The organism is Paenibacillus sp. FSL W8-0426 (assembly GCF_037969725.1).
GTDB lineage: Bacteria > Bacillota > Bacilli > Paenibacillales > Paenibacillaceae > Paenibacillus > Paenibacillus hubeiensis.
On sequence record NZ_CP150203.1, the window covers coordinates 140,001 to 197,671 of the forward strand.

The window sequence follows — 57,671 nt, forward strand, 5'->3', positions numbered from 1 at the left end:
CTTTTTGGAGTAAGGTTTGGGGCCATAGCTCAGCTGGGAGAGCGCCTGCCTTGCAAGCAGGAGGTCAGCGGTTCGATCCCGCTTGGCTCCACCAACAATGATTTTCTAAGCTTGTTCTTTGAAAACTGGATATCGAAACGAAAAATGCGAATTAGAACATTCCTTTTAGCTGAACTTGTGTCAGAACAAGTTTATATATTAGCGAAAACTGCATTGCTCATCCGAGCAATTGGTTAAGCTACTAAGAGCACACGGAGGATGCCTAGGCGCTAGGAGCCGATGAAGGACGTGGCGAACAACGATACTGCCTCGGGGAGCTGTAAGCAAGCTTTGATCCGGGGATGTCCGAATGGGGAAACCCAGCTGGCGTAATACCCAGTTACTCTTGTCTGAATACATAGGGCAGGAGAGGCATACCAGGGGAACTGAAACATCTAAGTACCCTGAGGAAGAGAAAACAATAGTGATTCCGTCAGTAGCGGCGAGCGAACGCGGAACAGCCCAAACCAGGGAGCTTGCTCTCTGGGGTTGTGGGACGTCTCACATGGAGTTACAAAGGAGCCGGTTAAACGAAGAGGTCTGGAAAGGCCCGCCATAGAAGGTAAAAGCCCTGTAATTGAAAGTCTGCTCCCTCCGAGACGGATCCCGAGTAGTGCGGGGCACGTGAAACCCCGTATGAATCCGGCAGGACCATCTGCCAAGGCTAAATACTTCCTAGCGACCGATAGTGAAGCAGTACCGTGAGGGAAAGGTGAAAAGCACCCCGGAAGGGGAGTGAAATAGAACCTGAAACCGTGTGCTTACAAGAAGTCAGAGCCCATTTTAGGGGTGATGGCGTGCCTTTTGTAGAATGAACCGGCGAGTTACGTTCCCGTGCAAGGTTAAGGTGAGAAGCCGGAGCCGCAGCGAAAGCGAGTCTGAATAGGGCGACATAGTACGTGGACGTAGACCCGAAACCGGGTGATCTACCCCTGTCCAGGGTGAAGGTGCGGTAACACGCACTGGAGGCCCGAACCCACGCACGTTGAAAAGTGCGGGGATGAGGTGGGGGTAGCGGAGAAATTCCAATCGAACTCGGAGATAGCTGGTTCTCCCCGAAATAGCTTTAGGGCTAGCCTCGGAAAACAGAGTCGTGGAGGTAGAGCACTGATTGGGTGCGGGGCCCGCAAGGGTTACCAAGCTCAGTCAAACTCCGAATGCCATAGACTTACTTCCGGGAGTCAGACAGTGAGTGCTAAGATCCATTGTCAAAAGGGAAACAGCCCAGACCATCAGCTAAGGTCCCCAAGTGTGTGTTAAGTGGGAAAGGATGTGGAGTTGCACAGACAACCAGGATGTTGGCTTAGAAGCAGCCATCATTGAAAGAGTGCGTAATAGCTCACTGGTCGAGTGACTCTGCGCCGAAAATGTAACGGGGCTAAACACACCACCGAAGCTATGGCTTGATCTTATGATCAGGGGTAGGGGAGCGTTGTATGTACGTTGAAGGTGTACCGTAAGGAGCGCTGGAGAGCATACAAGTGAGAATGCCGGTATGAGTAACGAAAAGATCAGTGAGAATCTGATCCGCCGAAAGCCTAAGGGTTCCTGAGGAAGGTTCGTCCGCTCAGGGTAAGTCGGGACCTAAGGCGAGGCCGAAAGGCGTAGTCGAAGGACAACAGGTCGAAATTCCTGTACCACCGTAAATCGTTACGAGCGATGGGGGGACGCAGTAGGGTAGTGACGCAGGCTGATGGATGCCTGTCCAAGCAGTGAGGCTGGTTAGTAGGCAAATCCGCTAACCGCAAGGCTGAGCTGTGATGGGGAGTGAAAATTACAGTAGCGAAGGTCATGATCTCACACTGCCAAGAAAAGCCTCTAGCCAGATGAAGGTGCCCGTACCGCAAACCGACACAGGTAGGCGAGAAGAGAATTCTAAGGCGCGCGGAAGAACTCTCGTTAAGGAACTCGGCAAAATGACCCCGTAACTTCGGGAGAAGGGGTGCCCCGGTAGTGTGAATAGCACGAGGGGGCCGCAGTGAAAAGGCCCAAGCGACTGTTTAGCAAAAACACAGGTCTGTGCGAAGCCGTAAGGCGAAGTATACGGGCTGACGCCTGCCCGGTGCTGGAAGGTTAAGGGGAGCGGTTAGGGAGTAATCCCGAAGCTGTGAACCGAAGCCCCAGTAAACGGCGGCCGTAACTATAACGGTCCTAAGGTAGCGAAATTCCTTGTCAGGTAAATTCTGACCCGCACGAATGGCGTAACGACTTGGGCGCTGTCTCAACGAGAGATCCGGTGAAATTTTAATACCTGTGAAGATGCAGGTTACCCGCGACAAGACGGAAAGACCCCATGGAGCTTTACTGCAGCTTGATATTGAATTTGGGTACGATCTGTACAGGATAGGTGGGAGCCTGAGAAGCATGAGCGCCAGCTTGTGTGGAGGCACCGTTGGGATACCACCCTGATCGTATCTAGGTTCTAACCTGGTGCCCTGATCGGGTACGGGGACAGTGTCAGGTGGGCAGTTTGACTGGGGCGGTCGCCTCCTAAAGAGTAACGGAGGCGCCCAAAGGTTCCCTCAGAATGGTTGGAAATCATTCGAAGAGTGCAAAGGCATAAGGGAGCTTGACTGCGAGACCTACAAGTCGAGCAGGGACGAAAGTCGGGCTTAGTGATCCGGTGGTACCGCATGGAAGGGCCATCGCTCAACGGATAAAAGCTACCCTGGGGATAACAGGCTTATCTCCCCCAAGAGTCCACATCGACGGGGAGGTTTGGCACCTCGATGTCGGCTCATCGCATCCTGGGGCTGAAGTAGGTCCCAAGGGTTGGGCTGTTCGCCCATTAAAGCGGTACGCGAGCTGGGTTCAGAACGTCGTGAGACAGTTCGGTCCCTATCTGTCGTGGGCGTAGGAAATTTGAGAGGAGCTGTCCTTAGTACGAGAGGACCGGGATGGACGTACCGCTGGTGTACCAGTTGTTCCGCCAGGAGCACCGCTGGGTAGCTATGTACGGACGGGATAAGCGCTGAAAGCATCTAAGCGTGAAGCCCCCCTCAAGATGAGATTTCCCAATTAGTAAGACCCCTTGAAGACGACGAGGTAGATAGGCTGGGGGTGGAAGTGCAGCAATGCATGGAGCTGACCAGTACTAATCGGTCGAGGGCTTATCCAAGAAATGCAGGTTCTAAGATCGCAAGTTTCGTTTCGAATCCAGTTTTCAGAGAGCAATCTCTGAACGATCGTTAATTAGCTTTGGAGAGATACCCAAGTGGCTATAAGGGGACCCTCTGCTAAGGGGTTAGACTGCGTAAGCGGTGCGAGGGTTCGAATCCCTCTCTCTCCGCCATCTTTCAACTGGATGGACAAGCTTATAATACGATACTTAATATGGCGGCGTAGCTCAGCTGGCTAGAGCGTACGGTTCATACCCGTGAGGTCGGGGGTTCGATCCCCTCCGCCGCTACCATATTACCCAGGAGGCTTAGCTCAGCTGGGAGAGCATCTGCCTTACAAGCAGAGGGTCGGGGGTTCGATCCCCTCAGCCTCCACCATATATGCCGGTGTAGCTCAATTGGTAGAGCAACTGACTTGTAATCAGTAGGTTGGGGGTTCAAGTCCTCTCGCCGGCACCATTAATGTCTGGAACCGTGGTGTAGTTGGCCTAACATGCCTGCCTGTCACGCAGGAGATCGCGGGTTCGAATCCCGTCGGTTCCGCCATTAATCCTTACAATTAAATATGGCTCGGTAGCTCAGTCGGTAGAGCAGAGGACTGAAAATCCTCGTGTCGGCGGTTCGATTCCGTCCCGAGCCACCTTTCAAAACGTGGAGGCTTAGCGAAGTGGCCAAACGCATCAGACTGTAAATCTGCTCCCTTACGGGTTCGGTGGTTCGAATCCATCAGCCTCCACCAGTTTTTGAGCCATTAGCTCAGTTGGTAGAGCACCTGACTTTTAATCAGGGTGTCGAAGGTTCGAGTCCTTCATGGCTCATCTCACAAAAGAGTGATTAATCATTAAATTGATTAGTCGCTCTTTTTTTGCATATCAGCGTGTTGCTGCGACCACGAAGGCGAGAACGTTTAAGATATGATAAGATAAATGTAAACGGCTATCTAAAGAGCCATAGGCGTGATCCCAATAAAGGGTTAGACAATTATAAGATTGTGTGTTTTATATTGCGGTTTTTATATCAGAAAATAAAGCAGAGTGGTGGCGTTCATAAGATGAAGCATGTTTCGGATCTTAAGCAGCGGATCGAGGAAATTTTAGACACTTCAATGAACACATTTCAATTTACTTTGGATGAGTGGAGTCAATACGAGAATCTCCTTCTCAGCTCAAATGATAGAGCAAATAATAGTACAGTCATGCTGGGTGTAGAACGGTCAGCAGACCGTGCAGGCAGCCTAACCATAGATCAACAAATATATTTTAAAATTGGCCGAAGTGCTGATCGTGAACATGTAATTTGCTGGGGGTGTTCTTCCGATCATCTGACGATAGAATCGCGCAGATTAATAGAGCTGTTGATTAGCAGCCATTCAGATGAAGCTCTTCATGAACAAACTGTAGGCGAGGGGAACGGCCAGGCGCAGCTTTTGATTGAGTTGGGCACCTGGCTTCGGGAGCAAATCAATCTGTCTAACGAAGGGTTCAGTATCCCAGAACGTTTTCTGGCTGCAGGGCTGGGCGAGCATCTGGAACAAGAAAAGATTCCTTTCCTGTTACAGGGCGAGACGCCGGATGATCGGCGCGTTCATTCAAGCGAACTGAACAAGCTGCTCGAGAGCTATTTTGGTGAGGACATCGTTCTGATTCCCTTAGGAGATCAGGAGTGGGTATTTTTTGGTTCGGTTCAGACCGTTACGGCAGAGGCCGATGACGATACCACTGAGGCAAGGAAAGAGCTCTTGAATGCGTTTTGTCTTGGATTGTATGAGCTGATTGCCAGTGAATGGGCAGGCGGATTCCATTTGTCGGCAGCCTTGCCTTGTGTTCCTTACCAGCAATTGATATCTGTAACCTCTACACTTCGGGAGAGTGTAAAGCTGGGCAGATCGTTTCATGTCACTGAGCACATACATTTACCATGGAATTTGCATCTTGAACGATTGGTGGCGAGCATATCCGAACCGGAACGGCTGCGCTTTATAGAAGAGATCGGCAAGAACACATCGCTCTTCAGCGACAGTGAGACGATGGGCACATTGGAGACGTTTTTCAGTCTGGATTGCAATGTAAGCGAGACCGCAAAAAGGATGTTTATTCATCGCAATACGCTGGTTTACCGTCTGGACAAGATCAAACATGAGATCGGATACGATGTAAGGAGCTTTGAAAATGCGGTGCTGGTCCGACTTTTACTGCTGATGTACAAAGTGACGAAAAAGCCGTGATATTTTTGTGCAGTTTGCGAATAGTCAAACATCCCTTCCGTAGGTTACACTGAATTTACAAAATGTATTCGATTACAAAACGATCTCTAAGGAGGCAATAATCATGGCTGGTGTACGTTTAGAGCATATTTTCAAAAAATACCCTGGTGCTGACAAAGCGACAGTTATTGACGTTAACCTGGACATTAAAGATAAAGAATTTCTGGTGCTGGTTGGTCCGTCCGGTTGTGGTAAATCCACAACGTTGCGCATGATCGCAGGCCTTGAGGAAATTTCTGAAGGTAAACTCTATATCGGTGACCGCGTCGTGAACGATGTTGCTCCTAAAGATCGCGATATCGCGATGGTTTTCCAATCCTACGCCTTGTACCCGCATATGAGCGTGTATCAAAACATGGCATTTGGTTTGAAATTGCGTAAAGTGAAAAAAGATGAAATCGACAAACGCGTTCGCGAAGCAGCCAAAATCCTCGATATCGAGCATTTGCTGGATCGTAAACCAAAAGCGTTGTCCGGTGGTCAACGTCAGCGTGTCGCACTCGGTCGTGCGATCGTCCGTGACCCGCAAGTATTCTTGATGGATGAGCCGCTCTCCAACTTGGACGCGAAATTGCGCGGTCAGATGCGTGCGGAAATCACCAAGCTCGCGAAACGTCTGGAAACGACTGTTATCTACGTAACGCATGACCAGATCGAAGCGATGACGATGGGTGACCGGATCGTTGTTATGAAAGACGGTATCATTCAACAAGCGGCTTCTCCGGAAGAACTGTACAACCACCCAGCGAACCTGTTCGTGGCCGGTTTCATCGGTTCTCCTACAATGAACTTTATCTCGGGTAAAATTGCGGAGCAAGGTTCCAACCTGCATTTCGTAGCTCCTGGCGTGGACGTTGAAATTCCACAAGGGAAAGCGCAATTGCTGAAATCCAGAGGATACGCTAACAAGGAAGTCATTCTGGGCGTTCGTCCTGAAGACATCCACGAAGAGCCGGTATTCTTGGAAGCTTCCCCGAACTCCGTGTTCTCTACGCATGTAGACGTAACCGAGAACCTTGGTCACGAAATGCTCCTCTACTTGAGCGGTGTAGGTAGCGACACTACGATTGCCCGCGTAGACGGACGTTCCAACACGCGTGAAGGTTCTACCGTTAAAATGGCGATCGACATGAACAAAGTTCATATCTTTGATAAAGAGACTGAAGCGAACGTTCTCCTTCAAGACTAATATCCCGGGGTTCCCCGTATGGTCGGATCCTGTGTTTGATACGTAATTATATAATGAAATTCGAGCCCCTTCCGTTGTTGCTGGAAGGGGCTTTTTACATCAGGAGTCCATGGTTCAGATTGCATTCGTTCCCGAATTCATTTAAGATTTATAGAAAGCTTGCGCCTTCATTTTCGGTGTAACCATTCTTAATTGATCAGGGGATTCCCCGTTTGAATTCGAAGGACAAATATGACCAGATATACATAGATAAACAGCCAATGCTGAAAGGAAGAGACAAATGGCGAAAAAAGTGAAGGTATCTGAATTGGTGCAGCAGTTTCAGCTTGAGGTCGTCTCTGGATCTCAAGGACTTAAGCGCTTCATTACCGTAGACGATTTGAACCGTCCAGGCCTGGAGATGGCCGGCTATTTTGAATACCACCCACAAGAACGGGTTCAGCTGTTAGGAAGAACAGAGCTGGCCTTTTTTGCAATGCTGCCGGAAGACGAACGCCGTGACCGGATGCAGAAACTTTGCACGGAGGAGACGCCATGCATTGTCGTTACGCGTGGACTTGAAGTGCCGACGGAACTGATCGAGATCAGCGAAGAGCAAAATTTGGCGGTGCTGCGCAGCAATATGGCAACGACGATTCTTTCCAGCCGCATTACCGGTTTCCTGGAACGGAAGCTGGCGCCAACCGCTACGATACATGGCGTGCTCTGCGACGTTTATGGCGTCGGTATGCTGATTACGGGAAGCAGCGGTATCGGCAAAAGTGAAACGGCATTGGAGCTCGTGAAGCGTGGACACCGTTTGATTGCGGACGATGCAGTAGAAATCCGTCAGACTTCCGACTTCCAACTGCACGGGACCGCTCCTGAATTAATCCGTCATCTTCTAGAGATTCGCGGGGTGGGCATCATTAACGTGATGACCTTGTTTGGTGCCGGTGCCGTGCGTAACAACAAACGAATTACGCTCGTCGTCCGCCTTGAAGCATGGCAGCAAGACAAACAATACGATCGTCTTGGTTTGGATGAGGAGACTACCCGGATCATTGATACGGACGTACCGCTCGTAACGATTCCGGTACGCCCTGGACGAAACTTGGCCGTCATCATTGAGGTGGCTGCGATGAATTATCGCCTCAAACAGATGGGACTCAATGCGGCACTGCAGTTTACGAATAAACTGACAGCAACGATTTCGGAAGATATGGAAGATATGGACTAGGCCATCTGGGATGTCTTCAAGAAGTGGATAGCGTGCAGAACTGACAGAGCGATTCAATGCTCTGTTTCTGCATGCATGAGAAGCTGATTGGTACGGAAAAGTGTGAAGCAATTTATGGGAGTGTGAAGCAATGGACATGTATCTGCTGTTGAACCCAATCGCCTTCTCCATTGGTGCATTGAAGGTTCACTGGTATGGCCTGATCCTCGGCACGGCGGCATTGGTAGGCTTGCTGCTCGCGATTCGGGAGGGCAAGCGGTTCGGCATTCCTCAGGAAGTGTTCATGGACATGATCCTGCTGGGCGTACCGTCCGCCATTATCGGCGCACGTATCTATTATGTCGCGTTCAAATGGGAAGACTATAAGGACAACTTCTGGGATGTCTTCAAGATATGGAATGGCGGTATTGCCATCTATGGTGCACTGATTGGCGCAATTATTTGCGCGGTCATTTTCTTCCGCCGCAAAGGATACAATTTCTGGCGCATGGCAGATATTTGCGCACCCGGGTTGATTGTGGGCCAAATGATCGGCCGCTGGGGGAACTTCGTCAACCAAGAGGCGTATGGCGGGCCTGTGGAAGAATCTTTTTTGCGAGATAAGCTGCATTTGCCGGACTTTATCGTCAATCAGATGAATGTGGAAGGGGTATTTCATCATCCCGCATTCCTGTACGAATCCATGTGGAGCCTGGTTGGCCTGATTCTGCTGCTGATCCTGCGCAGACAAAAGTTTTTGCGTGCGGGCGAGCTGTTTATGTCGTATTTCATTTGGTATTCGATCGGGCGATTCTTCATCGAGGCGCTGCGTACGGACAGTCTGGGCTTCCAGGCGCCACAGTGGCTTGCTTCCCTGGTGAATGGACTATGGTCACCGATGACGGCGTTTGGTTTCGAACAAGGATACCTGGATCCTGCTTATGGCAATGTTAGAATTTCGCAGCTGTTGGCGATCGCCATTATTATCGCTGCGGCGGCGTTCATCATCGTAAGAAGGGTGACTGGCAAAGCTGAAGTACGTTACAGCGACCCGATTGTGTCGACCAAGGCGGTAACCGAACCTTCGGATGAGCTCCCGCACAGTGCCGGAACGGCACGCAAGCCGGACTCGGCGGCAACGAACCATGAAGCCGAAGAGGAACGCGAATCTGCCGATGACAAAAAGGAGTAATGCAAGCATGATTGAAACGGTATTGTTTGATCTTGACGGTACGATTATCGATACGAATGATTTGATTATCAATTCGTTCCTTCACGTCATGGAGGGGTGGGAGAACTCTGCCCCCTGGACGCGGGAACAGATTATCCCCCATATGGGCGGCACGCTGGAGCAGCAGTTCCGGACGTTTTCGGGTCAAGAAGACGTGGCTGAATATATAAAAGGCTACCGGGCATACAATGATATTCATCATGAGGCAATGGTCAATCCTTTTCCTTATGTGAATGAGGTTGTGGAAGCCTTGCACCAGGCAGGCATCGTAATGGGCGTCGTAACGACGAAGATTCGTCCATCGACCCTGAAAACCTTGGAACGGTTCGATCTTACCAAGTACATGAAATCGATCGTCACGGTAACGGATGTAACCCATCCCAAACCACATGCCGAACCGGTATTAAAAGCGATAAATGAGCTGGGAGCTGATCCGGCCAAAACGCTGATGATTGGCGACAGTCCGGTTGATATTCAATCCGCTAAAAATGCAGGAGCGCTCGCGGCGGGGGTTGCGTGGTCTCTCAAGGGCGAGGCCGTGTTAAACCAGTACGGCCCTGATTATATGCTGCATGACATGAGAGATCTGCTCGATCTGGTCGGTATCAAGTCGGAACGTTCATGAGAAAGGTGACCCGCTACCCCATTGAGGGACACAATGCGTTGTGGCACATTTATCGGACTGTAAGTCCTTGGAAGGGTGTGCGCAATTTCATCTGGGTCCAGTTGTCACGCTACTGTCCGATCCTTCCGGTCAAGAACTGGATCTATCGTCGCATGCTGGGCATGAAGGTAGGGGAACATACGGCCTTTGGGCTGATGGTCATGGTGGACGTATTTTTTCCGGAGAAGATTACAGTGGGCGAAAATTCGGTCATCGGTTATAACACCACCATTTTGGCTCATGAGTATCTCATCAAAGAGTACAGGCTGGGTGAAGTGATCATCGGTGAAAATGTGTTGATTGGCGCAAATTCAACCATTTTGCCTGGTGTGACGATCGGCGACGGGGCGGTTGTGGCCGCAGGCTCGGTCGTTCACAAGGATGTGGCGCCAGGGGCATTTGTAGGGGGGAACCCGCTGCGCGAACTGACCCGGTCCACGGTGGCTCAGGACGAACCTGCTGCGATGCCGGACCAGCGAATATAAACCAATGCAACCTGCAAGAACGGTTATAAACGTTGAAGGGAACAAGCTGCTTAGGCAGCTTTTTTTCATATAAGCAGGAATGTGATGCGGAACGTTAGATAGGAGAGCATACCGACGTTTTTGTTTATATTGAATGCAGCATGATTCAATGGCTGGACCAATGTTCGCCTTATTGACGGTTAAGCCGGATTCATGTTATCATATGCCATATTCTTTAGTTTGTTAGCACTTTACCATACGAAAGTAACTTAATGAAAATACATCGAGAATGTGGCGTCTATACCGAGCCATGAAGAATGAAATGAGTTAGACCGAACGGGGATTTACATAAACAAATCCTGTTGGAAAGCGGTACGCGGACCAACTCAAATTATCGACACGGGGTGAATCGTAACAATGTCCAAACCAAAAGGCTTTGAAAAACCGATCGGTTTTCGCGACTATACGCCACGCGTGGTGAGCAAGCTGAAAACCATTGAACGGAGCGTGCTGGAATGCATGGAGCGCTGGGGGTATCGCCAGATCATCACGCCAACGATCGAATTTTACGACACGGTAGGAGTGGCCAGCTCCACATCGGACCGCAAGCTGTTCAAGCTGTTAAGCAGCCGGGGAACGACGCTGGTGTTGAGATCAGACCTCACGGCACCGATTGCGCGTGTTGTTTCTTCTTTGCTGAAGGATGAGCCATTGCCGCTGCGGCTTTCCTACCATGCGAACGTATTTCGTTCCATCGAGGAAGAAGCCGGAAGAGAGGCCGAGTTCTTTCAGACAGGCGTCGAGCTGGTCGGCGACGATTCGCCGGAAGCCGATGCGGAAGTCGTTGCGCTTGCCATTGCTTCGCTGCAGGCTGCCGGCGTAACGTCCTTCAAGATCGCGATGGGTCATATGGGTTTCCTGAACGGCTTGTTGGAAGAGGTCATCCCGGGACAGACGCAGCAGCAGGAGGAATTGAAGGAGTATTTGCTCGGGCGGGATTACGTCGGCTATCGCGAATCCATTCGTGCATTGAAGCTTGCACCGGAGCTGCAGGAGCAGCTGGAGGCCATTCTTCGTCTACGCGGGGGCAAGGAAGTGTGCGATCACGCGGCAGGGTTAAGCCGCAGCAATGAGGCGGCACAGTCGATTGCCCACTTGTGTGCGGTATTTGAAGTATTGGAGGCGTACGGCGTCTCTGAGCATGTCCTGATCGACCTGACGATGATTGGCGATTTCTCCTATTATACAGGCATGACGTTCGAAGGTTATGCTGCGGAGTTGGGCTCGCCGGTATGCAGCGGCGGACGTTACGACAATTTACTGCAGCAGTTCGGACGCTCGCTTCCGGCGACGGGGTTTGCGCTGAAAACGAACCGGATCATTGATGGCGTGCACGGCATCGCAGTGGATGAGAAGAAAGCGGTGCTGATCGAATACGGCACCGAGCACCGGGCACAGGCGTTGGCGGAAGCTGGAAGGCTCCGGGGATTCGGCCAAAATGTAGTTACCCGTTTGATCGAGTCTGGAAAGACGGGAACAAACGAAGCGGAACACGCTCAATACGAGCAAGTCATCACATATCCATCCGGGAAAGGAGCTCGTTGAGATGTCGGATATATTGAAGGTTGCGATGCCGAAGGGCCGAATCTACAAAAAAGCTTCCAAACTGTTCCGCGAAGCCGGACTGGATATTCCAGTGGATGTGGACGATACCCGCAAGCTTGTCATTGAAGTGCCGGAAGCGGGCATGGAATTCATCATGGCAAAACCGGTGGACGTGCCGACATACGTAGAGTACGGGGTAGCGGACATCGGCATCGTCGGCAAAGACGTATTGCTGGAGGAAAACCGGGACGTGTACGAACTGCTTAATCTGGGCATTGCACGTTGCCGCATGTCGGTTATCGGTCTTCCCGATTGGACCCCCGGCATCCAGCAGCGGGTAGCGACGAAGTATCCGCGAATTGCTTCCCGGTACTTCCTGGAACAGGGTCAGCAGGTCGAGGTCATCAAGCTGAACGGGTCCATTGAGCTGGCGCCGCTGATCGGACTTGCGGACCGCATCGTCGATTTGGTGGAAACCGGGCAAACGCTGCGCGAGAACGGGCTGGTCGAAATGAACGGCATCCTCGATATCACCAGCCGATTAATCGCCAACCGGGTAAGCTACCGCATGAAAAACGGACGCATCCAAGCACTGTGCGATGCACTGCAGAAGGTCATCCCTGCTTCTTCCGAAGCACCGGCTGAATTATCGCAGTAATCAGGAATCGAGAGAAGGAGGTTACGGGCATGAAAGTGGTATCTGCGCGTGAATTCAATCTGAAACGGGAAGTGGACTACGGCACCCCGGAGCAAAACGAAAAGGTACGGCGAATCGTCGGCGACATTCGCCGGGAGGGCGATGCGGCGCTGCTGCGGTACACCGAGCAGCTTGACCGCACCAGGCTGACGGCTGCGGACCTGCGGGTGCCGCAGGAGGAATTGCAGGCCGCTTACGCAGCCGTCGAGCCTTCTTTCGTGGAAGCGATCCGGCAGGCCGCTGCCAACATTCGCGCGTTTCATGAGAAGCAGAAACGCAATTCCTGGATGGACTGGCAGCCGGACGGCAGTCTGCTGGGCCAGGTGATACGCCCGTTGAAACGGGTGGGCGTATATGTCCCTGGTGGTAAAGCAGCGTATCCGTCCTCGGTGCTGATGAACGTGATTCCGGCACAGGTGGCCGGGGTGCCGGAAATCGTGTTGGTGACGCCGCCGGCCACGAACGGCGGCGAGGGCATCGACCCGTACATTCTCGTTGCCGCTGCGGAAGCAGGCGTTAACGAGATGTACCGGGTAGGCGGCGCGCAGGCGATCGCCGCGCTCGCTTACGGCACGGAGAGCATCGCCCCGGTCGACAAGATCTGTGGACCGGGCAACATCTACGTGGCGCTCGCGAAGCGTGAAGTGTACGGCGCGGTCGACATCGACAGCATCGCCGGGCCGAGCGAGATCGCGGTCCTGGCCGACGACACCGCGAACCCGGTGTACGTCGCCGCCGACCTGCTCTCGCAGGCGGAGCATGACGAGATGGCGTCGGCCATTCTCGTCACCACGTCGGCCCCGCTGGCGGAAGCCGTGCGGGCCGAGGTGCAGCGCCAGCTTGAGGCGCTGCCAAGGCAAGCGATCGCCGCTGCTTCGGTGGAGCAGTACGGCGCGATCATCGTGGTCGATTCGATCGATGAAGGCATCGACGTAGTGAACCGGCTCGCGCCGGAGCACCTGGAGATCATGGTGCAGGAGCCGATGGCCGTTGCCGGCCGGATCGAAAATGCCGGCGCGATGTTCCTCGGGCCGTACAGCTCCGAGCCGGTAGGCGATTATTTTGCCGGCCCGAACCATATCATTCCGACGAACGGCACGGCAAGGTTCAGTTCGCCGGTCGACGTGGACGATTTTATCAAGAAATCAAGTCTGATCTATTACAGCAAGGAGGCGCTGCTCCAAAACGGCGCTGCAATCATAGAATTGGCCCGGCACGAAGGGCTGGAAGGACACGCGCGCGCGATTGCCGTGCGTCTAGAACAGGAAGGAAAGGCGGAATCGGATCATGAGTAATCCAAACCAAGGGGTAGAAAACGCAAGCGCGGTTCGCCGCGCTCAAGTGGACCGCAAAACGAATGAAACAAACATTCAGCTTGCGTTTGCAGTAGACGGAACCGGGAAGGCGAACATCGAAACAGACGTACCTTTTCTGAACCATATGTTGGACCTGTTCACCAAGCACGGACAGTTCGACCTGGACGTTCAGGCTCGCGGGGATATCGAGATTGACGACCATCACACGGTCGAAGACATCGGCATTTGCCTCGGACAGACGCTGCGCGAGGCGCTCGGCGACAAACGCGGCATCAAGCGGTACGCGAACGTGTTCATTCCTATGGACGAGGCGCTCGCTCAAGTCGTCATCGACGTGAGCAACCGTCCTCACTTCGAATATCGCGCACAATACCCGTCCCAGCAGGTGGGCAGCTTCTCCACGGAGCTGGTGCATGAATTCCTGTGGAAGCTGGCGCTCGAAGCGCGCATTACGCTGCACGTCATCGTTCACTATGGACAGAATACGCACCACATGATCGAGGCAGTGTTCAAGGCGCTCGGCCGTGCGTTGGATGAGGCGACTTCCATCGATCCACGCGTAACGGGCGTTCCTTCCACGAAGGGAGTGCTGTAGGCGATGGCGATTGCGATTGTCGATTACGGTATGGGGAACCTGCACAGCGTCGGCAAAGCGGTCGAGCGCCTTGGCTACGAAGCGTTGATCACCGGGGATCGTGAGGCGATCCTGGGTGCTGACGGAGTGATTTTGCCGGGCGTAGGCGCGTTTGGCGATGCGATGGTGCATCTCCGTGAAAACAATCTGGATGCCGTCGTGAAAGAGGCTGCAGCCGGCCCGAAGCCGCTGCTGGGCATTTGTTTGGGCATGCAGCTGCTGTTCAGTTCCAGCGAGGAGCATGGTGAACATGAAGGACTGGATATACTGCCAGGCAAAGTTGTTCGGTTTGCCCCGGGCGAGCTGAAGGTGCCGCATATGGGTTGGAACCGTCTGGAGTTTCGCCAGCCTGAAAACCCGCTGTTTACGGGGCTGGAGGAAGGGCATGTTTATTTCGTCCATTCCTATTATGCCCAGCCTGAAGTGGCAAGCGACCTGCTTGCAGTGACGGATTACGGACATCCGGTTACGGCCATCGTCGGCAGAGGCTCGAACTTCGGTATGCAGTTCCATCCCGAGAAGAGCGGCGAACTCGGCATGCAATTGCTGCGCAATTTCCTCGCGCTCACGGGTGGGCCGAACGTTATCTCTCGTTAATAGCAGGAACACCACAAGGTACGGCGTTATCGCTGCCATGGTGCGGGCGCTGAGGAGAGCGGCCGGAGCAGTAAATCGCGGGTTCAGCGGGTTCGGACGGGATCAGAACATTCATTTCATTGCATTTCAATTTCAAACATAGATTCGGGAGGCCTTGTATGTCATCTTTTATCATATATCCGGCGATTGATATCCGGGACGGCAAATGCGTACGATTGGTACAAGGAGATTACAACCAGGAAACGGTATATAACGATGATCCGGTGCAAGTCGCTCTTTCTTGGGAGAAGCAGGGCGGCACGTTTGTGCATCTCGTCGATCTGGACGGCGCCAAGGCCGGTCATCCGGTCAACGACGCTTTGATCGGACGCATCGCTTCAGCGGTGCAGGTGCCCGTTCAAGTGGGCGGTGGTCTGCGGACAGTGGCTGACGTGGAACGTTTGCTAGGACTAGGTGTGAGCCGGGTAATCATCGGAACGGCGGCGATCGAGGATCGTGCATTTACCGAAGAAGTGCTGGGGCGTTATGGCGACAAGGTGGCTATCGGTATCGATGCCCGCAACGGTTATGTGGCAACACGTGGCTGGTTGGAAACATCGGAAGTTCAGGCAGAAGTGCTTGCCAAGGAACTGGCAGCCTTCGGCGCAGAGACGTTCATTTTCACCGATATCTCGCGCGACGGTATGATGCAGGGGCCTAATGTGGATGCGATCGTATCCCTGGCCAAGGCGAGCGGCCGCACGGTTATCGCTTCCGGCGGCGTGAGCGTGATGGACGATCTCGTCAAACTGAGCAAATACACGCAAGACGGCGTTGGAGGAGCGATCGTGGGCAAAGCGCTGTATACGGGCAGCATCGACCTGTCCGAGGCCATTCGTACGATCAAGTAGCGCATCAATCATTGGGGAGAGAGGAAGAGGGGCATGCTGGCAAAAAGAATCATTCCGTGTCTGGACGTCAAGGACGGCCGGGTTGTCAAAGGCGTTAATTTCGTCAATCTCCGCGATGCGGGAGATCCGGTGGAACTGGCGGCGCTGTACGACCGCGAAGGCGCGGACGAACTCGTGTTTCTCGATATCTCCGCTTCCGTGGAAGGCCGCGAAACGATGGAAGAGGTCGTGCGGCAGACGGCGGGAGAGATCGCTATTCCGTTTACGGTAGGCGGAGGCATCTCGAAGGTGGATGACATGAAACGCATTTTGCGCGCAGGCGCAGACAAAATCGCGGTGAATACGGCTGCCGTGCTGAACCCGCAATTGATTGCGGACGGAGCACGGCGTTTTGGCTCCCAATGCATCGTGGTGGCGGTGGATGCCAAGTATAACGAAGCATGGGGAGAATGGGAAGTGTACACCCACGGCGGACGCAAGCCATCCGGAATCAAGGCGCTGGAGTGGGTGAAACAGGCCGAAGCGCTGGGCGCCGGAGAAATCCTGTTGACCAGTATGGACGCGGACGGAACCAAGGACGGGTTTGACCTGAAACTGACGGCCGCGGTATCCGAATCGGTACGGATTCCGGTCATCGCTTCCGGCGGCGCAGGCAAGGAGTCCGACTTCTATGACGTGTTCACGGCAGGCAAAGCCGATGCGGGCCTTGCGGCTACGATTTTCCATTACAAGGAAATCGCTGTGCCGGAGTTGAAGAAACATTTGAAAGAACAAGGGGTGGAAATCCGTGAGTAACGTAAGCAGAGAAATCAGGGAACAGTTGTCCCTGGAGCAAGTGGTCGAGCATATCCGTTGGCAGGACGGGCTAGTGCCCGCCATCGTGCAGGATGCAACTACCAACGAAGTGTTGATGATGGCATACATGAATCGAGAATCGCTGAAATTGTCGCTCGAATCGGGAGAGACCTGGTTCTGGTCGCGTTCCCGACAAGAGTTGTGGCATAAAGGCGCAACGTCCGGAAACGTGCAAAAGATTACTTCGATCAAATACGATTGTGACGGAGATACGCTGCTGGTAGCGGTCAAACCGGATGGTCCTGCTTGCCATACCGGCGAGGTAACGTGCTTCCACAACGAAATCGTGGGTTTGCCGCAGCAAACTGACGGCGAAAACGCGGCAGCTTCCCCGGCCTCGGGACGGTTTGATGTGCTCGCCGAGCTGGAGTCGGTCATTGCGGAACGTGAACGCGAGCGTCCGGAAGGAGCGTACACCACATATCTCTTCGATAAGGGCGTCGATAAAATTTTGAAAAAAATCGGCGAGGAAGCGTCCGAGACGATCATCGCCGCCAAAAATAAGGATAATGAAGAGCTCCGCCTAGAGGTTAGCGATCTGCTGTACCACTTGCTCGTCTTGCTGCAGGAGCGAAAGCTGCCGCTGGACGACATCATGTCCGAATTGAGCCGTCGCCATGAGCGGCCACGCCGCGATTAGGGGGCAGCCACTTATGCGGATCGATTATCATACGCACCATGAACGCTGCGGTCATGCCGTCGGCAAGCTGGAAGAGTATGTACAGCGTGCGGTAGAGATGGGCTTTTCCCACATCGGGTTGTCTGATCATATGCCGCTGCTGCACGTCGACCCGGCTCAGTATTATCCGGAGATGGCCATGCCGATGGACGAACTCCCGCGTTATGTGGAGGAATGCTTCTCCTTGAAGGAGCGGTACCGCGGACAAATCGAAGTTCGTGTCGGGCTTGAAGGCGACTACATTGAAGGCTGGGAAAATGAAATCCGCGCCATCATCGAACGATATCCATGGGATTATGTGATCGGTTCGGTCCATTTTCTCGGCGAATGGGACATCACCGACTTCAGGCAGACGCATGGCTGGGAAGGACGCGACGTGCTGGAGGTATACCGTCAATATTATGATGCCGTCGGCAAAGCCGCAGCTACCGGCATGTATGACATCATGGGACATACGGACGTGATCAAACGTTTCGGACATGTACCGGCGGAGGAGCAGACCGGAGAACGCATTGCGCTGGAAAATGCAGCGCTTCAAGCTATTGCCCGCAGCGGCTGCGCAATGGAGCTGAACGCATCCGGCTTAACCAAACCCTGTGCCGAGATGTTTCCAAGCCGGCGCATGCTGGAGGAAGCCCTCCGGCTGGGCATTCCGCTGACGCTTGGATCGGATTCTCACGATCCGAAGAAGCTTGGCGAGAATCTGGAGCATGCCGAAGCCCTGCTCGCAGAACTTGGTTGTACGGAGGTTGCCGTGTTCGAAGGCCGGCGCCGTTCTTTCGTTCCTTTAAATGTATAGGGCACTGGAGTATAATAAGCTTGAAAGTCCTGATGCATCAAAGGACAATTAAGGGGCGTTAACGCTCGGGAGGGGCATTATGCAACAATCATTACGTATTTTTTCCGGTTCTTCGAACCCGAAGCTGGCGGAAGAGGTATGCGACAAGCTGGGCGTTGAGCTGGGCAAAATCAAGCTGTCTCGGTTCAAGAGCGGGGAAATCTACGTTCACTACGAGGAAACCATTCGCAATTGCGATGTGTTTCTTGTGCAGTCGTTGTCTCATCCGATCAATGAACTGTTTGTGGAGCTGCTCGTCATGATCGATGCAGCCAAGCGGGCTTCTGCCCGTACAATCAACATCATCGTTCCTTATTATGGATATGCCCGGCAGGAACGCAAGTCTGCCCCGCGCGAACCGATCTCCGCCAAGATGGTCGCCGATGTGCTGACCACGGCCGGAGCAAGCCGCGTGGTTACCATTGACCTGCATGCCGCGGCCATTCAAGGCTTCTTTAACATTCCGGTCGATCACATGACTTCCCTTGATTTGATCAGCGATTATTTGCTCAGCAAAGGGATCGAGAATCCGGTCGTCGTATCGCCGGATGCCGGCCGGGCCTCCATGGCCGAGAAGCTGGCGAATCGCCTGGATTCCCCGTTCGCGATCATGATCAAAAAGCGTCCAAGCCATAACGAATCGGTGATTACGCATGTCATCGGGGATGTGGAAGGCCGGACGCCGATCATCATTGAAGATTTGATCGACACGGGCACGACGATTCTGAACGTGGTTGAAGGATTGAAGGAACGCGGATCGAAAAATGTGTACGTGTGCGCAACGCACGGTCTTTTTTCCGACGGCGCATTAAGCAAGCTGGATCACCCTTCGATCGCCGAAGTGGTCGTTACGGACTCGATTGCTCTGCCGGAATCGCATCCGAATTGCGTCACCGTACTACCGGTCGCACCTATGCTGGCCAGAGCGATACGCATCATCGTCGATGGCGGCTCGATGGCGACGCTGTTCAGGGATTCCGGAATTTAGTGAAGGCGGCAGCGCCTTGTTTTCAATCTCCGTGTCGGGGCGGTCGCCGCTCTGCACGGTTTTTTGTCATGCGTGGTTAAGGTATCCGGATCACATCCGCCAGAATCTCTGCTTTGTCTCTCCATGCGATGTGTTATAATACAGAAAATTGGTACGGAATCACCTGCTGGTTACCCATTTTTGTGGTGTTGCACCAGATCTTTCGAATACAGCAGAACCGCAGCCGGGCGAAGTGGCAGCGAGAAATGAGGAGTGGGTTCCATTGTCACGTACATGGTATTATCGCTTACTGTTTTCGTATTTTCCCATTTTTCTGCTTACCGTGACGATCATCATCTTTATTGCCTTTGTATTTGTAAACGACATTTCCAGGGAGGAGACCCGGAAGGCGGACCGGATATCGTCCAGCTATCTCGTGGACAACGTGGACCGGATTATTCGGGATATTGAGTTATCCGTCTTAAACTCGGTGGAAGCTAACCCTGCATATAAACTCTATTTCAACAACCAAGGCCAGGTCAGCCGAGATGCGGTGTATGCCATTGCGCAGAATTTGCGGGAATTGACCAATTCGTCTTCCAACATTCAATCCATCTACTTATATGACAAGATTAATGAAAGCGTTTTAACAGTTAGCGGGTCCAAAGAGGTTGAGGGTTTTTCCGACAAAGCCTGGATTGACGAGATCGCCTCAGGGGCTGTAGGACCGGGCTGGCAGCCTGTCAGGCAATACAATGCCGGGTTGGTCCAGCGGACGCCGGTTCGCGTACTGACCGTCAACAAGGAGATGCCTCTGCCGTTCGGCTCGGAAGGCGTGCTTGTCATCAACGTAAAGATGAGCAGCATCGAACAGAGCATTGATAGCATGGTGAACGGACAACTATCGTTTATGACGATCCTTGACCATAACGGTCAGGTCGTATACGACGCGCATTCAGACCACGAGGGCGTGGCGAACGGAAGAAAACTGAACACCCTGACGCTGGAAAGGCTGGGATGGACATTCACCAGCGGCATTAAGGCAGGCAATCTTTTTGGATGGGTATCCGTCATTTCCTATGTGTGGGTGGGCATTGCCTTTGTCACCGTCGTGTGCTCCATCATTTATATCGTTTATATCACGCGTCGCAACTACAAACCGATCCAGGTCATCATGAACCGGATCGAGGCCCATCAGATTCGAACGATGGAACAATCGGGCTCCCGCACGGATGAGATGAAGCTGATCGACGGCGTTCTGGAGAACCTGATTAACCACATGATGGACTACGACAAAAAAAGCAGGGAAAATATGCTGCTGCAGCGCAGCAAGCTTTTCAACGACCTGCTGCACGGCGAAAATCTGGACGGCATTATGGAGCGTCTGCAGGAGCTCTCCCCGCTATCGGGCTTCGATGATTCGAATTCGGCGCGGTTTGCCGTCGTTGTCGGGGAGATCAACCGGTTTGAAAAAGTATTCCAACAGAAATACACGCGAAGCGAGCAGAACACGCTTCGATTTGCGTTAATGAACGTATTGCAGGAGTTGTCCCGCGATCAAGGGCTGCAATGCTGGACAGAGTGGATCGGCGCCGACCGGGCCGCCATTCTGTTCTTGTCAACGGGGAACGAAGCAGAAACGACGGAGCAGATTAAAGCGGTTGCCGAGGAGTGTCGGGATTGGGTCGAGCAGAATTTGCGCATCCCGCTGAGCTTCGGCATTGGACCCATTGCGGAAGGGGCGGAACATATCCGTCATTCTTATGCAGCGGCAGAAGCGGTCCTGCACCGCAAATTGCTGATGAACGGAGACGTAGCGCTGGCCGCCGAAAGCGGCGAGACGCCCCAGCGTTTATTGGTGACCTATTCCTGTTTGCAAATGATCTCCGAGTTCGTGAAACGGTTCCGCATGTCGAGCAGTCAGTGGCGGGATCAACTGGAGGAAATGTTCGAGGCGTTCGAGCAGAACCAGCTGCAGGATGACCAGATTCGTTCCTTGATCCAGGCGATGCTGCAGATGTTGAGCCGCGAAGTAGCGGTCATGTCGGAGCAACTGCAGGAGCAATTGTCCGAAGAACGGATCGGCGAACGTTTGAAACGAATGGATGAGGCCGAAACATTCGAAGAGGTCAAAGCGCTGCTGCTTGATGATCTGACCGACTTATTCCGAACGTATGTCTCCGCCAGCGAAACGAAGAGTTACCGGGCCATGGTCAACGAAATGAAAAATTACATCGAAGAGCAGTTTGCCAATCCGGACCTTTCGCTGAAGCATTTGAGCGAGCGCTTCCAGATCTCCGGCAAACATGCGAGTTATTTGTTCAAGACCGAGTTCAACATGAAATTCGTTGATTTTGTCACCGAGCTCCGCATGAAGGAGGCCGAGCGGCTTCTGCTGAATTCGGATCTGTCGCAACAGGATATCGCCCTGAAAGTGGGATATGCCAATGCGATCTCCTTTGGGCGCGTGTTCAAACGGATCGTCGGCATTACGCCGGGAGACTATCGCCGTTTAAAGCGTGAGCCCCCGGCAGCAGCCGATGCGAATCACTAAAAAGCTGCGGGGAAATCAGACGTACTTTGTTTCGTCATATTCTCGAAGGAACTCTGCTAATTTCGGATCATGATTATTGAACCAGAGGGGCGGAATCCGTGCAGGCGCTCTCCGTCAGGAGATTCGTTCTGCCGGACCGCCTTTTTGGTTTACCGGCGTAATCGCTCTTTCAAGGCGTCACATGGTTTTGTCCGCTTATTGTGTGAGGGCGTACCTTGTTATCATGGCTCTCATCTCGTGTCTTTACGAAAATAGGCAGTGCATGAAAATGGTTTATTCGTTCAAACCACGGGAATAACATCCGGTAGGACGCAGAGAGCGGTATGTGCGGTCAGAGCGGTCATGGTTATGAAACGGGAACATCTGCGAAAATAGGCAGCAGGCATAAACCATAATCCGTATGTAAGCGTTTCCGAAACTGGTTTATTGCTGAAGTGCGATGCCATATGAAATACTCGGTGCAGGCTTCAATCAATCACGCAAAGTCAAAGGAGATGACACAAATGACAGGAAGAGCACCCAAGGGGAGTCTAAAGAAATGGGTTGGGATGGCGCTTACGATGGTTATGGCCGTATCCCTGCTTGCAGGCTGTTCGTCTTCATCGGAACAAGGCACAGCAGATAACGGCTCGTCGGGCGATCGCGTAACATTAAAGGTCGAGATTTTTGATCGCGGAAACAGCCCTGCTCCGCAAACGATTACCAGCAACTACTTGCAAAAGCTGGTGCAGGAACGTTTTGGGGATCCGAATAACATTGACGTACAGTTCGTGCCGATCCAACGTTCCGAAGAAGTAACGAAGCTCAACGTGCTGATGGCCAGCAACACCGATGTTCCTGATATCGTATTTGTGTATGACTCCAGCGTGTTTTACCGTTATGCCCAGCAGGGCGGTCTGACTGACGTCGGCGAGCTGCTGGACCAGTATGGACCGAATCTTAAAAAATTCCTCGGCGAAGATACATTGAAGTTCGGCCAGGTGGAGGGCCAGCAATTCGCGATCCCGGGCAAACGCGCCATTACGGGCCGCTACAGTTCCTACATCCGTCAAGACTGGCTGGATAAACTGGGCTTGCCTGTACCGAAGACAACCGATGAGCTTTATACCACGTTGAAAGCGTTTAAAGAGAAAGATCCGGGACAGCTCGGAAGCAAAAACATTCCGATGGGCATGGCGCTGGCACCGGCTCAATTCGAAACGTTAATCTATTCTTTCATTAAACCGGTGAGCGGAGACCTGACTTACGGACAGCGTTACGAGCTGCCGCTTCATGACGGATTCAAGGATGCGATGCAGTTCCTGAACAAGCTGTACAACGAGGGACTGATCAGCAAGGATTTCAGTTTGGACGAGGACAAGGCCCAGTTGGCCAAAGATATCCAAAACGGAAATACGGGGTACTGGTCCGAAGACGTCGACGCGATGTTTTATGCCGACGGTACCATCGACAACTTGAAGAAGAACGTGCCTGATAGCAAAGTGCTGCCGGTAGACGTATATACGAACCCCAATGCGGACAATAAGCATATCAAATCACGGTACGGAACGAACGGGATGTACATCATGATTCCGAAGAGCAGCAAACGTGCCGTAGAGGCCGTCAAATACTTGGATTGGATGGCGTCCGACAATAACTTGAGAGACATCTACAGCGGCGTTGAAGGCGAGAACTATGAGCTGGTTGACGGAATTCCGGTCGTTAAAGAAGACGCTTCTCAAGAAGCCAGGGATCGCCTGTTCAACGCGGGAGACATGGCAATCATCTCGAACGGTAAAAACATCGGCGACCAGGCTACCAACGAAAAGGCATGGATCATGGGCTTCCCTGAACGAAATCAGGGATTGTTGAGACAGTCCATCGACATCGCCAATACCGATACCGTGGGTCCGATCATCTTTGACAAGCCGATTCAGGCCGAGATGAAATACAGCACCGCACTGAAAGATAAGCTCAACGTCATTATCGTCAAAACGGCAATGGCCAAACCATCTGAATTCGAAGCGGTATACGAGCAGGAAATGAATGATTACATGTCCTTGGGCGGCGCGGATTTGAAGAAGGAGCTTGAGGAGGCATTACAGGGAACTGCAGCTAAATAATGCGTGGTGTAATGCACCGCTGAACGGTTTAGGCTGCCTTTGCCTGTGGCTATTAAAAAAAGAGACGTGTGCCGCCGCTGCCGGCGGCACGCAGTTTCTCCGTAGATAGGAGGAGAACGACTTGACCACATCATACTTTAAACGGTATTGGCAATTGTATGCACTGCTTTCGCTGCCCTTGCTCTATTTCCTCATTTTCCGTTATGGCCCGATGTACGGCGTGCAAATCGCCTTCAAAGATTTCAACCTGTTCCAGGGCATTAACGGCAGCGAATGGATCGGTTTTGATGCCTTCCGCGAAGTGTTTGCCATGAGGGATTTCTATACGACTCTTCGCAACACGTTTATGTTGAATTTTCTGGATCTGGTTGTCTCGTTTCCGGCACCGATTATTCTGGCCATCATGCTGTATGAAATCCGCTTCAAATGGTTCAAGAAAGTATCGCAAACGATTCTGTATATTCCGCATTTCATCTCCTGGGTCATTATCGGGGGGATCGTGTACCAATTGTTCGGCAATCAGTCCGGTATGGTAAACGGCGTGCTGGAAAGCATGGGACTGAACACCATTCCGTTCCTGACCGAAAAAAATCCATGGCTTGTCACTTATCTCTTCACTGGCGTGTGGCAAAGCGCGGGTTGGGGCACGATTCTTTATCTGGCTGCGCTTACCGGCGTGAATAAAGAATTGTTCGAGGCAGCCGAAGTCGATGGCGCTTCGCGTCTGAGAAAAATATGGCACATTACGCTGCCGGGAATCCGCACCACCATTGTCACGCTGCTCATCCTCAATTTGGGGAAAATGGTCAGCATCGGCTTTGACCGCCCCTACATCATCGGGAACACGGCCGTACGCGAGTACTCGGATGTTCTCAGTACCTTCGTATACCGGGTTGGTCTAGAATCGGGCCAATATACCATTGCGACCGTCGTTGGCTTATTTCAGGCCGTGGTCGGGCTTGTGTTCGTGCTTGGTTCCAACTACATTTCGAAAAAAGTGACCGGAGACGGCATTCTATAGCCCCTGGCGGGCAATATCGCATATGTCTGTTTGGAAGAACTGTATAAAGGAGTTGTGGAGCCTATGAGTGAACGCACCTCAAACCGGATTTTCGATATCGTTAATATCTCATTTGTTGCTTTGTTTGTGCTGTTCTGCCTGGCACCGTTCTTGCACACGATCGCAATCTCGCTTAGCTCCAACCGCGCGATTACGTCCGGGGAAGTAACCATTTTCCCTAAAGAGTTCAATTGGGATGCCTATGTCAAAGTGTTCTCCGATCATTCGATGCTCTATTCGCTTGGGTACACGATCATTCTGACTATCGTGACTACGGTGCTGTGCATGGTCTTCACGATTGCTGCTGCGTATCCCCTCACCAAGAAAAAACTGAAGGGGCGCAAGCTGTTCATGTACGTCATCATTATCACGATGTTTTTCAGCGGCGGCATCATTCCCGAATACCTGCTGATTCGCGATCTGCACCTGTTGAACTCGGCATGGTCGCTAATTCTCCCGGGCTTGGTCAGCCCGTTTAACTTGATCATTATGATTTCTTTCTTCTACAGCATTCCGGAGTCGCTCGAAGAATCGGCCGAAATCGACGGCAGTTCGCATCTGCATACGTTGTTGAAAATTGTATTGCCTTTATCGATGCCGGTGATGGCGACCCTTGCTCTCTTCTATGCGGTCGGACGCTGGAACGGATTCCAGGATTCCTTGATGTATATCAACGACCCGCAGCTGTACCCGCTTCAACTGAAGCTGTTCCAGATGGTGCAAAACAACATGGTGAGCGAGCTGACGCAAATGGAAGGGGCCAACCGCACGGCGCTGACGCCGGAGAGCCTCAAGGCGGCTACGGTGATCTTCGCTACGGTGCCCATCCTGCTCGTTTATCCTTGGCTGCAAAAGTACTTCGTCAGCGGTGCGATGCTTGGGGCCGTTAAAGGCTAAGTTGGCGAGAAGAGATATCCATGTATTCGAAAGGAGTGCAAGCTGATGATGAACGGGACGGACAAGGGCGAGTATTCGTTCTCGACCTGCTGGAATATCAAGCGTCATACGTCCGGAGCCGATATGGTGCAGGAAATCGCCGATCTGGGATTCCGCCGGGTGGAGCTGAACTATAATGTGACGAAAGATATGCTCGCAACCATTGAGCCGATGATTGAACGTGGGGAGATCGGCATATCCAGCGTGCATAACACGTTCCCCCACGTACCGGATCCCGATTACGGCACGGATTCCGTGCTGCTCGGATTTGAGGATGAGGAAAAAAGGAAAAGGGCGATCGAGCTGCTCGTCGGGTCGGCCGAATATGCCCATCGTTATGGTGCGGAAGCCGTCGTGGTACACCCGGGGGAAGTGCCGTTCGAGCCGGACATCAGCAAAGAACTGTCCCGATTGTACCACGATGAAGGTAAAGATTCCCTGGCCTATCGAAGCAAATGGGAAGAATTGATGGAGCGGCGCGAGGCGCTTGCTGCAGGCTACGTGCAAAAGATTATCGCCAGTCTCGATGAGGTCTGCAACAAGGCGATATCCAAGGGCATAAAGGTTCGATTCGGCATCGAGACCCGTTCCAGGCCACAGCAGATCCCCACTCTTGCAGAAGCGAAAACGATTATTCAGGCGCTCCGCGGCGCCCCTGTCGGCATCTGGTATGATTCGGGCCATGCCATCATGATGGATCGCCTCGGCCTGTATGACAGCGTAGGGGAGATGGATGGATTGATGGATGATATCGTAGGAGTCCACATCCACGAGACGCTGGGCCTTTCCGACCACTGGTGCCCGTATGTGCACAGCAAGGACATGAACTTTTACGACGCATACTTGCCGATGATCCGGCGAGCGCAGGTCAAGGTATACGAGCTGAAAGCCGCCTGTAAGCCCGAAGAAATCCATGAAAGTCACGCGTTGTTAATGTCCAAATTGGCGGAAGCGGCGTATTCATAAAACATCGCGCATGTGGGCCAAGGGTAAATGCAGAGCTTTGGTAAAACGATAAATGCCTGGGTACGGAGGAAAAGACGCATGTACAAACAACTGGTGGAGCGCAATGACAAGGCTGTAGAAAAGGGATTATCCCGGCAGGTGCTTGATCCGGACAGCCGTTATTACGGAGGAACGATCGATCCGTACACGGGAGTGGCCTGGGTAAACCACACCACAGGCACGCCGACGGATATGTGTTACTGGGGCACCGCGCTCGTGAATCCGGCATCGGCCTATTACCGGGACGAGGCGCTTTTGGAACGGTTGTTGCTGGCGACGGAGTTTGTGCTTCGCCACCAGCACGAGGACGGTTCCATCTCCCCGGGCTGGACGAATTATCACTCTCCGCCGGATACGGCGTTTGTCGTTGTAGGGTATGCCCAGTTATATCTGGTATTGCAGCAGCAGGCATGGCCGCCGCTGCAGCCGGTACTGCACAACATGCGCCTGTTTCTGGAACGAACCATGCCGGTCATGTTGACCGGTGGGTGCCATACGCCCAATCATCGCTGGGTTCTATGCGCGGCGCTCGGTTTTCTGTACCGGATATTCGGGCGGGAAGAGGCGCTGCAGCGCGCCGGGCAATGGCTGGCAGAAGGCATGGACATTACGCCTGCCGGGGAGTGGACCGAGCGCAGCAACGGCATATACAGCGCAGTGAGCGATATTATGCTCATTCATGCCGCGCGATTGCTGTCCCGGCCGGAATTGCTTGAACCGGTGAGGCTCAATCTGCGCATGATGGCATATCTTGTGCATCCTTCCGGCGAAATTGTGACGGACTACTCGGGACGGCAGGATCTGGGGCAAGTTCATGATCTGTCGCCTTATTATCTGTCCTATGCGATCATGGCCAAACTGGACGGCGATCCGCTGTTTGCCGGCATGGCCGAATGGGCGGCAGAGTCGCTGACGGATCCGGGCGTTTGCTCGGTCAACGCACTCGTCAGGCTGATGCTGGAGCCCGATTTGCAGGAAACGCAAGGCGGCCGACTTGATCTGCTCGATCAGTATGAGGTCATGTTGAACGGAAATTTTGATCGGGAGCAATATTTGGGACGGATGGATGAAGCAGGCCATCATGGCCGCATCAGCCACAGTCGCATGCATACGGACTTTGGCGCGCCGGTGGCCCGCATTCGCGATGGAAAAACGAGCGTGACCGTAATGACGGAGGTGCCTTCGTTCTTTGCGCTGCGGCACGGAGCCGTCCGTTTGTTGGCCGTGCAGCTGGCCTCCTACTTTAACCCCGGTTATGTACCCATGCAGCAAATGAGGCAAACGGAGTCCGGTTACAGTCTGATCGGCGAACAGAAAAAAGGATATTATGGCCCCGTGCCCACAAACCGGTTGCCATTGTCGGCCAACACACCAACCAGCCCGTGGTACTTGCTTCCCCATCAGGAGAGGGAACTTACCCATGAGCAGACATTTAGCGTGCATGCCGAGGTGGCGCAAACGAAAGACGGTTGGACGCTGGACCTGGCAGGCGAGAACCCGCAGGAGATCATGATGCAGCTGTCCTTCGTGTTTGGCAGCGAAGGCGAGCTGTCCTCAAACGGGCTGGTGGAAACGAAGAAAGGCGGCCCTTATTTCTGGGAAGGCGGCACATTGCGCTATGCCTGCGGCGGGGACTGGATCGAATTGACCGGTGGCGAGCTGGGCCATCTGGCGGCAACGGTGCGTGAAGCCAAGCTGCCGGACGGCTGCCAGGTTGTGCTGGTCAATTTCATGACGCCGTTTCGCAAAACCATTCATATTTCGCTATCGCCGTCCATGGCGGCAAATACCCTAAACACGATATTAGACGAAAAGCGCTGAGGCAGACCCAAAAGATGACGTGCCCTTCAACAATCAGGAAGGAGCCGTCATTTTTTTTGCAATTTTTGCATAAACCCCATGAAACTGCATATTGAGATGAGGCCCTCAAGATGTGGTATACTGGAGAGTATGAATGAAAAGCTAAGAGGAGGTGCCTTGGTGGATGAAGGGCAAGCTACTGCGGGCTAAGGGACACCTTGCCAATATTATACCGATTCATTTGGATGCGTCTTTCTTTTTCGAAAGAGCGGTCCGCTCGCTGGACCGAAATCATGTCGACAAGGCATTGAAATATTTTCGCAAAGCGGTAGAATACGAGCCGGACAATCCGGTCAATCATTGCAATATGGCAGGCATTTTATCGGAGAAGGGAGATTACGAGGGCTCCAATGCCGTGCTTGCACACGTACTTGACATTGTCGATCCGTCGATGACGGAATGTTATTTTTACATGGCGAACAATTATGCCAACATGAACCGTTTCGAAGAGGCGGAGCAGGCGTTGGTAACCTATCTGGAGGAGGACCCGCAGGGTCAGTTCATGGCCGAAGCAGAGGAGATGATGGAGCTGCTCTATTATGAGCTCGATCGTCCGGCGAAGCTGAATCAGATCAAATCGCGCAAAGGCGTGGTTGAGCACGATCAGGCACGCGAGTTTCTGGAGCAAGGGAAGTTTGCCCAGGCTGCCGAGCTGCTGGAGAGCATGCAGCCGGACTACCCCGATTATTTGGCTGCCCGCAATAATTTGGCGTTATCTTACTATTATATGGGGCTGTTCGATAAAGCGCGGGAAACGATTGCCGAGGTGCTGAAACAGGAACCGGGCAATTTGCACGCCTTGTGCAACCTGGCGATTTTCTACCAGAACGAAAACCGTCCGGATCAGGTGTTGCAGCTCATCCACAAGCTGCGCGTCATGGTTCCGTTCCAGGAAGAGCAGGTATACAAACTGGCGACCACGATGGGTATTCTTGGACAGCACGAACCGGCATACGGCCATTTCCGACGTTTGCTGAAGAACGAAGAGACCGCTGCGGATCCTGCGCTTGTGCATTATGCGGCGGTTGCGGCTTTCAATACCGGACGATATGATGCGGCAGAACGGTTGTGGCGGCATGCGGGCAGGCTTGACCCGACTTCCGAGGTTTCCGGATTCTATCTGTCCGGCCTGGAGCAGGTGCGGCAAGGAGAGGCGGAGCCCCAAATGCTGAGCTACCATTACCATTTGCCTTTTGATGAGCAGTTTCGGCAATGGGAGCATGCCGGCGACGGCATTCCGGAGGAAATGAGAAACGATCCGCTCATCCGCTCGTCATTCTTCTGGGCACTGCGCCACGGGGATCGCGCAACGAAGCTTCAGGTTATCCAAGCGCTGGCCATGATCGGCGATTATGAAGTGCAGCAGGCACTTCAGACATTTGTGGATGAAGCTGCCGATGAAGATGGTGAACTGCTTCACGTTGCCAGCTCGGTTCTGAACCAGCTTCGCCAATCCGAGGCAGAGACCAAGGGGAAGAAAACGTCTTCTCCGGTGCTCGTCACCATGGTAAGGGGCCAATCGGCTTCAAAGGAACAGCTTGCCGCAAAGAAGGAGGATCCGGCTGGATCTTCTCCATCATGGCAGGCCGTAGTGGAACGCGTGGTGCAAATGACCGGATCTGCCGCAGAGCTGCGGCAGGAGGCGGAGCGGGTGTGGAACGACTTTGTGTCCCGGATGCCTTCCGAGAAGCCGAATGCAAAGCAGATTGAGTGCTGGGCAGCCGGCCTGGAATATGTTGCCGCCAAAGCGTATCATCGTTCCGTAACTTATCAGAGCATTGCGGAACGTTATGGCATCTCAGCCGCAACCGTGAGCAAATATGCCCGCCAGATTAGCCAGGTCTGCAATGAAACGCTGCCAACCGTTTAGAACATCGAAATGGCTTTGCTCGGTTGAACAACGGAAGATCGAGTGCCTGGGTAAAGAAGGTTTGTGGAAAGATTCGATCCGTTGTGGAAGGATATAACGGGTTGGAAAACGGGTAAACTTAACTGATGGGCTTAACAGGGTCATTATTGAAGTTCACGGGTCAATCCATTCTCAACCTTACCAAGGAGGCTGATTCTATATGTCTAAGCACAGAGCAATCGTGATCGGAACAGGCCCTTCAGGGCTGACAGCCGCGATCTATCTGGCACGGGCCAATCTGAACCCGCTGGTGATCGAAGGCCTTCAACCTGGAGGTCAATTGACGACGACAACCGAAGTGGAAAACTTCCCGGGGTTCCCTCAGGGAATCATGGGGCCTGAACTCATGGATAACATGCGCAAACAAGCTGAGCGTTTTGGAGCAGAGTTCCGAAACGGATGGGTGGAGGAAGTCGATTTCAGCCAACGTCCCTTTAAGATCAAAGTAGAAGGCGTTGGCGAGCTGGAAGCCGATGCCGTGATCATCTCGACCGGTGCTTCTGCGCGTTATCTCGGCATACCGGGCGAGCAGGAAAATGTTGGGCGTGGCGTCAGCACATGCGCGACGTGCGACGGTTTCTTTTTCCGCGGGAAAAAACTGATTGTCGTTGGCGGAGGCGATTCCGCCATGGAGGAGGCGAGTTTCTTGACCCGCTTCGCAACCGAAGTGACGCTGGTGCATCGCCGCGACGAGCTGCGAGCTTCGAAAATCATGCAGGATCGGGCGCGCAGCAACGAAAAGGTGAAGTGGGCATTGAACCGTACACCGCTTGAGGTCCAAGCGGAAGGGCTGGGCGTCAAAGGCCTTAAGGTACGGAACAACGAGACCGGGCAGGAAGAGTTTTTGGAGGCGGATGGCGTCTTTGTGGCGATTGGACATACGCCGAATACAGGCTTCCTGGGCAACCAGATCACGCTGGATGACCATGGGTATGTTCTCGTCAAACCGGGAACGACGGAAACCAACGTTCCAGGCGTGTTCGCTTGCGGAGACGTGCAGGACACGAGATATCGCCAGGCCGTTACGGCTGCGGGCTCAGGCTGCATGGCGGCCATGGATTGCGAAAAGTTCCTTGAGGGCGAAATGGTTCACGACTGGAGCGAGACGTTGGATCTCTAAGCATGGCGAGGGTGTTTTTTTGCATAAACTATAGGGAAGAGACGTCGGGAAGTCTCATGGATTGACGAGAGAAGCCGGAAGGCTTCTCTTTTTTGAAACCAAATAAGCTGGAGATCGTATACATAGGGCGCATACTAGGTGTGAGGTGAAGAAATTGGGGGAAATGGTAAGGGAGTGGCTTCAGAACGCAACAGTGAGACGGTTTCTAATCCTCCTGCTGTTCTGTTTGATCCTATTTAGCATGGGAAGCATGCTGCACATGATTTTGCTGCTGTTTTTGGTGACGTATGTCATGAACCGGCTGCAACAATTCATTACCGCAAAGCTGAACAAATTGTTTCCGATAAATTATAAAGTGGTCGTCATTCTGTTATACCTGATCGTGATTGCGGCCATTGTATTGGGAATTTCGAGGTATTCTCCGAGGATCGTGGATCAGGTCATCCAGTTGACCAACGAGATCATCAAGTTTCTGGACAGCGCCGACGGGGACAATTTTACGTCCAAAATCGCAGGTTACCTGCAATCGTTTGATATCAAGAACTACACGAACGGAGCATTGAAATACATTCTGGCGCTGAGCAAATGGCTGGAATTCATTCTGCTCGTCATCATTCTAAGCTTGTTCTTCCTGCTCCAAAAGCAAGAAATCTTCAAATTTACATCCAAGTTCAAAGAGAGCAAAATTGGCTGGTTTTATAAAGAGGTCGCATACCTGGGGGATAAATTCGTATCTTCCTTTGGCAAAGTGATCGAGGCCCAGTTGATGATTGCCGTATTCAATACGATTTTGACTATTCTGGGGTTATGGATTCTCGGATTTCCGTACCTGTTCGCATTGACCATTCTGGTGTTTGCACTCAGTCTGGTTCCTGTGGCGGGGGTGATCATCTCCCTGGTGCCATTGTGCTTGATCGGATATCAAATCGGCGGACTGCAAATGGTCATTATCGTCGTTCTCATGATCATCGTCATTCACGCGCTCGAAACGTATTTCCTGAATCCGAAGCTGATGGCGCACAAAACAAAATTGCCGATGTTCTACACCTTTATCGTGCTGATCCTGTCCCAGCATTTCCTCGGCATCTGGGGCTTGATCATCGGGATTCCGATTTTTGTCTTCCTGCTGGACATTCTGGATGTGAACCGCATGGAGAAAACGGACGAACCGGTGCGGGTGGAATCGAAGCCATAAAGCTTGGATCTCAGTACGCTGACATTGCAGCAATGGTTGAAATTTGGAAAAAAGGAAAAACGCCTCCCATGTCGGGAAGGCGTTTTTTCGCATGCATGCCTGCGGACCATATGCGCCGGAAACCAAAGCCGGATCGGCCTGCAGCAGACGGCATGGCCCATCCATGGTATCGTATCGGCTTCCGTGGCATTCCGGCTACAGCCAGCCCTTTTTCTCGGCAATGCTGACGGCCTCCATGCGATTTTTGGCCTCCAGCTTATTGAATGCCTCGGACAAGTAATTTCGTACCGTACCGTACGAGAGGTGCAAGGAAGCGGCAATATGGTTGGCATTCAAGCCTGTAGCGGCCAGCCGCAGCACCTCTTTCTCGCGTTCGGTCAAGGGGTTGGCTTCCTTAGATGCACCGAACACAAGCTCCGGGGACACTTCGCGCCCGCCGTTCATGACGCGGCGGATGGCTTCGGCGAGCCTGTCGCTCGGCTCGTCCTTGAGCAGGTAGCCTTTCACGCCCGCTTGGATGGCCCGTTCCAGGAAGCCGGGCCGGGCAAAGGTCGTAAGAATGATGACCTTGCAGGACAAGCCCTGCTGCTGAATGCGTTCAGCCACGTCCAGCCCGGTCATGACGGGCATTTCAATGTCCATCAGGCAAAGGTCGGGTTGGAGGGAAGCAATAAGCTGCAATGCTTCTTCGCCATTGCCGGCCTCGCCGACCACCTGCAAATCATCCTCCAGATCAAGCAGGGAAGCGAGCGCTCCCCGCAGCATGCGTTGATCTTCGGCGATCAGTATTCGAATCATGATGACACTCCTCCTTGCATTTTACTGGCGATCAGCGGAAAGGAAAGGACAAGCTCCGTTCCGGTTTGGTCGGAGGAGATTCTCAGTGAACCGTCAATGAGGCCGAGCCGTTCACCCATGCCTTTTAATCCGTTCCCGGCTGTTTCCTCCGGGTTCTCCAATCCAATGCCGTTGTCCTTCACGGTGATGCCGATCCCGTAACGGGTCCGTTCCATGCGGATCATGCTGCGTGTAGCCTGGCTGTGCTTGACGATGTTGGTTACCGCTTCGAGCAAGCATAGACCGATCATGTTTTGCGTCAACTCGGGCACGTCGCTCCAAGATTCCTGTTCCCCGGCCATGTGAAGCTCGATTTCGGCGCTGCGCAGCATTTCTTTGGCATCGGCGAGAGCCTCGGGAATGCTGATGGCCCTCATGTCCGACACCAGCTGCCGGACTTCCCGGAGCGCCGCGCGGGACGTGCGTTCGATTTCGCGGGCTTCCTGCAGTGCCCGCTCGGGATTTTTGGGGATCAGTTTGGCGACCAGTTCGCTCTTGAGCGTGATCAGGGATAGCGTATGTCCCATCGTGTCGTGCAGATCCCTGGCGATGCGCATCCGCTCTTCGCGCTTAACCAGCTCTTTGATGTGCTGCTGCGCCTCATCCAATCGTACCTCCAGGTTCTGCCGGTCGATCATGGTGCGTATGCCATAGGGGGACACGAGCATGATCAGGTAAAACGGGGTAAAGAACATCAGCTGGTCCGCGGTCAGTTCGGTGATGCGCAGCGCGACGGGAACCGTCTGTACGATGGCAAAGATCAGCAGAAACAGTCGAAACAAACGTTTGTCTGCGTACCATCCGATAAAATTGGCCGAGAAGAACCCCAGGAAGAACATATTGGGGTCGATGATCAGCGACAGCACCAGAACGGTCAACATTTGCAGGCAAAGCCAGTACGAAAATTTGGCGGTTCCAGCCGTCATGTACAGCTGCCTGTAAGTTACGATAAACACGATAAAAGCGGTCAAGCCGACGTAGAGCACGGTTCCCCGCGAATTCCACAAGTAGTAGACCGGCATGGCGAGATAAATCAACCATATATAAGGATAGAAGCCGTACCGGTTCGGGAAAAGTTCAAAGCGCCGAAGCATGCGTGTGTGTTACGCCTCCTTTTGCTTTCTGCGGATATATGTGGATAGTAACATAAAACCCGCCAAGTATGCCGCCAAAATCAGGATATCGCGTAAAGCGGGCGCTTGGCCAGCTGCGATATTCCATGCCCCGTTGCCAAAGCTGTTGGATGGCAGCCAGCTGCCGATGCGTGCCAGCCATTCAGGCATAACGTCCAGCGGCATCCACATGCCTCCGAGCAGGGCAAGCGCCAAGTACAGCATGTTGCTCAAGCCGCTCGCCGTGTCAACCCGGCGGAATGTGCCGATGCAGGTGCCAAGCGCCAGAAACGGCAGCGATCCGGCGAGAATCCACAGCGCGGAGCCGATCCATTGAGAGGCAGTCAGTTCTACGCCGTTGATGAGGTAGCCGGCGGTAAAAATGATGACGATGGAGCAAAGATGAATGGCGGTCTGGCCGACCATTTTACCGGCGAAGTAGATGGAGCCTGGCAGCGGAGTGACCTGCAGGAAGGTTGACCAGCCGTGTGCGCGTTCCTGTACGAGCCGGATGCCCAGCGTCATGATGGAGGAACCCATGATGCTGAAACAGGTCATGGACATCAGGTAATGCGCGTTCCACGCTTCCGCATCGCTGGTGCCCGTAGCGAAGATTCGGGTGTACAGCACATAGAACGCAACCGGGATCATCAGGGACCAGAATACAAAATAAACGTTGCGCGACATGCGGAGCATTTCGACTTTGGATTGGGCAATCAGCATCGACATCGACATGTTAAACGTCCTCCTTCAGGGTTTCGACGAATTGGGCATAAGCTTCATCGAGCTGTCCGGCTTCGATGCGGATGTCCCGCACCGGAAGCTGACGCTCCACAATTTGGCGAATCAGTGCATCGGTATCGCCGGCGTACAGAACGCAGCGACCTTTCTTGTATTCGATTTGGTCCACGCCGGGCAGATCCTCCACGAGTTTGCGCATATTCGGCGAAGGCTCAGGTGAGCTGCTCGGGCTGCTTTCGGGCTTTAATGGATCCGAGATGGCGAAAGACAGCGTGCGCCGGGACATTCCCGCTTTGATGCTGTCAGGCGTTCCGTCCGCTGCAACCTTGCCATTATGGAACAAGATAATACGATCGGCAGCTTCGTCCGCCTCCTGAAGATAGTGGGTGGTGAAAATAACGGTCTTTCCCCTTCCCGCCAGTTCGCGTACATGGTTCCAGAAATGTCTGCGGGCTTCCGCATCCAGGCCGACGGTCGGTTCGTCGAAGAAGAGCACTTCCGGATCTCCCGCCATCGCCAAAGCAAAACCCAGGCTGCGCTTTTGGCCGCCGGACAGCTTCTCTGCGCGTTTGTTCATGTCTTTCGGCTGCAAGCCGGTAAGCTGCATGATCTGTTCCGCATCGAGCGGGGAGGGATAGTAGCCGCGCACCAGGTTGATCATTTCGCGGACGGTAATACCGTCCATAACGCTGACGTCCTGGAGCATGACGCCGATTTTTTGGCGGACGGCCTTGTCTTCGGGCGCTTTGCCGAGCACCGTGATGCGGCCCGAGGTAGGGGTGGAGAGGCCAAGCATCATTCGGATCGTCGTCGTTTTGCCTGCTCCGTTGGGGCCCAGGATGGCCACAACCGTTCCTTGTTCCACGTGGAGAGATATATCGCCCACGGCATGTTTGCTTCCAAATCGTTTACTCACATGATCAAGCTGGATCACTGCCGGTTTCATTATGGATTCACGTCCTTTTGTTCAGTTCTAATGGCTGATTTCATCATACGAAATGAGAGGACGTGACATTAGTAAGGGTTGTCATGACATTCGGATGACAACTGTCATGTTTTGGGCATGGAACGAATGATTGGGCAATATCATGAGTTGAGGCTGCCGGCAGCATGGTGCCGGAAGGGCAAGCTTGCGTTTGAATAAAAGAAGGAGGGTGAAAAGGGGTGTTTCGGCAGAGCTGTGATGCGGCTCACAAGAGGGCTCGGAACGCGTTCTATCACAGTTTCTATCGTCTTGACCCCGGGGTATCCTTCAATTATAGTTGGTAGGTAGGATAAACTATTTTAGATAGATAAAGGTGGCTTGCAGCATGTCTGAGAAAATCTACGTTGGGGTCGATCTCGGCGGAACAGCAATCAAGGTCGGTATATGCGATGATCAAGGTCAGCTTTTGCATACGTACGAAGGGCCGACAGAAGTGAGTCAGGGCGTGGACCGCGTTGTCGACAACATTGAGAAATATGTCCGTCATATCGTTGCCGAGTCCCCATACGGCTGGGATCAGCTTCAGGGTGTAGGAGCCGGCGTGGCCGGTTTCACCAATGTACGCGAGGGCATTATCGTTCTGGCCCCTAACATCGGATTTCGGAATGTGGCCATTCGTTCCATTTTGGAGGAACGTTTGGGCAAGCCGGTCAAAATAGATAACGATGCAAACGTGGCTGCACTTGGCGAGGCATGGGCCGGGGCCGGTAAAGGCGTGGACAATTGCGTCTGCTATACGCTCGGCACGGGCGTAGGCGGTGGTTTGATCCTGAACGGCAAAATCTATCAAGGCTTCTCCGGCATGGCAGGGGAGCTGGGACACATCAGCGTGGTGCCTGATCTGGAAGCGATCCAGTGCGGATGCGGCAAGATGGGGTGCGTGGAAACCGTTTCCTCCGCGACGGGAATCATTCGCATGGCGAAAGATGCGGTGGAGCGCGGCGATCATACGTCGCTGGCACTGGTTGACAAGATTGCGGCAAAAGAAGTGTTCGACGCTGCCAAGGCAGGCGATGAAGTTGCTCTGCGCATCGTGAACCGTGCGGCATTTTACCTGGGCAAGTCCATGGCAGCCGTTGCGGCGGTCATCAACCCGGAACTGTTCATTATCGGTGGCGGCGTATCCAAAGCTGGGGATTTCCTGTTTGACGAAGTGCGTTCGGTATTTTCCCAATTGACGCCGGAACCGCTGCAGGAAGGCGTACGCATTCTGGAAGCTACGCTGGGCAATGATGCGGGTATCGTAGGTGCGGCAGGTCTTCATCTTCGTTCGTAGTGTACGTGCAACTAGACGGTAGGGCGGCAATATGATAAGGAGGGGAACATTATGCTTGAGAGTGAAGTTTCATCGGGCAAAAGCGCCACGCTCATTATCATTACGGGCATGTCCGGAGCGGGTAAAACCATTGCGGTGCAAAGTTTGGAGGATCTCGGCTTTTTCTGCGTCGACAACCTGCCGCCCGTGCTGATTCCGAAATTCGCGGAGCTGATCGAGCAATCGAACGGCAAAATCGGCAAAGTGGCGCTGGTGATCGATCTGAGGGGACGGGAGTTCTTTACGGCGCTGTCCGAGTCCTTAAGTTACATTAAGGATCATTTTACGATCCACTGCGAAATTCTGTTCCTGGATGCGACCGATTCCGTGCTTGTACAGCGCTATAAAGAGAGCCGGCGCAGACACCCGCTTGCGCCTGAAGGCATGCCGCTGGACGGCATACGGCTTGAACGAAAAATGCTGGAGGAACTCAAAACTTCGGCGACACAGGTACTGAATACAAGCACGTTGAAACCGGCTCAGTTGAAAGAGCGGATCATTTCCCGTTTTTCCCATCTGGAAAGCAATATGCTGTCAGTAAACATCACGTCATTCGGATTCAAATACGGCATTCCAATTGACGCAGACCTTGTATTCGATGTTCGTTTCCTGCCAAATCCGCATTACATTGATCATTTGCGTCCAAACACGGGTCAGAACAGCGAAGTGTATGAATACGTCATGAAATGGCCCGAAACGCAGTCGTTCCTGACCAAATTGCTCGATATGCTGCACTTTTTGATTCCGCAGTACAAAAAGGAAGGCAAGAGCCAAGTCATAATCGGAATCGGCTGCACGGGCGGGAAACACCGTTCTGTCGCGATCTCGGAATATTTGGGCAAAATGCTGGGTACCAGCGAAACCGAGGCTGTGACGGTGAGTCACCGCGACGCTGATCGGGATCGTCATTGAAGAGGGTGAAGGGATGAAAGAGGCCGGACCACGAAGAGAACGTCCGAGAATTGTCGTCATGGGCGGCGGAACGGGATTGTCTGTGATGCTGCGCGGCTTGAAGGAAAAACCGATGGACATCACGGCCATCGTCACGGTTGCCGATGACGGCGGAAGCTCCGGCATCCTGCGCAATGAGCTGCAAATGCCGCCTCCGGGCGACATTCGCAATGTGCTCACTGCGCTGGCCGATGTGGAGCCATTGCTTTCGGATATGCTCAGCTATCGTTTCAATACAGGCTCGGGGCTTGCAGGCCACAGCCTGGGCAACCTGATTTTGGCTGCCATGACGGATATTTCGGGCGACTTCGTAACCGCAGTGCGGGAACTTAGCCGCGTGTTTGCCGTTCGCGGGCAGGTTCTTCCTGCTGCCGGGCAGGCCGTTGTGCTGCATGCCGAGATGGAAGATGGTACGATCATTACGGGCGAATCGAAAATCCCCGAGGCCGGGGGACGGATCAAACGTGTTTTCCTTGAACCGGATCACGTGGAGCCGTTGCCAGAGGCCGTCGAGGCCATCCGTCAAGCCGACGCCATTCTGATCGGACCAGGGAGTTTGTATACGAGCATTTTGCCTAATCTGCTTGTCCCGAAACTGGCCGAAGCGGTCGTTGAGGCCAATGCGGTAAAATTGTTTATATGCAATGTGATGACGCAGCCTGGGGAAACCGACGATTATACGGTGAGCGATCACCTTAAAGCCGTATATGATCATGTCGGGCACCAGCTTTTTGACTATGTCATCGTAAATAATGGTGATATTCCGCTGCAAGTTCAGAATAGATATGCAGAAAAGGGATCAAAACCGGTCGTTCTGGATATGAATGTCCTGAAAAGCGCAGGCTATCAGGTAGTTGCGGATACGCTGGTTCTGTTCCGGACTTATCTGCGCCACGATGCTGAGAAACTCAGCCATCATATTTTCCAGCTGGTACAAAATTGGATGTTACGGAAGAGGTGAAGTCTCATGTCGTTTGCAGCACAGACCAAAAAAGAATTAACGCTGATCGAAAGCGAGCCGTGCTGCGAAAAGGCGGAACTTTCAGCCCTTATCCGTATGCTTGGTGCGGTGCAGCTATCGAATAGAAAAGTCATATTGGATATTTCGACGGAGAATGCCGCCATTGCGCGCCGTGCATACTCTTTGCTCAAAAAGCACTTTCCGGTGCATACGGAACTGCTCGTTCGCAAAAAAATGAGGCTGAAAAAGAACAATGTGTATATTGTTCGGATTCCGTCCATGGTTCAGGAGATTTTGAAGGAACTGTACATCGTGTCGGAAGGTTTCCTGTTCACGCCAGGCATTAATCGGGAATTGCTGAAAAAAAATTGCTGTAAACGCGCATACCTTCGCGGAGCATTCTTGGCCGGGGGATCGGTCAACAATCCGGAAGGCTCCTCCTATCACTTGGAGATTGCATCCATGTACGAAGAGCACTGCCAGGCCTTGGTGGATTTGGCGAATGAGTTTCATCTGAACGCCCGGTGTATAGAAAGGAAAAAAGGATTCATCCTATACATCAAGGAAGGCGAGAAAATCATTGAACTGCTCAGCATCATCGGGGCGCATCAGGCGTTGTTCAAGTTCGAGGACGTACGCATCATGCGCGATATGCGCAACTCCGTAAACCGGATCGTCAATTGCGAAACGGCCAACCTGAACAAAACGATCGGCGCCGCGGTAAGGCAAATCGATAACATCAAGCTGCTGCAGAAGGAGATCGGCCTTGAAGCGCTGCCCGAGAAACTTCGGGAGGTGGCTGAAGTTAGGCTTGCGCATCCCGACATCAACCTGAAGGAAGTGGGCGAGCTGCTCAAAGGAACGGTAAGCAAATCCGGAGTGAATCACCGGCTGCGCAAGATCGATGAACTGGCTGAGAAAGTACGAAGTGAACGCCATGGTTAACGCGTGGAGGGAAGCTGCGGAATCTTTTGGGATTGTCCAATGTTTTTTTTGTAGTTTCCTTCACGGGTTAATGGTATAATTGCTATAAATATAATTGTGTATTTAATGTCCAGATTTCCTATAGGGGGGTAAGTTTATATGACAAAGCACCCGGTAGTAGTCCGTTTGAAAACGGGTCTCCATGCCAGACCTGCTGCATTGTTCGTTCAAGAAGCGAATAAGTATTCTTCTGAAGTGTTTGTTGAGAAAGAAGACAAGAAAGTTAACGCGAAAAGCATTATGGGGATCATGAGCCTTGCGATCAGCACTGGTACGGAAATCCAAATTAGTGCCGAAGGCGCGGACGCCGAACAGGCTGTAAACGCTTTAGTTAGCCTGGTAAGCAAGGAAGAGCTTGAGAACCAATAAGATAGCCTGAACGTAGGAAGAAGCCCCGAAAGGGGCTTTTTTTTGCGTTTAAGGGGATTGTCCTGCAACATTTTGGCAGTCGCTTCGTCTGTAGAAGTATCAAACCGATTCTGAAATGAAATAGTATACTTCGAGGAGGCTATTGTGATGGGTAAAACGTGGTTGAAACCGCTGGCTGCGGTAATGGTGGCAGGGACGTTGATGGTAGGAGGAACGGCTTGGGTAGCGCCTGGAAGTTATGCTTACGCAGCCGAGGTACAAGGAATACAGCAAAACACCATTAACGTTGTGGGTAAAGGCGAAATTCAGGTGAAACCTGACGTGGCGTATTTGTCGATCGGCGTGAGCAGCACGGCAGAGACGGCTGCATCGGCGCAGAAAGCGACGGCTGCCAAAATCAACAAAGTGATCAACCTGTTGAAAAACACGTGGAAAATCAGTGCGGACGACATTCAAACCGATCAATTCTATGTACAACCAAACTACACGTATTCGGAGAAAGACGGGCAAAAAGTTAAAGGATATACGGCATACCACACGCTCTCCGTAACGTATCGTGAACTGGACAAGGTGGGTGAACTGCTGGATGATGCTTCCCAAGCAGGCGCGAACAGCATCGACAACATCCGTTTCACGGTAGAGAGCCCGGAGAAATACGAAGCTCAAGTCATTGAAAAAGCTGTGGCCAATGCCGACGTAAAAGCTGCGGCGATCGCAAAAGCAGTCAAACGCCAACTGGGCTCGGTATTGTCCGTAACGCAAGGCGATGCGGTAGCTCCAGTATTGTATGCGACGGAAAGCTCCTTTTCCAAATCAAGCGCGGATGGTGCAGCAGGCACGGCTGTTGAAACAGGTCTGGTAAAAGTGAATACGACACTGAGCATTACGTATGAAATGAAATAGGAATTTCACACTAGGTAGGCCATTTTATGGACCATCGCTTCGGAAGCAGAATTCCGGAAGTTATGGTCCATTTATGTTGTTCGGAGGTGGTCGGACCGTTATCCTTCGAAAAATAACAGTGAGGGTTATCCTAGAAGGGATAGTTGTGAGAAGCTGCTGGACGTTGTGGAAAGTAATCCGGTCCATTGGTATCGTTTTTGTGCGTTTGTTCGTGACAAAATATTCATGAACGGCGTCCGGATCGAACAATATTGTAACTGGGGATGTAAACCTTTCCTGAATAGGGTTAATTATAATGAAGAGGTGAGCGTATGAGATATACGGTTCATCATTACATACGCAATATAACTCGATGGGATCATGGGAGAGGAGTTTTTATATATGACATCTTTGAAAAAATGGACAAGTGCGTTGTTGGCGGCAGGCGTAATGTTGGGAGGCAGCTCGGTATGGCTGGACCATTCCGTTCAGGCGGCATCGGTGACCTCGAAGGTATCAGCTCCTGCTGAAGTAACGTTGAAATCCGGCGGAAAAACACTCTCGCAAAAAGGGCTTCTGCAAAACGGTTCGACGTGGGTATCCCTTACAGCCGTGAAGGATGTAGCGGGCGGCACGCTTAAATATGATGCAAAGAAGAAAGAGTATGCCCTCTCGGCAGCTAATAATACAATGAGAATCGTTAAATCGGATGGCGAGAACATCGTTTATGTCAATGACTACTATACGCCGGTGGAAGCGAAGCTGATTCAAGGTCGTTTGTACATTCCGTTCTCTGCCATGAGAGATTATTTGGGCGTACAGGGCGATTGGGATGTCAAAACCAAAACACTGACCCTGAGCAAAGTGAAGCAAAACAACATCGTTGTTAAATCGGCAACAACGAAAGTAACGTTGAAAAACGCCACGGTGGATATTAAGTACCCTCAGGTGAGCGGGCTGGCCAATGCGAACGCCGAAAAGGCGATCAACAAAGTGCTGAAGGACGAATCCGACGCGTTTGTGGCAAGCTTCAAAAATCAGATTAAAGAAATCGGGGCGCCTGAAGCCAACCGCCCATACGGCTTCCAAAGCTCGTATGTGGTTACTTATAATGAAAACGGCGTGCTTGGGCTGATTACCGAACGTTATGAAGATTATGCGGGCGCACATGGCATGACGACTCGCACCGGTCATACGTTTGCGTTAGACACGGGCAAGGCATTGAGCCTCGATGACGTGCTGCAAAACAATGCTTCCATGCGTCAGACGATTGGCAAAAAGGTAGGAGAACAACTGGAAGCGCTGGGTGGTTACCTCGATGGCTACAAAGGATTGAACAAGGATCAGGATTTCTATGTAACGCCTACGGGCATCGTGGTCTTCTTCCAACTGTATGAGTACACGGCGTATGCGCAAGGATTCCCGGAATTCCCGTTTACGTACAAAGAAATCCTGCCGAAGGGCAGCGAGCCATTCAGCAATGTAAGTGCGGATAAATAAGTAGGCAGATCGTATGATGCGATTCGGTCATGCGTGAGTGAGTTGAATCGAATGTGAGATAAGGAGAAGGGCATTGGTTGCCGAACAGTGATGTTTGGTGGCCAGTGCTCTCTTTTTGAGGAACTTCATACACCTTATCGGTTCCAAAAACAGCTGATTAAAATTCTAATGAACATCAGGATCACTATTGGGGTGAAATTGTACTTTAAAGGTGATTTACTGGGTGAATAACGTGCCTCAGGTTCATTAAAGTTCTGTAAGGGCGAAATATCGGCGAATAACGTGTGTGAGGTTCGTAAGATATCACCTTTGTAAAAACGCATCAACTATGCGAAAAGGGCGTCTCCGTCACGTTGTTCACGTGCGGGGCGCCCTTTTGTTGGATCGTCTGTCAGCAAAATGCGACAAGTCGATCTTTAACGATTATAGATGTGGCACTGCGGCTTATACGCCTTGTGCACCTACGTTTTCGATAACTTTATCTACGATACCGTATTCTGCAGCTTCGGCAGCAGTCATGAAGTAGTCGCGGTCGGTGTCTTTCTCGATGCGCTCCAGCGGTTGGCCTGTGCGCTCGGCAATGATGCGGTTCAAGGTATCGCGCATTTTCAGGATGCGGCGTGCGCGAATCTCGATGTCGGAGGCTTGGCCTTGTGCTCCGCCCAGCGGTTGGTGGATCATGATTTCGCTGTTCGGCAGCGCGAAACGTTTGCCTTTGGCGCCAGCGTTGAGCAGGAACGCGCCCATGGATGCCGCCATACCCACACAGATGGTCGATACATCTGGTTTAATAAACTGCATCGTGTCATAGATCGCCATACCGGCTGTAATGGATCCGCCAGGGCTGTTGATGTATAAGTGAATGTCTTTCTCCGGATCTTCCGCAGTCAGGAACAGCATCTGTGCAATGATAGAGTTTGCGACAACGTCATTGACGTCGCTACCAAGGAAGATAATGCGATCCTTCAGCAATCTGGAATAAATGTCATAAGCGCGTTCGCCGCGATTGCTTTGTTCAACGACCATAGGAATGTAACTCACGTGAAAAACCTCCTCGGAAATGTGATGTTAAATTTGGTGGTTATATTTAAACTGTTACCGTATTAACCACATCATAAACAATTTCAATCAAAAAGTCAAAGAAAGTCAAACTAACTTTGAAAAAAAAGAAACCTCTCCGGTTTCACTGGTTAAACAACTTATGAAAGCAAAGTAAAAATGGCGCGCCCGCCAAGAATCGAACTTGGATCTCAGGCTTCGGAGGCCTACGTCATATCCATTGGACCACGGGCGCACAATCAATCAAATATGTGACAGCAATAATGATTATAGCTCATGACCCAATCAATTGCAAGCAGATGATTCGAAAGAAATCGTTTGGAATGTGCCGAAAATGATCATGCTGAAAATATGCGGATAAAGAACTGCTTTCGGTACATGCTATAAGAGGTTTGTTGATGTGCGGTCTCCTGGTTTGCAGGGGCGATATATAGATGGGAAAGCAGCCGATCTTCTATATATAGTATGCCGAATGCGGACTACAAGTTGCCGTGGCAGGATTGTGAAAAATTGCGCGTGAAAATGCCCTGAAACGGGATGAAATGGGCCTTTGAAACACTTGCATGTCGCGTCAGTTTTAGGTAGAATATACGTGGGACTTAAAAAGTTAACCCGGGACATTTTAGGGCCATGATATGAGCTTGGAACGAGAAGCTTGCGGGAGTGGAAAGCATGCGAAAGATTTTAGAAGTGCAAAAGCAGCTTCTGCCTGATCTCATGGATGTCTTGAAGAAGAGGTATACGATTCTCCACCAGATCATGTTATCGGATGTGATCGGACGAAGAACGTTAGCCAATTCCATGCAGATGACCGAGCGGGTTCTGAGAGCTGAGACCGATCTGTTGAAGGCTCAGGGACTAATTGAAATCGACAGCGCGGGGATGAAGATCAGCGAGGCGGGGCTTGAGTTGCTGCAGCAATTGGAGCCGGTAGCCAAAGAGCTGTTCGGATTGTCCGAACTGGAAGAACGCATCATGCAAGCCTACGGTCTGCAAAAGGTAGTCGTCGTTCCCGGCGATTCGGATGCCTCACCGCTGGCCAAGCGGGAATTGGGCAAGGCCGGAGCGAAAGCGCTGAGCAGTGTTATGAACGATAATGATGTTGTAGCTGTCACGGGCGGCTCAACGACGGCCGAAGTTGCGGAGCAATTGACGCTGCCGACCTCACTCAAAGGCGTCTGGTTCGTGCCTGCGCGGGGCGGGCTGGGAGAAAGCCTTGAAATTCAGGCCAATACGATTGCATCCACGATGGCAAAGCGGGCGGGAGCGCAATACAAACTCCTGCATGTACCGGATTTGCTAAGTGATCACGCCTATGAATCGCTGATTCAGGACCCGAGCGTGCAAGAGATTCTGCAGCTGATCCGCAAATCGCGGATAGTCATTCACGGAATCGGCGATGCCGTGGAGATGGCGCGGAGGCGCAAGCTTGCACCGGAGATCTTGGAAGAGCTCAAGGAGCAAGGGGCAGTATCCGAATCTTACGGTTATTACTTCAACGATCAGGGTGAAGTGGTACATACCATGCTCACTCTGGGCATGCGGCTGCAGGATATCGAAAGGACGGACGTGGTCATCGGCATTGCGGGCGGCGCCAGCAAGGCAGCTGCCATTCATTCGGTGCTCCGGTTCGGCCAGGAAGATATTCTGATCATCGACGAGGCCGCGGCGAAAGTCATCGTCGCCGAGTTGGACTGATTGCTTTTCCTAGTCGTATCGTAATTCAGTTGTCTTGACGGACCTCACCGTCTGTCTTGAATATATAAAGCTTCATACAAAACTAATCAAAACTTGGGAGGAACTTACTCATGATTAAAGTAGGTATTAACGGTTTTGGACGTATCGGTCGTTTGGCATTCCGCCGCATTCAAAATGTAGAAGGCATCGAAGTTGTAGCAATCAACGACTTGACTGACGCTAAAATGCTCGCGCATTTGCTTAAATATGATACAACTCAAGGTCGTTTCGACGGCGAAGTTGAAGTACACGACGGTTTCTTCAAAGTGAACGGCAAAGAAGTTAAAGTTATCGCTAACCGTAACCCAGAAGAACTGCCTTGGGGCGACCTGGGCGTAGACATCGTTCTGGAATGTACTGGTTTCTTCACAACAAAAGAAGCTGCTGAGAAACACCTTAAAGGCGGCGCTAAAAAAGTGGTTATCTCCGCACCAGCTACTGGCGACATGAAAACCATCGTTTACAACGTAAACCATGACATCCTCGACGGTACTGAAACTGTAATCTCCGGCGCATCTTGCACAACAAACTGCCTGGCTCCTATGGCAAAAACACTGCAAGACAAATTCGGAATCGTTCAAGGTTTGATGACTACAATCCACGCTTACACTGGCGACCAAAACACGCTGGATGCTCCGCACCCTAAAGGTGACTTCCGTCGTGCTCGCGCAGCGGCTGAAAACATCATTCCTAACACAACTGGTGCTGCTAAAGCAATCGGTCTGGTTATCCCTGAACTGCAAGGCAAATTGGATGGTGCAGCTCAACGCGTACCAACACCAACAGGTTCCCTGACTGAGCTGGTAACGGTTCTGGAGAAAAAAGTAACGGCTGAAGAAGTTAACGCAGCAATGAAAGAAGCTTCCGATCCGCAAACTTTCGGATACACAGAAGACGAAATCGTATCTTCCGACATCGTGGGCATTACTTTCGGTTCCCTGTTCGATGCAACTCAAACTAAAGTTCTGACTGTGGGCGACCAACAACTGGTTAAAACTGTAGCTTGGTACGACAACGAAATGTCCTACACAGCTCAATTGGTTCGCACATTGGAGCACTTTGCAAAAATGATCAAGTAATATCTGCATCATCATAGAGCGGAAACAGAGCTATTGTTGTTTCCGCTCTTTATCTATCAACCTTTTGCAAATTTCTCAAAAACACCGGCATGAACAGGGCTATTCTGGCCCCATGATCATGCACAAAATACATGGGTGCGGAGGAACGACCAATGAACAAAAAAAGTGTACGCGATATCGAATTGAACGGTAAAAAGGTATTTGTACGTGTAGATTTCAATGTGCCGCTCGAAGATGGTAAAATTACAGATGACAAACGTATTCGCGAAACCCTGCCTACGATCAACTACTTGATCGAAAAAGGCGCAAAGGTTATTTTGGCGAGCCACCTGGGACGTCCAAAAGGCGAAGTTGTCGAGTCCATGCGTCTGACTCCGGCTGCCGAGCGCTTGTCCGAACTGCTGGGCAAACCGGTAGTCAAAGCTGACGATTCGATCGGTGAAGCTGTAAAAGCGCAAGTTGCCGAACTGAAAAACGGCGACGTTCTGCTGCTTGAAAACGTGCGTTTCCACGCTGGCGAAGAGAAAAACGATCCGGAATTGGCAAAAGCGTTTGCCGAGCTGGCTGACGTATTCGTCAACGATGCATTTGGCGCGGCGCACAGAGCACACGCTTCCACAGAAGGCATCGCTCACCTGCTGCCAGCCGTATCCGGCTTGCTGATGGAGAAAGAACTGGAGGTTTTGGGTAAAGCATTGTCCAACCCTGACCGTCCTTTCACGGCGATTATCGGCGGTTCCAAAGTAAAAGACAAAATCGATGTCATCGACAACCTGCTTAACATCGCAGACAACGTAATCATCGGTGGCGGCCTGTCCTACACATTCATGAAGGCACAAGGCTTTGAAGTGGGTCAATCCCTGCTCGACGAGTCCAAACTGGACGTTGCTCTGGGCTTCATCGAAAAAGCAAAAAAACTGGGCAAAAACTTCTACCTGCCGGTGGATATCGTGATCTCCGATGACTTCAGCGCAAATGCTAACACTAAGATCGTTGAAGTAGGCGACATCCCTGCGGATTGGGAAGGAATCGACATCGGTCCTAAAACGCGCGAGATTTACGCTGACGTAATCAAAAACTCCAAACTCGTTGTTTGGAACGGACCAATGGGCGTATTTGAAATCGAGCCATTCTCCCACGGTACTCGTGCGGTAGCGGAAGCATGCGCAACAACAGACGCTTACACTGTAATCGGTGGCGGAGACTCTGCTGCAGCGGCTGAGAAATTCAAGCTGGCTGACAAAATGGACCACATCTCCACAGGTGGCGGTGCCTCCCTCGAATTCATGGAAGGCAAACAGCTTCCAGGCGTAGTTGCATTAAACGACAAGTAAGCTTTAAGCTATAGCATGAAGGAGTTGAAACAGATGAGAACACCAATTATCGCAGGTAACTGGAAAATGTTCAAAACGGTTTCCGAGTCTACTGACTTCATTCAGGAAGTCAAAGGCAAAGCAGAGGTTGATGGCGTTGAAACGGTCATTTGTGCGCCTTTTACCAATCTGCCAGCCCTCGTCGAAGCCGTTAAAGGAACAAACATCAAAATCGGTGCCCAAAACCTTCACTTCGAAGACAACGGCGCATTCACAGGCGAAATCAGCGGCGTTATGCTGAAAGACCTCGGCGTGGACTATGTGATCATCGGCCACTCGGAGCGTCGTCAATATTTCGCGGAAACTGATGAAACTGTTAACAAAAAGATGCATGCAGCATTCCGTCACGGATTGACTCCAATCTTCTGCCTTGGTGAGACGCTTGAAGAGCGCGAAGCGGATCAAACGAAAGACGTTTGCAAAGTGCAAACCGAAGCTGCTTTTGCAGGTCTTTCCGCTGAGCAAGCAGCTCAAGTGGTTATCGCTTATGAGCCAATCTGGGCGATCGGTACGGGCAAATCCTCCACTTCCCAAGATGCGAATGAAGTTATTGCTTACATCCGCAGCCTCGTGAAGGATCTGTACAACGAGACGGTTGCTGATGCAGTCCGCATTCAATACGGCGGCAGCGTTAAACCTGAGAACGTAACAGAATACCTCGGACAAAGCGACATCGATGGTGCGCTCGTTGGCGGTGCCAGCCTGCAGCCAGCTTCGTTTATCGCGCTTGTTGAGGGGGCGAAGTAAGATGACAGCACCAAAACCGGTAGCATTGATCATCATGGACGGTTTCGGACTCCGTAACACGGTGGAAGGTAATGCCGTGGCACAAGCTAACAAACCGAACTATGACAAATACATGAGCAAATACCCTCACACCACGCTTACCGCTTGCGGCGAAGCTGTTGGTTTGCCTGAAGGGCAAATGGGTAACTCCGAGGTAGGCCATTTGAATATCGGTGCAGGCCGCATCGTATATCAAGACTTGACCCGGATTTCGAAGTCCATTCGCGAAGGCGAGTTTTTCGAAAACGAAACGCTCGTCAAAGCAGTGCGCGAAGCAAAGCAAAACGGCAAAAAACTGCACCTGTATGGCCTGTTGTCCGATGGCGGCGTACATAGCCACATCGATCACCTGTTTGCCATGCTGGACCTGGCCAAAAAAGAAGGAATGAATGACGTGTACATTCATGCTTTCATGGATGGTCGCGACGTTATGCCGGATAGCGGTAAAGACTTCATGAAAAAACTGATCGCCAAAATCGAAGAGGTTGGTATCGGACAGATCGCAACGGTCCAAGGCCGTTATTATGCGATGGACCGCGACAAACGTTGGGAGCGCGTGGAGAAATCCTATCGTGCCATCGTTTATGGCGAAGGTCCGCAGTATACTGACCCGCTCAAAGCGGTCGAAGAATCGTACGAAAAATCCGTGTTCGACGAATTCGTTGAACCAACGGTCATCGTCAAAGCGGACGGTCAACCGGTAGGTCTCGTGGAAAGCGGCGACTCCGTCGTATTCCTCAACTTCCGTCCTGACCGCGCGATCCAGTTGTCGCAGGTATTCACCAACAAGGATTTCCGCGGTTTCGATCGTGGACCGAAATTCCCTGAAGGCCTGCACTTTGTGTGCTTGACATTGTTCAGCGAGACAGTGGATGGTTTTGTGGCTTACGAGCCGAAAAACTTGGACAACACGCTGGGCGAAGTTCTCGTACAGCAAGGCAAAAAACAGCTGCGCATTGCAGAAACCGAAAAATATCCTCACGTAACGTTCTTCTTCAGCGGCGGCCGCGATGTGGAGCTTCCAGGCGAAACTCGCGTGCTGATCAACTCGCCGAAGGTCGCAACATACGACCTGAAGCCGGAGATGAGCGCTTATGAAGTGGCTGACGCAGCGGTGCGTGAGATTGAATCGGATAAACACGATGCGATCATCCTGAACTTTGCCAACCCTGACATGGTCGGACACTCCGGTTTGCTGGAGCCTACCATCAAGGCGGTTGAAGCGACAGATGAATGCATGGGCCGCGTCGTTGAAGCTGTTCTTGCCAAAGGCGGCGTTGTGCTGATCACGGCTGACCATGGTAACGCGGATATGGTATTTGACGAGCAGGGACGTCCGTTCACTGCACATACAACCAATCCGGTTCCGTTCATCGTAACGGACGAAAACGTAACGCTGCGCGAAGGCGGAATTTTGGCGGATATCGCGCCAACGATTCTCGACCTGATGCAGCTGCCAAAACCGGAAGAAATGACGGGAACATCCGTCATCGCTGCCCGCAAGTAATTTTTCTATGAGACGTGTGAAGTTTGCACAATGAACGGAGGAAGCAGAAATAGCCTGGAGAAGCGAAGCGGTCGCCTTTATCACATGATTTCAACTTATGAAAATAAGTTCAAAGAAATCAGGGGATAATTAGCGATCGGAAGGCGATTCTGCGGACGTAGTGAATCAGTGCAAACGTAAGTGGGTCCCAAATAAAAATTCCAACTACAAAGGAGATTATCACTCATGACTATCATTTCTGACGTGTACGCTCGCGAGGTCCTCGATTCCCGCGGTAACCCTACTGTTGAGGTTGAAGTATATCTGGAGTCCGGCGCAATCGGACGCGCTATCGTTCCATCCGGTGCTTCCACTGGTGCCCACGAAGCTGTTGAGCTTCGCGATGGCGACAAATCCCGTTACATGGGTAAAGGCGTTCTGCAAGCTGTTAAGAACGTAAACGAAATCATTGCTCCAGAAGTAATCGGCATGGACGCTCTGGATCAACTGGGTATCGACAAATTGATGATCACTTTGGATGGTACGCCAAACAAAGGAAAATTGGGTGCTAACGCAATCCTGGCTGTATCCATGGCTGTAGCTCGCGCGGCTGCCGATGCTCTGGACCTGCCATTGTACGTATACCTGGGCGGATTCAACGCTAAAGCACTTCCAGTACCAATGATGAACATCATCAACGGTGGTGAGCATGCTGACAACAACATCGACGTTCAAGAGTTCATGGTTCTTCCTGTTGGAGCACCAAGCTTCAAAGAAGCTCTTCGCGTAGGCGCAGAAATCTTCCACAACCTGAAATCCGTACTGAGCTCCAAAGGCCTGAACACAGCTGTAGGTGACGAAGGCGGCTTCGCACCGAACCTGAAGTCCAACGAAGAAGCAATCACGACAATCATCGAAGCTATTGAAAAAGCAGGTTACAAACCAGGCGTTGACGTATTCCTGGGTATGGACGTAGCTTCCACTGAGTTCTACAAAGATGGTAAATACACATTGGCTGGCGAAGGCAAATCCTACACTTCCGCTGAGTATGTTGACCTTCTGGCTTCTTGGGTTGATAAATACCCAATCATCACGATCGAAGACGGTATGTCCGAAGACGACTGGGAAGGTTGGAAATTGCTCACTGAGAAATTGGGTGACAAAGTACAACTCGTTGGTGACGACTTGTTCGTAACGAACACTGAGCGTCTGGCTCAAGGTATCGAAAAAGGAATCGGTAACTCCATCCTGATCAAAGTGAACCAAATCGGTACATTGACTGAAACGTTCGATGCGATCGAAATGGCTAAACGTGCAGGATACACAGCGGTTATCTCCCACCGTTCCGGTGAGTCCGAAGATAGCACAATCGCTGACATCGCGGTTGCTACTAACGCTGGACAAATCAAAACAGGTGCACCTTCCCGTACAGACCGTATCGCGAAGTACAACCAATTGCTCCGCATCGAAGACCAACTGGGCGAATTGGCTCAATACAATGGTCTCAAAGGTTTCTACAACCTCAAAAAATAAGTTGTCTTGCGACAACTCCAGGGCAAGCCGGGTCACCGGCTTGCCTGTTTTTGTTCACCGAACAGTGCTCAGCAGCAGGATCGCTTGGGCTTATCCACTTGTGTCGCGCGATTAGCTATGCTACAATTAAACTAACTGTTTTTATGTTGAGATGTTATGCCCACAGGAGTAGGAGGTGGAAAGAATGGATATAGCTTTGAAATTGCTGCTCGTTGTGTTTTCGATCGGTCTGATCACTGTTGTATTGCTGCAGCACGGGAAAAGCGCAGGTCTGGCGGGTGCCATCTCCGGTGGTGCGGAACATCTTTTCGGTAAAACGAAAGCGCGCGGACTCGATCTTTTCTTGCAACGTGCAACGATTGTATTTGGTGCAGGATTCATGATTCTTGCTGTTGCGGTAACGTTTATTTTGAAATAAGAAGTAGACTTGCTGTAAGTTAGGCAATGGACGATTGAATGACAAAACCTTCGTTTCGACAGGAACGGAGGTTTTTTTGTAACCATCGTTAGTGGAATTTTTTTCTTGAACCTGCGTCTATACAGTGGTTTAGTGTTATTAATGCTGAACTTTTCAAAAGATCCGATCCCCTGTGTTGGGTGAGCGCTCCTTTTATTTCCCTCCGCACGCTCTTATCGTATTCCCCGCTTAACATGTATCGACCGAATTTATGTTGATCATGGTTTTTCGTTGATGTACCATCGTTTGTGAATATTTTGGTGACCATGATAGTTTGCAGTCAGCTATGCAGGATGTAACCGCTTTGAATGCACAACGGCAGGACGGGGTTAATTTTGCGGAGCACGGATGGGCCGGATTAAATTCGTGTATACTAGGGTATGTGATAAGTGAGGACAACTGCTCGAATTGCATAAAATCCGCGAGGATTCCGATACATACAATAAAGCAAAACAGATTACACTCTTATGTTTCCCGAGGTGAAAATTAATGATTACTGAACAACAACTGCTCGACTTCATGCGGGAAACCGCTTATAAACCGATGACTTATCAGGAGCTGGAACAGCACTTTCAGATCGAGGACGCGGCTGATTTCAAGGATTTTCTGGTTATGCTGAACAAGCTGGAGGATTCCGGGCAAATTTTGCTTACGCGCAGTAACCGATATGGCGTGCCGGAACGCATGAATTTGGTGCGGGGACGTCTGCAGGCCCATGCCAAAGGGTTTGCGTTCCTGATTCCGGAAGATAAAGATCACCCGGATGTATACATTCATGCCAACGATATGAAAAGTGCAATGAACGGAGATATCGTATTGGTCAAAGTAACGTCTCAGGGACCGGCTGGGGGACGTTTGGAGGGCGAGATCATCCGGATCGTGACACGTGCGATTACACAGGTGGTTGGCGTGTTCCAAAGCCAAGAAGTATATGGATTTGTTATTCCGGATGATAAAAGAATCAATCGCGACATTTTCATTCCCCGCACCAATTTCGGCGGAGCCGTTGATGGGCAGAAGGTTGTCGCCAAAATTGTAAGCTACCCGGAAGGCCGTGCTGCGGCAGAGGGCGAGATTATCGAAGTTCTTGGCCATAAAGACGATCCGGGCATCGACATTTTGTCGGTCATTCGCAAACATCAGCTGCCGGAGGCTTTTCCAGACGAAGTGATGGAGGAAGCGGAGAACGCGCCGGAAACCATTACGGACGAAGAGATTTTGCAGCAGGGACGCCGCGATTTGCGTGGTCTCAACATCGTGACGATCGACGGCGAGGATGCCAAAGATTTGGATGATGCAGTCAACGTGGAAAGACTTCCTAACGGCAATTACCGCTTAGGTGTTCATATCGCCGATGTCGGATATTACGTGCGCGAAAATTCCAAGCTGGATCAGGAAGCCTACAACCGCGGATGCAGCGTGTATTTGGTGGACCGGGTCATTCCGATGCTGCCGCATCGCCTGTCCAACGGGATTTGCAGCTTGAACCCGCAGGTAGATCGCTTGACGCTTTCGTGCGAAATGGAATTCAACGACCAGATGAAGGTTGTGAAGCATGACATATTCACGAGCGTCATCAAGACGAAGGAACGCATGACATATAAGAACGTGCGCAAAATCCTGGAGGGGGAAGATCCCGAGCTGCTTGAACGCTACAAGGATTTGGTGGACGATTTTCATTTGATGAAGGAACTCGCACTGAAGCTGCGCGGAATGCGCATGAAACGCGGCGCGGTGGATTTCGACTTTGAGGAATCCAAAATCATCGTCAACGAAGAGGGCAAGCCGGTTGATATCGTGAAACGCGAACGCTCCATTGCCGAGCAAATCATCGAGGAATTCATGCTGGCTGCCAATGAAACGGTGGCAGAGCATTTCCACTGGCTGAAGGTACCGTTTATCTATCGCGTGCACGAAGATCCGGATCAGGAGAAGCTGCAGAACTTTCTGGCTTTTGCGGCCAATTTCGGACATCATGTCAAAGGCCGCGGCAATTCGATTCATCCTCGCGCGCTCCAGTCGCTGCTCGAGGACATCCAGGGCACGAAGGAGCAAACGGTCATCAGCACGATGATGCTTCGTTCAATGAAACAGGCGAAGTACGATGCGGAAATGTCGGGACATTTCGGTCTCGCGGCCGAATACTACAGCCATTTCACGTCTCCGATTCGGCGTTATCCCGATCTGGTCATTCACCGGGTCATTCGCGAGGTCATCGAAAACGGGGGGATGCTGCCGGAAAACCGTCAAGAGCATCTGGCTGCACGCATGCCGGACATTGCCCAACAGTCATCCGAACGCGAACGCGTAGCGGTCGAGGCCGAGCGGGATACGGAGAAAATGAAGAAAGCCGAATACATGCTCGACAAAGTCGGCGAGGAATTCGACGGCATCATCAGCAGCGTAACCAGCTTTGGCATGTTCATTGAACTGGAAAACACAGTGGAAGGTCTCATTCGCCTCAGTGCCCTGACGGACGATTATTACCATTTTGACGACCAGCATATGGCCTTGATCGGAGAGCGCACTTCCAAGGTATTCCGCATCGGGGATGAAGCTAAAATCCGCGTTGCGCGCGTCAACATGGATGAGTATACGATCGACTTCGAGATGGTGGACATGAAACCACGGCGCGAACGTGACAGCTCCTTTGGCGGACGTGGCGCTGGCGGCAAAGGCGGACGCGGCGGAGGCAAGGGAGGTTCCTTTGGATCCGGCGGATCGCGAGGAGGCAAAGGCGACTTCTCGGGTAAAAACGGCGGCAAACGGCGTGGCGGCTCCAAATCGGCAGAGTCTGGCCGGAAGGGTGGCGGCGTAGAGGCTGGCGGTGTTTCCGGCAAAGGCGGCGGTAAGCCGAGAGGAGAGCGTCATTCTACAGCGGAAACGAACGGTGGAGCAGCCCGGAGCGCGAATGCCGGAGCGGTAAGTTTCAGTTTTGGTTCGGGTAAAGGCGGATACAGCTCACCTTCGCTGACGACGGAAGGTGGCAGCGGTTCAAGCGAACGCAGCTTCAAGAAATCCGGCAAAGCCGGCGGCAAGAACGGCAAAGCAAGCGGCGGCCGCAAGAAGAAAACGTCGCCGAGCGGCATCTTCATCGGTGAAGCGGCAACGCCGGGAAGCGTGCAGGAAGGTGATGCGCCGCGGCGCAAGCGCAAGAAAAACAAAGGGGCAGCGAACAACGGGACGGCTGCGTTTGTACGCAAAAATAAAAAGTGATAAGTGAGCCGGGCAGATTCTGCTTTAAGTGGGCGGTAATGCTTTAGAATGCTTGGTAAGACTTAGAGATCGACGCGGTTGTTGACAGCTTGTTGTTGGATAGAGAGAAACGGCTGTCCAATCGTGAAGGATCAGGTTAAGGGGAGGCGATGAAAGCCTCCTCTTTCTTGATTTTAACCGTCATACTTGCTAAAATTAAGGTCTGACCCGTGGTTTTTTAGGCGTAATTGGACGCATTGATCCTGGTTGGATACCGGGGTATTTTTATGAAGAAGGAGTGAGTACATGGGCAAGAATGATGGACAGAACAAAGTGCTTGCACAGAACAAGAAGGCTTCCCATGACTACTTCATTGAAGATACGTATGAAGCGGGCATGGTGCTCACCGGAACGGAGATCAAATCTATTCGCAACGGACGTTCCAACATTAGCGATGCATTTGCCACAATCCGTAACGGCGAAATCCACATTCATAACATGCACATCAGCCCATTTGAACAAGGCAATCGGCATAACCCGTCCGATCCGACACGCACGCGCAAGCTGCTGCTGCACAAATCGCAGATTCATAAGCTGCTCGGTTTGTCCAAACAGGAAGGATACAGCATCGTGCCTTTGAAGATTTACATCCGTAACGGCTATGCGAAGCTGCTGCTTGGATTGGGTAAAGGGAAGAAGCAATACGACAAACGCGAATCGGCTGCGAAACGGGATGCTCAACGCGATATTCAACGGGCATTGCGCGAGAAGCAGAAGGTGGCTCGTTAACAGGTTAAGCGTGCCGCGCCTCTGGCAAACTTTACTTCTTTTTTCGGAAGCGGTATAATGATGAAACGAGTTTCTTGCACTGGTGAGATTGGATAAGCCTGCACATGGTGCGGCGGCCAAATGGATCGCTTTCCAGCAATCTGCACTAGAGCGGTGCTCACTGCTGTGGTAACATAATAAATGTAGCCAGCAGGAATGCCGAGATTCAAAGAGCATGCTTTTCACCTTGGAGGGAAAAGACATGCAGCACCTTTGCTCCGTATTCACGGATTAATCCAGGAGCCCTTCTTAATTGAGGGGGCGTTTATGGATTCGACGGGGATAGTTCGAGCATGGGTAGCGGGTAGTGGGGACGCGTCCGCTTCATCAACGCTAAAGCCAATTAACTGGCAAACAACAAAACAACTACGCTTTCGCAGCTTAATAACCTGTGAGCGTGCTCTCGCTCTGTATCGCCCATGTACCGGGATGAGGGCTCAACTTTAGTGGGATACGCTGTCACATCTCCGCCTGGGGTGTGCTGAAGAAGACAATCAGGCTGACCTTTGACGAAG

46 protein-coding genes, 10 tRNA genes, 1 rRNA gene and 1 other RNA gene (1 of these 58 only partly in view) are annotated in these 57,671 nt (G+C 52.0%); 52 read left to right on the top strand and 6 right to left on the bottom strand.

The genetic code is table 11. The features are described 5' to 3' along the window. Positions 1 to 18 precede the first annotated feature (18 nt). The 35 genes from MKY59_RS00670 (at position 19) to MKY59_RS00840 (ending at position 32,986) form a co-directional block, all read left to right on the top strand. Positions 19 to 94: transfer RNA gene (locus MKY59_RS00670), tRNA-Ala, on the top strand. 137 nt (positions 95 to 231) lie between these two features. Continuing rightward, positions 232 to 3,157 (top strand): 23S ribosomal RNA (locus MKY59_RS00675). An 82-nt stretch (positions 3,158 to 3,239) separates the two neighbouring features. Beyond that, positions 3,240 to 3,331: transfer RNA gene (locus MKY59_RS00680), tRNA-Ser, on the top strand. A gap of 43 nt (positions 3,332 to 3,374) precedes the next feature. Further along, positions 3,375 to 3,451: transfer RNA gene (locus MKY59_RS00685), tRNA-Met, on the top strand. A 9-nt stretch (positions 3,452 to 3,460) separates the two neighbouring features. Further along, positions 3,461 to 3,536, top strand: a tRNA-Val gene (locus tag MKY59_RS00690). A 5-nt stretch (positions 3,537 to 3,541) separates the two neighbouring features. Beyond that, positions 3,542 to 3,617, top strand: a tRNA-Thr gene (locus MKY59_RS00695). A 9-nt stretch (positions 3,618 to 3,626) separates the two neighbouring features. Then, positions 3,627 to 3,704 (top strand) — tRNA-Asp (locus MKY59_RS00700). Positions 3,705 to 3,725: 21 nt separating this feature from the next. Continuing rightward, positions 3,726 to 3,798, top strand: a tRNA-Phe gene (locus MKY59_RS00705). Positions 3,799 to 3,811: 13 nt separating this feature from the next. Then, positions 3,812 to 3,897: transfer RNA gene (locus MKY59_RS00710), tRNA-Tyr, on the top strand. 6 nt (positions 3,898 to 3,903) lie between these two features. Next, positions 3,904 to 3,976 (top strand) — tRNA-Lys (locus tag MKY59_RS00715). A 608-nt stretch (positions 3,977 to 4,584) separates the two neighbouring features. Then, positions 4,585 to 5,382, top strand: a complete 798-nt coding sequence (locus tag MKY59_RS00720) for a helix-turn-helix domain-containing protein (RefSeq protein ID WP_339275511.1) — start codon at positions 4,585 to 4,587, stop codon at positions 5,380 to 5,382. 103 nt (positions 5,383 to 5,485) lie between these two features. Continuing rightward, positions 5,486 to 6,610 (top strand): sn-glycerol-3-phosphate ABC transporter ATP-binding protein UgpC, encoded by a 1,125-nt coding sequence (gene ugpC, locus MKY59_RS00725; protein WP_236420411.1) that lies wholly within the window; start codon positions 5,486 to 5,488, stop codon positions 6,608 to 6,610. A 280-nt stretch (positions 6,611 to 6,890) separates the two neighbouring features. Continuing rightward, positions 6,891 to 7,829 carry an HPr(Ser) kinase/phosphatase gene (gene hprK / locus MKY59_RS00730; RefSeq protein WP_236420410.1) on the top strand — a complete coding sequence of 313 codons (939 nt, stop codon included), beginning with the start codon at positions 6,891 to 6,893 and terminating at the stop codon, positions 7,827 to 7,829. Positions 7,830 to 7,959: 130 nt separating this feature from the next. Continuing rightward, positions 7,960 to 9,000, top strand: a complete 1,041-nt coding sequence (lgt, locus tag MKY59_RS00735; RefSeq protein WP_339275512.1) for a prolipoprotein diacylglyceryl transferase — start codon at positions 7,960 to 7,962, stop codon at positions 8,998 to 9,000. A gap of 7 nt (positions 9,001 to 9,007) precedes the next feature. Next, positions 9,008 to 9,664, top strand: coding sequence for a pyrophosphatase PpaX (gene ppaX, locus MKY59_RS00740; RefSeq protein WP_339275514.1), 657 nt, complete (start codon positions 9,008 to 9,010; stop codon positions 9,662 to 9,664). Next, entirely contained in the window at positions 9,661 to 10,188 is a 528-nt protein-coding gene (locus tag MKY59_RS00745; protein WP_236420407.1) for an acyltransferase, read from the top strand. Before ppaX ends, MKY59_RS00745 begins: the two co-directional genes overlap by 4 nt. Before the next feature lie 396 nt (positions 10,189 to 10,584). Then, positions 10,585 to 11,772: an ATP phosphoribosyltransferase regulatory subunit gene (locus MKY59_RS00750; RefSeq protein WP_236420406.1), complete on the top strand. Its 1,188-nt coding sequence runs from the start codon at positions 10,585 to 10,587 to the stop codon at positions 11,770 to 11,772. 1 nt (position 11,773) lies between these two features. After that, complete coding sequence (hisG, locus tag MKY59_RS00755; RefSeq protein WP_236420405.1) at positions 11,774 to 12,430, top strand: ATP phosphoribosyltransferase; 657 nt, start codon at positions 11,774 to 11,776, stop codon at positions 12,428 to 12,430. A 29-nt stretch (positions 12,431 to 12,459) separates the two neighbouring features. After that, positions 12,460 to 13,764 carry a histidinol dehydrogenase gene (hisD, locus tag MKY59_RS00760; protein WP_339275516.1) on the top strand — a complete coding sequence of 435 codons (1,305 nt, stop codon included), beginning with the start codon at positions 12,460 to 12,462 and terminating at the stop codon, positions 13,762 to 13,764. Continuing rightward, positions 13,757 to 14,380: an imidazoleglycerol-phosphate dehydratase HisB gene (gene hisB / locus MKY59_RS00765; protein ID WP_236420403.1), complete on the top strand. Its 624-nt coding sequence runs from the start codon at positions 13,757 to 13,759 to the stop codon at positions 14,378 to 14,380. Before hisD ends, hisB begins: the two co-directional genes overlap by 8 nt. A gap of 3 nt (positions 14,381 to 14,383) precedes the next feature. Continuing rightward, positions 14,384 to 15,016 (top strand): imidazole glycerol phosphate synthase subunit HisH, encoded by a 633-nt coding sequence (gene hisH / locus MKY59_RS00770; protein WP_236420402.1) that lies wholly within the window; start codon positions 14,384 to 14,386, stop codon positions 15,014 to 15,016. 158 nt (positions 15,017 to 15,174) lie between these two features. Next, a complete protein-coding gene (gene hisA / locus MKY59_RS00775) occupies positions 15,175 to 15,906 on the top strand; it encodes a 1-(5-phosphoribosyl)-5-[(5-phosphoribosylamino)methylideneamino]imidazole-4-carboxamide isomerase (RefSeq protein WP_236420401.1) in 732 nt (243 codons plus the stop codon). A gap of 33 nt (positions 15,907 to 15,939) precedes the next feature. Then, positions 15,940 to 16,701: an imidazole glycerol phosphate synthase subunit HisF gene (gene hisF, locus MKY59_RS00780; RefSeq protein ID WP_236420400.1), complete on the top strand. Its 762-nt coding sequence runs from the start codon at positions 15,940 to 15,942 to the stop codon at positions 16,699 to 16,701. After that, positions 16,694 to 17,401 (top strand): bifunctional phosphoribosyl-AMP cyclohydrolase/phosphoribosyl-ATP diphosphatase HisIE, encoded by a 708-nt coding sequence (hisIE, locus tag MKY59_RS00785; protein WP_236420399.1) that lies wholly within the window; start codon positions 16,694 to 16,696, stop codon positions 17,399 to 17,401. The genes hisF and hisIE overlap by 8 nt, the downstream gene beginning before the upstream one ends. A gap of 13 nt (positions 17,402 to 17,414) precedes the next feature. Continuing rightward, on the top strand, positions 17,415 to 18,239 hold the full coding sequence (gene hisJ, locus MKY59_RS00790) for a histidinol-phosphatase HisJ (RefSeq protein WP_339275519.1): 825 nt from the start codon (positions 17,415 to 17,417) through the stop codon (positions 18,237 to 18,239). Between the two features lie 79 nt (positions 18,240 to 18,318). Then, on the top strand, positions 18,319 to 19,266 hold the full coding sequence (locus MKY59_RS00795; protein WP_236420397.1) for a ribose-phosphate pyrophosphokinase: 948 nt from the start codon (positions 18,319 to 18,321) through the stop codon (positions 19,264 to 19,266). A gap of 262 nt (positions 19,267 to 19,528) precedes the next feature. Next, positions 19,529 to 21,799, top strand: a complete 2,271-nt coding sequence (locus MKY59_RS00800) for a helix-turn-helix domain-containing protein (protein WP_339275520.1) — start codon at positions 19,529 to 19,531, stop codon at positions 21,797 to 21,799. Between the two features lie 503 nt (positions 21,800 to 22,302). Next, on the top strand, positions 22,303 to 23,901 hold the full coding sequence (locus tag MKY59_RS00805; protein WP_236420395.1) for an extracellular solute-binding protein: 1,599 nt from the start codon (positions 22,303 to 22,305) through the stop codon (positions 23,899 to 23,901). Positions 23,902 to 24,022: 121 nt separating this feature from the next. Further along, complete coding sequence (locus MKY59_RS00810) at positions 24,023 to 24,922, top strand: ABC transporter permease subunit (protein WP_236420394.1); 900 nt, start codon at positions 24,023 to 24,025, stop codon at positions 24,920 to 24,922. A gap of 63 nt (positions 24,923 to 24,985) precedes the next feature. Then, on the top strand, positions 24,986 to 25,858 hold the full coding sequence (locus tag MKY59_RS00815) for a carbohydrate ABC transporter permease (RefSeq protein ID WP_236420393.1): 873 nt from the start codon (positions 24,986 to 24,988) through the stop codon (positions 25,856 to 25,858). Positions 25,859 to 25,906: 48 nt separating this feature from the next. Continuing rightward, positions 25,907 to 26,863, top strand: a complete 957-nt coding sequence (locus MKY59_RS00820) for a TIM barrel protein (protein WP_339278296.1) — start codon at positions 25,907 to 25,909, stop codon at positions 26,861 to 26,863. A 78-nt stretch (positions 26,864 to 26,941) separates the two neighbouring features. Further along, on the top strand, positions 26,942 to 28,723 hold the full coding sequence (locus MKY59_RS00825) for a hypothetical protein (protein WP_339275521.1): 1,782 nt from the start codon (positions 26,942 to 26,944) through the stop codon (positions 28,721 to 28,723). Positions 28,724 to 28,886: 163 nt separating this feature from the next. Continuing rightward, on the top strand, positions 28,887 to 30,632 hold the full coding sequence (locus MKY59_RS00830; RefSeq protein WP_339275522.1) for a tetratricopeptide repeat protein: 1,746 nt from the start codon (positions 28,887 to 28,889) through the stop codon (positions 30,630 to 30,632). Between the two features lie 199 nt (positions 30,633 to 30,831). Next, positions 30,832 to 31,791: a thioredoxin-disulfide reductase gene (gene trxB / locus MKY59_RS00835; RefSeq protein WP_236420390.1), complete on the top strand. Its 960-nt coding sequence runs from the start codon at positions 30,832 to 30,834 to the stop codon at positions 31,789 to 31,791. Positions 31,792 to 31,954: 163 nt separating this feature from the next. Further along, positions 31,955 to 32,986 carry an AI-2E family transporter gene (locus tag MKY59_RS00840; protein WP_290371491.1) on the top strand — a complete coding sequence of 344 codons (1,032 nt, stop codon included), beginning with the start codon at positions 31,955 to 31,957 and terminating at the stop codon, positions 32,984 to 32,986. A gap of 195 nt (positions 32,987 to 33,181) precedes the next feature. On the opposite strand, the gene MKY59_RS00845 is transcribed toward MKY59_RS00840, so the two are convergent. The 4 genes from MKY59_RS00845 to MKY59_RS00860 are packed head-to-tail and all read right to left on the bottom strand — an operon-like array spanning position 33,182 to position 36,622. Further along, entirely contained in the window at positions 33,182 to 33,784 is a 603-nt protein-coding gene (locus MKY59_RS00845) for a response regulator transcription factor (RefSeq protein ID WP_236420388.1), read from the bottom strand. Next, on the bottom strand, positions 33,781 to 34,917 hold the full coding sequence (locus MKY59_RS00850) for a sensor histidine kinase (protein ID WP_236420387.1): 1,137 nt from the start codon (positions 34,915 to 34,917) through the stop codon (positions 33,781 to 33,783). The genes MKY59_RS00845 and MKY59_RS00850 overlap by 4 nt, the downstream gene beginning before the upstream one ends. Before the next feature lie 9 nt (positions 34,918 to 34,926). Beyond that, positions 34,927 to 35,664, bottom strand: a complete 738-nt coding sequence (locus MKY59_RS00855; protein ID WP_339278297.1) for an ABC transporter permease — start codon at positions 35,662 to 35,664, stop codon at positions 34,927 to 34,929. A 7-nt stretch (positions 35,665 to 35,671) separates the two neighbouring features. Further along, entirely contained in the window at positions 35,672 to 36,622 is a 951-nt protein-coding gene (locus MKY59_RS00860) for an ABC transporter ATP-binding protein (RefSeq protein ID WP_339275524.1), read from the bottom strand. 364 nt (positions 36,623 to 36,986) lie between these two features. On the opposite strand from MKY59_RS00860, the gene MKY59_RS00865 reads away from it, so the two are divergent. From MKY59_RS00865 to MKY59_RS00895, 7 genes are all read left to right on the top strand, one after another. Continuing rightward, positions 36,987 to 37,937, top strand: coding sequence for an ROK family glucokinase (locus MKY59_RS00865; RefSeq protein ID WP_339275526.1), 951 nt, complete (start codon positions 36,987 to 36,989; stop codon positions 37,935 to 37,937). Between the two features lie 51 nt (positions 37,938 to 37,988). Continuing rightward, the gene (gene rapZ, locus MKY59_RS00870; protein ID WP_236420384.1) at positions 37,989 to 38,888 is read left to right on the top strand and encodes an RNase adapter RapZ; all 900 of its coding nucleotides are present in this window, start codon (positions 37,989 to 37,991) and stop codon (positions 38,886 to 38,888) included. 13 nt (positions 38,889 to 38,901) lie between these two features. Beyond that, positions 38,902 to 39,888, top strand: coding sequence for a YvcK family protein (locus MKY59_RS00875; protein WP_236420383.1), 987 nt, complete (start codon positions 38,902 to 38,904; stop codon positions 39,886 to 39,888). Between the two features lie 6 nt (positions 39,889 to 39,894). Then, complete coding sequence (whiA, locus tag MKY59_RS00880) at positions 39,895 to 40,833, top strand: DNA-binding protein WhiA (RefSeq protein ID WP_236420382.1); 939 nt, start codon at positions 39,895 to 39,897, stop codon at positions 40,831 to 40,833. A gap of 138 nt (positions 40,834 to 40,971) precedes the next feature. Continuing rightward, positions 40,972 to 41,241 carry an HPr family phosphocarrier protein gene (locus tag MKY59_RS00885; protein WP_236420381.1) on the top strand — a complete coding sequence of 90 codons (270 nt, stop codon included), beginning with the start codon at positions 40,972 to 40,974 and terminating at the stop codon, positions 41,239 to 41,241. 147 nt (positions 41,242 to 41,388) lie between these two features. Then, entirely contained in the window at positions 41,389 to 42,144 is a 756-nt protein-coding gene (locus tag MKY59_RS00890; protein WP_339275528.1) for an SIMPL domain-containing protein, read from the top strand. Positions 42,145 to 42,525: 381 nt separating this feature from the next. Next, positions 42,526 to 43,623 carry a DUF4163 domain-containing protein gene (locus tag MKY59_RS00895; protein ID WP_339275529.1) on the top strand — a complete coding sequence of 366 codons (1,098 nt, stop codon included), beginning with the start codon at positions 42,526 to 42,528 and terminating at the stop codon, positions 43,621 to 43,623. Between the two features lie 444 nt (positions 43,624 to 44,067). On the opposite strand, the gene clpP is transcribed toward MKY59_RS00895, so the two are convergent. Continuing rightward, entirely contained in the window at positions 44,068 to 44,664 is a 597-nt protein-coding gene (clpP, locus tag MKY59_RS00900) for an ATP-dependent Clp endopeptidase proteolytic subunit ClpP (protein WP_290371490.1), read from the bottom strand. A 178-nt stretch (positions 44,665 to 44,842) separates the two neighbouring features. Next, positions 44,843 to 44,917, bottom strand: a tRNA-Arg gene (locus tag MKY59_RS00905). Between the two features lie 437 nt (positions 44,918 to 45,354). Here MKY59_RS00905 and MKY59_RS00910 point away from each other — a divergent pair. The 10 genes from MKY59_RS00910 to ssrA form a co-directional block, all read left to right on the top strand. Then, complete coding sequence (locus tag MKY59_RS00910) at positions 45,355 to 46,380, top strand: sugar-binding domain-containing protein (protein WP_236420378.1); 1,026 nt, start codon at positions 45,355 to 45,357, stop codon at positions 46,378 to 46,380. A gap of 110 nt (positions 46,381 to 46,490) precedes the next feature. Further along, entirely contained in the window at positions 46,491 to 47,498 is a 1,008-nt protein-coding gene (gap, locus tag MKY59_RS00915) for a type I glyceraldehyde-3-phosphate dehydrogenase (RefSeq protein ID WP_236420377.1), read from the top strand. Between the two features lie 152 nt (positions 47,499 to 47,650). Next, positions 47,651 to 48,832 carry a phosphoglycerate kinase gene (locus tag MKY59_RS00920; protein WP_236420376.1) on the top strand — a complete coding sequence of 394 codons (1,182 nt, stop codon included), beginning with the start codon at positions 47,651 to 47,653 and terminating at the stop codon, positions 48,830 to 48,832. A 33-nt stretch (positions 48,833 to 48,865) separates the two neighbouring features. Beyond that, positions 48,866 to 49,618: a triose-phosphate isomerase gene (gene tpiA, locus MKY59_RS00925; RefSeq protein WP_339275531.1), complete on the top strand. Its 753-nt coding sequence runs from the start codon at positions 48,866 to 48,868 to the stop codon at positions 49,616 to 49,618. A gap of 1 nt (position 49,619) precedes the next feature. After that, positions 49,620 to 51,164 carry a 2,3-bisphosphoglycerate-independent phosphoglycerate mutase gene (gene gpmI, locus MKY59_RS00930; protein ID WP_236420374.1) on the top strand — a complete coding sequence of 515 codons (1,545 nt, stop codon included), beginning with the start codon at positions 49,620 to 49,622 and terminating at the stop codon, positions 51,162 to 51,164. Positions 51,165 to 51,389: 225 nt separating this feature from the next. Beyond that, complete coding sequence (eno, locus tag MKY59_RS00935; RefSeq protein ID WP_236420373.1) at positions 51,390 to 52,676, top strand: phosphopyruvate hydratase; 1,287 nt, start codon at positions 51,390 to 51,392, stop codon at positions 52,674 to 52,676. A gap of 184 nt (positions 52,677 to 52,860) precedes the next feature. Next, on the top strand, positions 52,861 to 53,094 hold the full coding sequence (gene secG, locus MKY59_RS00940; protein ID WP_236420372.1) for a preprotein translocase subunit SecG: 234 nt from the start codon (positions 52,861 to 52,863) through the stop codon (positions 53,092 to 53,094). 528 nt (positions 53,095 to 53,622) lie between these two features. Beyond that, complete coding sequence (rnr, locus tag MKY59_RS00945) at positions 53,623 to 56,349, top strand: ribonuclease R (protein WP_339275532.1); 2,727 nt, start codon at positions 53,623 to 53,625, stop codon at positions 56,347 to 56,349. Positions 56,350 to 56,634: 285 nt separating this feature from the next. Beyond that, the gene (gene smpB, locus MKY59_RS00950; protein ID WP_236420370.1) at positions 56,635 to 57,117 is read left to right on the top strand and encodes an SsrA-binding protein SmpB; all 483 of its coding nucleotides are present in this window, start codon (positions 56,635 to 56,637) and stop codon (positions 57,115 to 57,117) included. Positions 57,118 to 57,413: 296 nt separating this feature from the next. Continuing rightward, positions 57,414 to 57,671, top strand: a transfer-messenger RNA (tmRNA) gene (gene ssrA, locus MKY59_RS00955); it runs 107 nt beyond the window's last position.

Excerpts from the sequence above, each read along its gene's own strand:
- hisF (WP_236420400.1), top strand. The coding sequence starts at position 15,940 with ATGCTGGCAAAAAGAATCATTCCGTGTCTGGACGTCAAGGACGGCCGG.
- MKY59_RS00860 (WP_339275524.1), bottom strand. The coding sequence starts at position 36,622 with ATGAAACCGGCAGTGATCCAGCTTGATCATGTGAGTAAACGATTTGGA.
- secG (WP_236420372.1), top strand. The coding sequence starts at position 52,861 with ATGGATATAGCTTTGAAATTGCTGCTCGTTGTGTTTTCGATCGGTCTG.
- MKY59_RS00820 (WP_339278296.1), top strand. The coding sequence starts at position 25,907 with ATGAACGGGACGGACAAGGGCGAGTATTCGTTCTCGACCTGCTGGAAT.
- hisD (WP_339275516.1), top strand. The coding sequence starts at position 12,460 with ATGAAAGTGGTATCTGCGCGTGAATTCAATCTGAAACGGGAAGTGGAC.
- MKY59_RS00830 (WP_339275522.1), top strand. The coding sequence starts at position 28,887 with ATGAAGGGCAAGCTACTGCGGGCTAAGGGACACCTTGCCAATATTATA.
- MKY59_RS00825 (WP_339275521.1), top strand. The coding sequence starts at position 26,942 with ATGTACAAACAACTGGTGGAGCGCAATGACAAGGCTGTAGAAAAGGGA.
- trxB (WP_236420390.1), top strand. The coding sequence starts at position 30,832 with ATGTCTAAGCACAGAGCAATCGTGATCGGAACAGGCCCTTCAGGGCTG.
- MKY59_RS00745 (WP_236420407.1), top strand. The coding sequence starts at position 9,661 with ATGAGAAAGGTGACCCGCTACCCCATTGAGGGACACAATGCGTTGTGG.
- MKY59_RS00855 (WP_339278297.1), bottom strand. The coding sequence starts at position 35,664 with ATGTCGATGCTGATTGCCCAATCCAAAGTCGAAATGCTCCGCATGTCG.
- MKY59_RS00875 (WP_236420383.1), top strand. The coding sequence starts at position 38,902 with ATGAAAGAGGCCGGACCACGAAGAGAACGTCCGAGAATTGTCGTCATG.
- MKY59_RS00845 (WP_236420388.1), bottom strand. The coding sequence starts at position 33,784 with ATGATTCGAATACTGATCGCCGAAGATCAACGCATGCTGCGGGGAGCG.
- MKY59_RS00795 (WP_236420397.1), top strand. The coding sequence starts at position 18,319 with ATGCAACAATCATTACGTATTTTTTCCGGTTCTTCGAACCCGAAGCTG.
- gpmI (WP_236420374.1), top strand. The coding sequence starts at position 49,620 with ATGACAGCACCAAAACCGGTAGCATTGATCATCATGGACGGTTTCGGA.
- tpiA (WP_339275531.1), top strand. The coding sequence starts at position 48,866 with ATGAGAACACCAATTATCGCAGGTAACTGGAAAATGTTCAAAACGGTT.
- MKY59_RS00840 (WP_290371491.1), top strand. The coding sequence starts at position 31,955 with ATGGTAAGGGAGTGGCTTCAGAACGCAACAGTGAGACGGTTTCTAATC.
- smpB (WP_236420370.1), top strand. The coding sequence starts at position 56,635 with ATGGGCAAGAATGATGGACAGAACAAAGTGCTTGCACAGAACAAGAAG.
- MKY59_RS00910 (WP_236420378.1), top strand. The coding sequence starts at position 45,355 with ATGCGAAAGATTTTAGAAGTGCAAAAGCAGCTTCTGCCTGATCTCATG.
- ppaX (WP_339275514.1), top strand. The coding sequence starts at position 9,008 with ATGATTGAAACGGTATTGTTTGATCTTGACGGTACGATTATCGATACG.
- ugpC (WP_236420411.1), top strand. The coding sequence starts at position 5,486 with ATGGCTGGTGTACGTTTAGAGCATATTTTCAAAAAATACCCTGGTGCT.
- rapZ (WP_236420384.1), top strand. The coding sequence starts at position 37,989 with ATGCTTGAGAGTGAAGTTTCATCGGGCAAAAGCGCCACGCTCATTATC.
- MKY59_RS00865 (WP_339275526.1), top strand. The coding sequence starts at position 36,987 with ATGTCTGAGAAAATCTACGTTGGGGTCGATCTCGGCGGAACAGCAATC.
- MKY59_RS00920 (WP_236420376.1), top strand. The coding sequence starts at position 47,651 with ATGAACAAAAAAAGTGTACGCGATATCGAATTGAACGGTAAAAAGGTA.
- rnr (WP_339275532.1), top strand. The coding sequence starts at position 53,623 with ATGATTACTGAACAACAACTGCTCGACTTCATGCGGGAAACCGCTTAT.
- gap (WP_236420377.1), top strand. The coding sequence starts at position 46,491 with ATGATTAAAGTAGGTATTAACGGTTTTGGACGTATCGGTCGTTTGGCA.
- eno (WP_236420373.1), top strand. The coding sequence starts at position 51,390 with ATGACTATCATTTCTGACGTGTACGCTCGCGAGGTCCTCGATTCCCGC.
- hprK (WP_236420410.1), top strand. The coding sequence starts at position 6,891 with ATGGCGAAAAAAGTGAAGGTATCTGAATTGGTGCAGCAGTTTCAGCTT.
- hisH (WP_236420402.1), top strand. The coding sequence starts at position 14,384 with ATGGCGATTGCGATTGTCGATTACGGTATGGGGAACCTGCACAGCGTC.
- hisB (WP_236420403.1), top strand. The coding sequence starts at position 13,757 with ATGAGTAATCCAAACCAAGGGGTAGAAAACGCAAGCGCGGTTCGCCGC.
- MKY59_RS00815 (WP_236420393.1), top strand. The coding sequence starts at position 24,986 with ATGAGTGAACGCACCTCAAACCGGATTTTCGATATCGTTAATATCTCA.
- whiA (WP_236420382.1), top strand. The coding sequence starts at position 39,895 with ATGTCGTTTGCAGCACAGACCAAAAAAGAATTAACGCTGATCGAAAGC.
- MKY59_RS00885 (WP_236420381.1), top strand. The coding sequence starts at position 40,972 with ATGACAAAGCACCCGGTAGTAGTCCGTTTGAAAACGGGTCTCCATGCC.
- MKY59_RS00805 (WP_236420395.1), top strand. The coding sequence starts at position 22,303 with ATGACAGGAAGAGCACCCAAGGGGAGTCTAAAGAAATGGGTTGGGATG.
- hisJ (WP_339275519.1), top strand. The coding sequence starts at position 17,415 with ATGCGGATCGATTATCATACGCACCATGAACGCTGCGGTCATGCCGTC.
- lgt (WP_339275512.1), top strand. The coding sequence starts at position 7,960 with ATGGACATGTATCTGCTGTTGAACCCAATCGCCTTCTCCATTGGTGCA.
- MKY59_RS00750 (WP_236420406.1), top strand. The coding sequence starts at position 10,585 with ATGTCCAAACCAAAAGGCTTTGAAAAACCGATCGGTTTTCGCGACTAT.
- MKY59_RS00850 (WP_236420387.1), bottom strand. The coding sequence starts at position 34,917 with ATGCTTCGGCGCTTTGAACTTTTCCCGAACCGGTACGGCTTCTATCCT.
- MKY59_RS00895 (WP_339275529.1), top strand. The coding sequence starts at position 42,526 with ATGACATCTTTGAAAAAATGGACAAGTGCGTTGTTGGCGGCAGGCGTA.
- hisG (WP_236420405.1), top strand. The coding sequence starts at position 11,774 with ATGTCGGATATATTGAAGGTTGCGATGCCGAAGGGCCGAATCTACAAA.
- MKY59_RS00890 (WP_339275528.1), top strand. The coding sequence starts at position 41,389 with ATGGGTAAAACGTGGTTGAAACCGCTGGCTGCGGTAATGGTGGCAGGG.
- hisA (WP_236420401.1), top strand. The coding sequence starts at position 15,175 with ATGTCATCTTTTATCATATATCCGGCGATTGATATCCGGGACGGCAAA.